The organism is Acinetobacter nosocomialis NIPH 2119 (assembly GCF_000368085.1).
GTDB classification, from domain to species: Bacteria; Pseudomonadota; Gammaproteobacteria; order Pseudomonadales; family Moraxellaceae; genus Acinetobacter; species Acinetobacter nosocomialis.
The window spans coordinates 1,077,940-1,135,610 of record NZ_KB849239.1 but is presented as its reverse complement, the minus strand read 5'-3'; the positions used below and the strand labels follow the sequence as shown (position 1 = coordinate 1,135,610).

41 protein-coding genes and 1 pseudogene (1 of these 42 running past the window's edge) are annotated in these 57,671 nt (G+C 37.6%); 23 read left to right on the top strand and 19 right to left on the bottom strand.

The annotated features are described in order from the left end of the window. The 4 genes in view from entS to fes are tightly spaced (at most 29 nt apart) and all read right to left on the bottom strand, a layout consistent with a single transcriptional unit that may run on beyond the window. Positions 1 to 1,199 carry the 5' portion of an enterobactin transporter EntS gene (gene entS / locus F984_RS09310; protein WP_004708810.1) on the bottom strand. 52 nt of this gene lie to the left of the window's left edge, so only the first 1,199 of its 1,251 coding nucleotides appear in the window; the start codon lies at positions 1,197 to 1,199; its stop codon lies off the left edge, out of view. Continuing rightward, the gene (locus tag F984_RS09305) at positions 1,196 to 8,347 is read right to left on the bottom strand and encodes a non-ribosomal peptide synthetase (protein WP_004708808.1); all 7,152 of its coding nucleotides are present in this window, start codon (positions 8,345 to 8,347) and stop codon (positions 1,196 to 1,198) included. Before F984_RS09305 ends, entS begins: the two co-directional genes overlap by 4 nt. 12 nt (positions 8,348 to 8,359) lie before the next feature. Further along, positions 8,360 to 8,575 carry an MbtH family protein gene (locus F984_RS09300; protein ID WP_004708805.1) on the bottom strand — a complete coding sequence of 72 codons (216 nt, stop codon included), beginning with the start codon at positions 8,573 to 8,575 and terminating at the stop codon, positions 8,360 to 8,362. A 29-nt stretch (positions 8,576 to 8,604) separates the two neighbouring features. Continuing rightward, entirely contained in the window at positions 8,605 to 9,804 is a 1,200-nt protein-coding gene (gene fes / locus F984_RS09295) for an enterochelin esterase (protein WP_004708804.1), read from the bottom strand. 265 nt (positions 9,805 to 10,069) lie between these two features. Here fes and F984_RS09290 point away from each other — a divergent pair, with 265 nt between their 5' ends. The 5 genes and pseudogenes from F984_RS09290 (at position 10,070) to F984_RS23015 (ending at position 14,674) form a co-directional block, all read left to right on the top strand. Then, positions 10,070 to 10,840: an SDR family oxidoreductase gene (locus F984_RS09290; RefSeq protein ID WP_004708802.1), complete on the top strand. Its 771-nt coding sequence runs from the start codon at positions 10,070 to 10,072 to the stop codon at positions 10,838 to 10,840. A 44-nt stretch (positions 10,841 to 10,884) separates the two neighbouring features. Next, positions 10,885 to 12,108 carry an isochorismate synthase gene (locus F984_RS09285; RefSeq protein ID WP_004708800.1) on the top strand — a complete coding sequence of 408 codons (1,224 nt, stop codon included), beginning with the start codon at positions 10,885 to 10,887 and terminating at the stop codon, positions 12,106 to 12,108. Positions 12,109 to 12,119: 11 nt separating this feature from the next. Continuing rightward, the gene (locus F984_RS09280; RefSeq protein WP_004708798.1) at positions 12,120 to 13,784 is read left to right on the top strand and encodes a (2,3-dihydroxybenzoyl)adenylate synthase; all 1,665 of its coding nucleotides are present in this window, start codon (positions 12,120 to 12,122) and stop codon (positions 13,782 to 13,784) included. 20 nt (positions 13,785 to 13,804) lie between these two features. After that, positions 13,805 to 14,455: pseudogene (locus F984_RS09275) on the top strand (isochorismatase family protein); the annotation flags it as partial. Between the two features lie 18 nt (positions 14,456 to 14,473). Next, a complete protein-coding gene (locus tag F984_RS23015) occupies positions 14,474 to 14,674 on the top strand; it encodes a phosphopantetheine-binding protein (RefSeq protein ID WP_409360440.1) in 201 nt (66 codons plus the stop codon). A gap of 45 nt (positions 14,675 to 14,719) precedes the next feature. Here F984_RS23015 and F984_RS09270 read toward each other — a convergent pair whose 3' ends face one another. After that, on the bottom strand, positions 14,720 to 17,854 hold the full coding sequence (locus F984_RS09270) for a multidrug efflux RND transporter permease subunit (protein ID WP_004708795.1): 3,135 nt from the start codon (positions 17,852 to 17,854) through the stop codon (positions 14,720 to 14,722). 217 nt (positions 17,855 to 18,071) lie between these two features. Here F984_RS09270 and F984_RS09265 point away from each other — a divergent pair, with 217 nt between their 5' ends. Together F984_RS09265 and F984_RS09260 are read left to right on the top strand one after the other, a co-directional pair. Beyond that, a complete protein-coding gene (locus tag F984_RS09265) occupies positions 18,072 to 20,033 on the top strand; it encodes a TonB-dependent receptor plug domain-containing protein (protein WP_004708792.1) in 1,962 nt (653 codons plus the stop codon). Positions 20,034 to 20,169: 136 nt separating this feature from the next. Beyond that, a complete protein-coding gene (locus F984_RS09260; protein ID WP_004708790.1) occupies positions 20,170 to 20,571 on the top strand; it encodes a transcriptional repressor in 402 nt (133 codons plus the stop codon). 72 nt (positions 20,572 to 20,643) lie between these two features. Here F984_RS09260 and F984_RS09255 read toward each other — a convergent pair whose 3' ends face one another. Next, positions 20,644 to 22,425, bottom strand: a complete 1,782-nt coding sequence (locus F984_RS09255) for a bifunctional metallophosphatase/5'-nucleotidase (protein WP_004708788.1) — start codon at positions 22,423 to 22,425, stop codon at positions 20,644 to 20,646. Positions 22,426 to 22,725: 300 nt separating this feature from the next. On the opposite strand from F984_RS09255, the gene ppk1 reads away from it, so the two are divergent. From ppk1 to F984_RS09210, 10 genes are all read left to right on the top strand, one after another. Beyond that, positions 22,726 to 24,801, top strand: a complete 2,076-nt coding sequence (gene ppk1 / locus F984_RS09250; protein ID WP_004708785.1) for a polyphosphate kinase 1 — start codon at positions 22,726 to 22,728, stop codon at positions 24,799 to 24,801. Between the two features lie 223 nt (positions 24,802 to 25,024). Further along, positions 25,025 to 25,099 (top strand): pyrroloquinoline quinone precursor peptide PqqA, encoded by a 75-nt coding sequence (pqqA, locus tag F984_RS0103805; RefSeq protein WP_001982218.1) that lies wholly within the window; start codon positions 25,025 to 25,027, stop codon positions 25,097 to 25,099. A 75-nt stretch (positions 25,100 to 25,174) separates the two neighbouring features. Then, a complete protein-coding gene (gene pqqB / locus F984_RS09245) occupies positions 25,175 to 26,086 on the top strand; it encodes a pyrroloquinoline quinone biosynthesis protein PqqB (RefSeq protein ID WP_004708783.1) in 912 nt (303 codons plus the stop codon). A gap of 8 nt (positions 26,087 to 26,094) precedes the next feature. Further along, positions 26,095 to 26,853 carry a pyrroloquinoline-quinone synthase PqqC gene (gene pqqC / locus F984_RS09240; protein WP_000195110.1) on the top strand — a complete coding sequence of 253 codons (759 nt, stop codon included), beginning with the start codon at positions 26,095 to 26,097 and terminating at the stop codon, positions 26,851 to 26,853. Further along, positions 26,850 to 27,134, top strand: a complete 285-nt coding sequence (pqqD, locus tag F984_RS09235; RefSeq protein WP_002049970.1) for a pyrroloquinoline quinone biosynthesis peptide chaperone PqqD — start codon at positions 26,850 to 26,852, stop codon at positions 27,132 to 27,134. The genes pqqC and pqqD overlap by 4 nt, the downstream gene beginning before the upstream one ends. Continuing rightward, a complete protein-coding gene (gene pqqE / locus F984_RS09230) occupies positions 27,131 to 28,285 on the top strand; it encodes a pyrroloquinoline quinone biosynthesis protein PqqE (protein WP_004708780.1) in 1,155 nt (384 codons plus the stop codon). Before pqqD ends, pqqE begins: the two co-directional genes overlap by 4 nt. A 16-nt stretch (positions 28,286 to 28,301) precedes the next feature. After that, entirely contained in the window at positions 28,302 to 29,354 is a 1,053-nt protein-coding gene (locus tag F984_RS09225; protein ID WP_004708779.1) for a dipeptidase, read from the top strand. A 579-nt stretch (positions 29,355 to 29,933) separates the two neighbouring features. Then, positions 29,934 to 30,110: a hypothetical protein gene (locus tag F984_RS09220; protein ID WP_004708777.1), complete on the top strand. Its 177-nt coding sequence runs from the start codon at positions 29,934 to 29,936 to the stop codon at positions 30,108 to 30,110. A gap of 252 nt (positions 30,111 to 30,362) precedes the next feature. After that, positions 30,363 to 30,599, top strand: coding sequence for a hypothetical protein (locus F984_RS09215; RefSeq protein WP_000044007.1), 237 nt, complete (start codon positions 30,363 to 30,365; stop codon positions 30,597 to 30,599). A gap of 163 nt (positions 30,600 to 30,762) precedes the next feature. After that, entirely contained in the window at positions 30,763 to 31,350 is a 588-nt protein-coding gene (locus F984_RS09210; protein WP_004708774.1) for a uracil-DNA glycosylase family protein, read from the top strand. 9 nt (positions 31,351 to 31,359) lie between these two features. Here the strand turns inward: F984_RS09210 and F984_RS09205 are convergent, their stop codons facing one another. After that, the gene (locus F984_RS09205) at positions 31,360 to 32,919 is read right to left on the bottom strand and encodes a phospholipase D family protein (protein WP_031944760.1); all 1,560 of its coding nucleotides are present in this window, start codon (positions 32,917 to 32,919) and stop codon (positions 31,360 to 31,362) included. Between the two features lie 435 nt (positions 32,920 to 33,354). Between F984_RS09205 and F984_RS09200 the strand changes: the two genes are divergently transcribed. Both F984_RS09200 and F984_RS09195 read left to right on the top strand, forming a co-directional pair. Then, a complete protein-coding gene (locus tag F984_RS09200; RefSeq protein WP_002049859.1) occupies positions 33,355 to 33,822 on the top strand; it encodes a hypothetical protein in 468 nt (155 codons plus the stop codon). Positions 33,823 to 34,549: 727 nt separating this feature from the next. Then, positions 34,550 to 34,909 (top strand): hypothetical protein, encoded by a 360-nt coding sequence (locus F984_RS09195; protein WP_004708771.1) that lies wholly within the window; start codon positions 34,550 to 34,552, stop codon positions 34,907 to 34,909. A 108-nt stretch (positions 34,910 to 35,017) separates the two neighbouring features. Here F984_RS09195 and F984_RS09190 read toward each other — a convergent pair whose 3' ends face one another. Further along, positions 35,018 to 36,181: a catalase family protein gene (locus F984_RS09190; protein WP_004708770.1), complete on the bottom strand. Its 1,164-nt coding sequence runs from the start codon at positions 36,179 to 36,181 to the stop codon at positions 35,018 to 35,020. Positions 36,182 to 36,364: 183 nt separating this feature from the next. On the opposite strand from F984_RS09190, the gene F984_RS09185 reads away from it, so the two are divergent. Continuing rightward, positions 36,365 to 38,236 carry a non-contractile tail sheath protein gene (locus F984_RS09185; protein WP_004708768.1) on the top strand — a complete coding sequence of 624 codons (1,872 nt, stop codon included), beginning with the start codon at positions 36,365 to 36,367 and terminating at the stop codon, positions 38,234 to 38,236. A 228-nt stretch (positions 38,237 to 38,464) separates the two neighbouring features. Further along, the gene (locus tag F984_RS09180; RefSeq protein WP_004708766.1) at positions 38,465 to 39,574 is read left to right on the top strand and encodes an S-(hydroxymethyl)glutathione dehydrogenase/class III alcohol dehydrogenase; all 1,110 of its coding nucleotides are present in this window, start codon (positions 38,465 to 38,467) and stop codon (positions 39,572 to 39,574) included. Between the two features lie 56 nt (positions 39,575 to 39,630). On the opposite strand, the gene F984_RS09175 is transcribed toward F984_RS09180, so the two are convergent. The 10 genes from F984_RS09175 to adeA all read right to left on the bottom strand — a co-directional run bounded on the left by F984_RS09175 (position 39,631) and on the right by adeA (position 55,224). After that, on the bottom strand, positions 39,631 to 40,587 hold the full coding sequence (locus F984_RS09175) for a DUF4882 domain-containing protein (protein ID WP_004708765.1): 957 nt from the start codon (positions 40,585 to 40,587) through the stop codon (positions 39,631 to 39,633). A 109-nt stretch (positions 40,588 to 40,696) separates the two neighbouring features. Then, entirely contained in the window at positions 40,697 to 41,707 is a 1,011-nt protein-coding gene (locus tag F984_RS09170) for a fimbrial protein (protein WP_004708763.1), read from the bottom strand. After that, on the bottom strand, positions 41,704 to 44,262 hold the full coding sequence (locus F984_RS09165) for a fimbria/pilus outer membrane usher protein (RefSeq protein ID WP_004708762.1): 2,559 nt from the start codon (positions 44,260 to 44,262) through the stop codon (positions 41,704 to 41,706). The genes F984_RS09170 and F984_RS09165 overlap by 4 nt, the downstream gene beginning before the upstream one ends. A gap of 60 nt (positions 44,263 to 44,322) precedes the next feature. Then, complete coding sequence (locus F984_RS09160; RefSeq protein ID WP_004708760.1) at positions 44,323 to 45,057, bottom strand: fimbrial biogenesis chaperone; 735 nt, start codon at positions 45,055 to 45,057, stop codon at positions 44,323 to 44,325. Positions 45,058 to 45,143: 86 nt separating this feature from the next. Next, entirely contained in the window at positions 45,144 to 45,677 is a 534-nt protein-coding gene (locus F984_RS09155; protein ID WP_004708758.1) for a fimbrial protein, read from the bottom strand. Positions 45,678 to 46,163: 486 nt separating this feature from the next. Continuing rightward, positions 46,164 to 46,454: a hypothetical protein gene (locus F984_RS09150; RefSeq protein ID WP_004708757.1), complete on the bottom strand. Its 291-nt coding sequence runs from the start codon at positions 46,452 to 46,454 to the stop codon at positions 46,164 to 46,166. Positions 46,455 to 47,394: 940 nt separating this feature from the next. After that, positions 47,395 to 48,720 (bottom strand): ISNCY family transposase, encoded by a 1,326-nt coding sequence (locus tag F984_RS09145; RefSeq protein WP_016805832.1) that lies wholly within the window; start codon positions 48,718 to 48,720, stop codon positions 47,395 to 47,397. Between the two features lie 728 nt (positions 48,721 to 49,448). Then, on the bottom strand, positions 49,449 to 50,846 hold the full coding sequence (gene adeC, locus F984_RS09140) for a multidrug efflux RND transporter AdeABC outer membrane channel subunit AdeC (RefSeq protein ID WP_004708755.1): 1,398 nt from the start codon (positions 50,844 to 50,846) through the stop codon (positions 49,449 to 49,451). An 80-nt stretch (positions 50,847 to 50,926) separates the two neighbouring features. Next, positions 50,927 to 54,037 carry a multidrug efflux RND transporter permease subunit AdeB gene (adeB, locus tag F984_RS09135; RefSeq protein ID WP_004708753.1) on the bottom strand — a complete coding sequence of 1,037 codons (3,111 nt, stop codon included), beginning with the start codon at positions 54,035 to 54,037 and terminating at the stop codon, positions 50,927 to 50,929. Then, positions 54,034 to 55,224, bottom strand: coding sequence for a multidrug efflux RND transporter periplasmic adaptor subunit AdeA (gene adeA / locus F984_RS09130; protein ID WP_004708752.1), 1,191 nt, complete (start codon positions 55,222 to 55,224; stop codon positions 54,034 to 54,036). Before adeA ends, adeB begins: the two co-directional genes overlap by 4 nt. 145 nt (positions 55,225 to 55,369) lie before the next feature. Here adeA and adeR point away from each other — a divergent pair, with 145 nt between their 5' ends. Together adeR and adeS are read left to right on the top strand one after the other, a co-directional pair. Next, entirely contained in the window at positions 55,370 to 56,113 is a 744-nt protein-coding gene (gene adeR / locus F984_RS09125; RefSeq protein ID WP_004708750.1) for an efflux system response regulator transcription factor AdeR, read from the top strand. A 31-nt stretch (positions 56,114 to 56,144) separates the two neighbouring features. Further along, the gene (gene adeS, locus F984_RS09120; RefSeq protein WP_004708748.1) at positions 56,145 to 57,212 is read left to right on the top strand and encodes a two-component sensor histidine kinase AdeS; all 1,068 of its coding nucleotides are present in this window, start codon (positions 56,145 to 56,147) and stop codon (positions 57,210 to 57,212) included. A 17-nt stretch (positions 57,213 to 57,229) separates the two neighbouring features. On the opposite strand, the gene F984_RS09115 is transcribed toward adeS, so the two are convergent. Further along, a complete protein-coding gene (locus F984_RS09115; protein ID WP_004708746.1) occupies positions 57,230 to 57,640 on the bottom strand; it encodes a hypothetical protein in 411 nt (136 codons plus the stop codon). Positions 57,641 to 57,671: the final 31 nt, after the last annotated feature.

Below are 57,671 nucleotides of genomic sequence, written 5' to 3'. Positions count from 1 at the left end.
GAATGGAATAAGAACATAAATCCTACCGCAAAACTTACTATTCCAAAGAAGAGAATACTTCCTGATATTGGTAAAAACCGAGTTAAAAGGCCTAAAGTTGTTGTAGCAATTGAATCACCTAAAGCATCTTGTGCAAGCCAGATAGCATTAATGCGTCCTAAATATTCATCAGGTGTATGTCCTTGCACAATGCTGTATTGAAGCAAGTTAGCAATCGACATCAAATATCCGAACAAACATAAAATGGGCAAGGTCACCAGTAACCAAGGAGAGAGCCCAATCATAATCATACAACCAAAAACACCTAAGCAGGTATAGAGCATGACTAAGCCGGGTCTGAGTAAACGTGTTGTCCATCCACTGAGTAAGGCACCCAAGGTTGAACCTAAAGGAACAGCTGAATACATAAGTCCGAGTTCAAATGCACCGCCGTGGAAAATTTCATCTGCCATTTGTGGAAAAATAATTCGAATAGCACTGCTAAAACTAAGCAATGTTCCAATTAAAATGGTGCTACCGACCACTTTATTTTTAAAAACAAACTTGAACCCTTGAGCTAATTGTCGAAGAGGACTTTCACCATTTGATGTATGTTGCGGTTTAAGTGCTGGCAATCCCATCAATAAAAACACAGTAAGTAAAGTACCAACCGTTGAGACCCAATACACAGTTGCGACACCACTAGCAGCAATTAAAATACCGCCGATTGCTGGTGAAATAACAGTTGCAAGACGTACGGATACCATACTGATCGCACGGGCTTGTACGATATTTTCACGCCCTACAATCACAGGCATAATCGCCATCATTGCTGTTACACCCAGTGCACCAAAGAAACCATCCCATGCCGATAAAAAATAAATAGCATAGAGTGAAGGGTGCTCAAACATGGCGTTAATGGCGAGGCCTGCAAAGCCTAAACCACACACACCACGTGCTAATAGAATCATCCATTTTCGGTCTTTGCGATCTGACAGCAAACCACCAAGTAACAAGCCAATAAACATGGCAATGCCTTCAAAAGCCATTGCAACAGCAACGTTAAGCGAGTTCCCCGTAATGTCATAGACTTGTTTTGGAATAGCTACGACCAACATGCCAATCGTTAACAATGACAATGTGCGGGCAATAAATACATGTCGGAAATGAGCATTACGTTTTAAAAGACTAAAATCGGTCAATATAGATTTAAAGCTCATGGCATACGCTCCTCTAAACCGCGTGCCTGACAAATCATGCTGTTTAACATTGGTCCAAGTATTTGAAGTTGTTCAGGTGACAACACAGTGGTATGGTCTGCTTCGCTTAAACGAACAATATTGAGTTTTTTAACCAAAGGTGACCATTGTTGTTCTGGTTGTATATACGGAAGCAAATCTTTTTCAGCGACTACTAAGTGTAGATCACCGTCAAAATGCGGCATTTTATAAGGTTTTAATAAACGTACGGCATCACGGTAGTTCGCAAAAATATCCTCTTGTAAACGCCGTGTTTCTTCACTTAATGCCGTATCTGCATCGGCTAGAATATCATTGAAGAATTGGAGCTGTTCTTGTTCAGCTTCAGCATTCATTTCCTCTACAGATAGATCTAACCATTGATGAATTTCGGCAGGGTAAGTGTCTAATAAACCAAGAAAATCAACTTTTTCACCTTGTTCGGTGAGCTTCGCTGCAACCGCATAAGCCACTGTACCGCCAAGTGAATAACCTAATAAAGTATAAGGGCCTGTTGGTTGTTGCTTGCGAATAATCTCAAGTTGTTTTTCAACTAGCTCATCCATATCTGTACTATTTGCCAATAAGCCATCTGGGCGAGGTGACTGCAACCCAATAATTGGCAAATCAGGATGTAGATAACGGTTCAATACCGTATATTGCCATGCGGAACCAGAACCTGGGTAAAAACAGAACAATGGATGCCCAGAGCCAGCACGGATCAGTAAAATGGGCTGCATGCCAGTTTGTTCGACTTCTGCCAAACGTTCTTGTGTAAGAAGTAAAGCCGCTAAACGTTGAATTGTGACATGACTCATCAACTGACCTATTGGAATGGTCCGCTTGAATACCTTTCGGATTTCAATCGCAAGCTTCATTACTAAAATAGAATGTCCACCAAGGGCAAAGAAATCTTCATCCACACCAATAGTTTGATCCGTATTTAAAACTTGCTGGAAAATACGTGTCAGTTCGTGTTCAAAAGCAGTGGTGGCATACTGTTTTTCTGCATTTGAAGGATTAAGTTGCGGTTGCGGCAGTGCTTTACGATCTAGCTTCCCATTATGACTTAATGGGAATTTCTCAACTAGCACATAGTGTGTAGGCACCATATAAGCTGGAAGCTGTTTCGCTAATTGTTTCTTTAACTTCTCAATATCCACAGGTGCTGTTGTTTGCAAGTAAGCAACCAACTGGACATCAGCTTTATTTTGTTCAGAAGAAATAGGATGTACAACTACATCAAGGCTACTGATTAAGCATAATTGCTGTTCAATTTCACCCAGTTCGATACGTTGTCCACGTATTTTTAATTGGTCGTCAGCACGGCCCACATATTGAATACTGCCGTCTGCATGCCAACGGGCAATATCACCAGTGCGGTACATGCGTTGACCTGCTGCAAATGGGTTTGCCACAAAACGTGTTGATGTTAAGTCTGCTCGATGTAAATAACCCATAGCCAATTGATGACCTGCTAAATAAAGCTCACCATCTACTCCAACAGGAACAGGGCGTAAGTATTGATCCAAGATATAAAGCTGGGTATTCCAGACTGGATAGCCAATTGCAACGCTACTTTCTTCTGGGTGTAATCCCAGTGTTGCATCCATATAACTCACATCTACCGCAGCTTCTGTTGGGCCATATAAGTTATGCAACTCACAGCTAAAGTGCTCGGTAAATGATTTTGCTAAAGCCGCTGGTAATGCCTCACCACTACAGAATACTCGGCGGATTGGCAAACTTTGGAGCTGAGCAGATGACAAAATTTCGGTGGCAGCATTTTCAAAAACAGCCAGCATTGAAGGTACAAAATGTAATGTCGTTATCTGATATTTTTGAATAAGGCTTAATAATGCCAATGGATCACGGTGTGCATCTACAGGTGCCATAACCAATCGTGCACCTACTAAGTACGACCAGAAAAATTCCCATACAGAGACATCAAAAGTGCATGGCGTTTTTTGCAAAATCGTATCGTTGGCTGACAGTGGATATTCTGATTGCATCCATAAAATACGGTTCACAATGGCGTGGTGAGAAACCATGACACCTTTTGGTTGGCCTGTTGTACCCGATGTATAAATTAAATATGCCGGATGTTGTGGGGTAATAACTGTCGTTTTATAACTACTTAAATTAACCTTTGTGTCATCAAACAATTCATTAAAAGCAAAGGTAGCTATTGATGGATGGGCAATGCCAGCTAGATCTTTTTGTTCACCAATCACAAGTTTAGATTTGGCATCCTGCAACATAAATTTGATGCGCTCAGACGGATGTTGTAAATCAATAGGTAAATAAGCTGCACCTGCTTCGATCACCGCTAAAATAGCAATACTGAGTTTGATTGATCTTGGCATGGCAACGGCAACTATGTCTCCAGCCTGCACGCCCATTTTTTGCAATTGCTGAGCTAAAGCACAAATTTGAAAACGTACGTCACTAAAATTGAGCTGATGATATTCATCACATAACGCTGTTTTGTCGGGAGTATTTCGAGCTTGTTCTCTGAGTAATTGCTGTAAGGTTGTTGGAGGAACTTCATGTTGAGTTTGATTAACTTTCTGGATTAAACCGCGCTCCCCAGCAAGTTGTAAGCAATAGTGACCTAGACAAGTCTCCGGTTCATTTAATGCGATTTCAATTAATTGAACCATTCGCTCAAGGAAATGCTCAGGCTGATCAATTACACCACGCTGTTCGAGCAACAGCTCAATTTGATGATCCGGGATGACCAGTAACGCAAGTGGATAGTGACTATAACCGCGATTTGTGAGCTTTGAAATTGCAGCATTACCAAGTTTTTGCTGTAAATATTGGCTATCTGGGTAGTTTTCTACAACTAGCAAACTATCAAAAAGATTGCCTTGAGCTATTAATTGTTGAATACCGTGTAGGCCTAAACCATCATGTTCTAAATGTTCAACATGCAATTGCTGTAAATGAGGTAATTGCTCCCAAAGTGATTGCTGCATGTTGAGCTTCACACGCACTGGAATTGTATTTAAAAACAATCCGATTTGCTGTTCTAAACCATTAATAGGTGCTGAACGCCCAGAAACAGGTGTACCAAATACAATATCTTCACGATGAGCATAAATATTTAAGGTTATTGCCCAAATCATTTGCATGAAGACATTAAGCGTGATGCCTTGCTGGCGTAATTTGTGCTGAAGTTTTGCACCCAACTCAGCACTTAAACGATATGAAGTTTCCTGTACAGCTTTCTGTGGTTGATTAAATAAAATAAGTGGTTGCAAATCAGTTAAATCACGTTTCCATATCACTTTTGATATTTCATGGTCACGTGCAGATAAGGCTTTAATGACCTTTTCATAACTATGTTCAAGTGCAGGTAATGGCTGGTTAACTTGCTGATAGGCCTTAATAAAATCATGTAAAAATAGTGGAGTTGACCAGCCATCTGTTAACAGATGATGCACCATAATCAATAGTTCTGACTGTTCAGGAGCATGTTGAATTAAAGTCGCCCGAATCAGGCCATAAGGTTGGTCAAGGTGAATCGGCTGCTGTAAGACTTCTTGAATGCTTTGCTCAAGCAGATCGGGAGTGACTGAACAAAACTGAACTGGCCAAGCTTGAGTAGGGTGTAATGAATAAATAAAAACAGGTTCTTCAGCTAATTCGCTATCAAAATGTCCACCTAGTTGAGGATGACGTTTTAATACAGTAATTAATGCTTGCTGCAAACGTACCGGATCAATGTCTCCATTTAAGCTAAGACGAGTAAAAGCATTATAATTCGATTGTTTTTCAACTTGAGACAAGAACAGCATGCCTTTTTGCAAAGGAAGCAATGGTAAAATAGTGCTGTTTTTACCATATTTTTCTTGAACCTTTTGTTCTAGGTCAGCTGAAAATAACGGTTTTGAGATGGCTGCTTGTTGCTCATCTAGTCGGGTGAGTTGCTGTGCTATAGCAGCGACTGTTTTAAATTGGAATACATCACTTGGTCTTAAGCCGTACCCACGTTGGCGCAATTGAGTACAAAGCATAATCGCAGAAATACTATCGCCACCTGTCATAAAGAAGTCGTCATCAATTCCAATAGCATCAAGCTTAAGAACAGATGCAATAATTTGACATAGAAGTTGCTGTTCAGGTGTTTCGGGCATTCGGCTGTGGGTACGAATTTGAGGACGTGGTAGCGCCTTTTTATCGACTTTGCCGCTTACATTTCGTGGAAATTCGGACATAACCGTTAGGGCAGAAGGCACCATGTACTCAGGTAAGTTTTGACGTAACTGACTTAGATATTGCTGACTTAATTGCTCACTGGTTTTTTCATCAAGTTCAATGTTTTTGACTACACAATAACCGAGTAAACGATGACTATTATTAATTGGTTCTGCAATCACGACAGCACTTTCAACATTGGCTAAAATCGAAAGCGCATTTTCAACTTCACCAATCTCCACACGATAACCACGAATTTTAATCTGATCATCACAGCGTCCCATAAATTCAAGTTTACCCACGCTATTCCAGCGAACTAAATCACCTGTACGGTACATACGCTGTCCATGTTCAAATGGATTTGCTACAAAGCGGGCAGCACTTAAGTCCGCGCGACCTAAATAACCGTTGGCAATCCCATAGCCAGAAATATAAAGCTCACCAATAACGCCAGTCGGGCATCGTTGTAAATGACGATCGAGTACATAGGCTTGTGTATTACCAATAGGGTTACCGATAACAGGACGAGCTGTCTGTTTTAATTCTGCTCGGAAAGTATCAACCGTATATTCCGTTGGGCCATATAAGTTATGAGCAAAAAGTTCAGGCTGAGCATTAAGTTGTTGCCATAAAGCTAACGGTGCAGCTTCACCACCAATTAAAATAAGCGTTGGTTGATGCTGGTTTTCAGTAAATAAACCATTCGTCATCATTTGCGCACAAAAAGATGGCGGTAAATCAAGTGTATCGATTTGTCGTTGCTGAATCTCTTGCACTAAACCAAATGCATCACGCCGCATATTTTCATCAAAAATATGTAGCTCTTGGCCCCATAACATCCAGAAAACTTGCAACCAAGATGAGTCAAACGAGAAAGAGTGTGTATGCGCTGCACGTAGTGGACGGTTAGGGAAACGCTGATTTACAGCTTCTAATACAGGCCAATAAATAGTTGGTTTATGTGACAATATAAGGTTAAGTAAAGAACCATGTGTATTCATTACACCTTTAGGACGGCCCGTACTTCCCGAGGTAAAAATTACATAAGCGACGTCTTGGAAATTAAATTTACGATTTTCGGCAGGAATATCACTCGCATCTTGCTTTCGGATTTGTATTTGAACATCTTTATGATCAAGATATAACTGCGAAATATTTTGCGGTAGCTTTTGTGCAAGTTCTTGAGTAGTTAATACAAATAATGGGTTGGCATCTTCACACATCATTTGCATACGATCGATTGGATAATCTAAATCTAGAGGCAAGAAACTCGCACCAGAGTTTAGTACAGATAACATCACCACAACTGAGTCAATCGAACGAGGAATAGCCCCAGCAATGACCTTTTGCTTTTTAGCGCCATTTTCTTGTAAAAAACGAGTCAATTGATTTACGCGTACTGCAAGCTCAGCAAAACTAAGATGCTCAAGATTTGGACGTTCGCCACTCACGATTGCCGTACGTTCGGGATACTTTTTAACTTGCTCATAAAAAATATCTAGAACATTATTATATTGTTCAGGATGACTAACACGCGGACCAATACCACTTTGGGTCAGGGCAGCAAGTTCCTGCTGTGGGGTAATATTAAAACTATTCCATTGTTGTTCTGGTCGAATCAGCGCTTGTTCAAGCAATAGAGTTAAACGTTGCCCATGCATAAAGAGCTCATCTTGTGTATAGCGCTCTGCATCTGCACGCAGTTCTATAATGAGTTCTTGATCTTGAACAATAAAAGAAAACTCAAAATCATCAATTGGACCTGTAGAAATATGGTGTGTTTTAACTTTCTCACCATCCAACACTAGATCTTGGTCAAAAGCTTTATAGTTTAAAATAGGGCCATACATTCGTTCATGAATGTCGATACTATTTAAATCTCTTAAAATCTGTTCAGCATCATATTTTTGATGTGGACGTATCTGTTGCAGTTGTGCCTGCACATGCAGCGCTAAGCTCGCCCAACTGTCTTTTTCACTCACACTGAACTTTACCGGTAAGACATTTACCGCGGGTAAAGTCGAGCGAATTGCTTTTGAACCTAAACGGCGCATAAATGGAATACCGACAACCAATTCTGCTTTATCGGTCATTTTGTAAATATATTGTAATGACAATGACATCATCATGTCATTCAAACCAACTTTGAGATTTGAAGCAATCTGTTGTATCAGGGCTAAAATTCCTGAAGAAAAACGAAGATGATGTTTAACAAATTGTGCAGTAGTTTTTGATGCTAAATGATGCGTACTTAAAGTGACAGGACTTGGTAAATCTTGGCAATATGTCTTCCAGAAATTTTGATCTTGCTTAAATTGATGACTATTTTCATAAGCTTGACGTTCTTGAATAACCTGTTGAACATCAATAAAAGGCGAAGGGTTAAGAGCTTTTCCTGCTTGCAATTGCTGGTACAAATCAACAATACGTTTTGTCAGGTTAATCATACTAAAACCATCCAGCATGATGTGGTGATAACGCTGATACCAATACACTTTATTATGAGTAATAAATAACACCTGACGATATAAGTGATTATCGGTTTCTTTGAGTGATTTTGCGCATAACCGATCGGTTGGCATCCAATCCCATAAGCGTTGCTGAGCTTTTTTAGGTGTTAAATGACAAAAATCAAACTCCTCTATTTGTATTTGGACCTGATGATTAAGCTCAATAAAAGGTTTTGACGGGTCAGATGAATATGAAGCAATAACCGTATCAGCCTCATTTAAACCGATTTGAATGGCTTGTTTAAATAATGAAAGATCAACTGATTTAGGCAGTTCAAGACAGTGTGCAATGGTATATAGATCGTTAATAGAACTTAAATGGTCGGCTAGAAATATACCCAATTGTGTAGAAGCCAGCTCAACACGTGTTGGACCAGAAATATCTTGGGTAAACTCATTATGTAGTGCTTGATTCATAGCTGCTCTCCATTACGCTTGCTGAAAAGGATTAATGGTTAACCAATGCTTTTCTACATAAGCAATGCATGAAGACCGTGTGTCAGGACCATACTGCACATCCCATCCAGACGGAACGGGATGCTGCGCAGGCCATAAACTAAATTCACCTTGCTGATTTTTTAGAACTTGAAAAGACAAACTTTCGTTATCAAATGGATTGATATAATTTTCCTGTAAGTTACTCATAGTATTGTTATCCTTGATGAAACAAATGGTTATAGTGAAAGAAAAACTTGCAATGCTTTAAGTAAGTCTGGGCGCCAGTTCACAGGATCATGGCCTCCTGCAAAACAGTGGAAACTCACATCATTAAATGCTTGCAATTGTTGGTAAAGTTGAAGTGCATCTTCTTGCATATCGGTTTCATAGATGCCTGCACTGATATAAATCTGTGCTTTTTGAGATAAAGCATTTGGAGATTTTTTAACGAATTCTAAAAGGTTACCTATGTGTTCTTTGGCTAAAGCACTTTTTGAAAAATCCGACCACCAATAAGATCCGGATTGCAAAATTAGCCGCTGAAAAATATCTGGATAAAGCAGAGCGCTATAAAGTGCACATAACCCGCCTAGGCTTTGCCCACACAATGTGATGTTTTGATGTGAAATAAAGGTGTATTTTTGAATAAGTTGTTCAATTAACTCATTTAAAAGTGCCTGACAAAACAGATCATGACATCCGTAATCTCGCTGACGTTGTTGGCTATTTAAACTATGAACAAAAACATAAACTGCTGGTCGAATCTTATATGAAACAGTTAAATGTTGAATTTCAGGAAGAAGAGAAAGCTCTCGACTCCAGATTTGGCCATCAAGCAAAATAATTAATGGCAGATTTTCTTCTGCTAATTCACCGCTAATAAAAATATCAACCAAGTAATCTTGTTGGCATAAGCGACTTGACCATTTAAATGTCTTAGTAATTCGGCAATCGTCTATTAAAGATTTTGTGTTTTTGAGTTGAATCTGATTGATATAACGCGCTAAATGTCCTGTATAAACTGCTTGGTGGCTTAAAGGATCAATTTGAGCGTTTTCCTTTAGTTGTGTTTGCCACCACTGACGTCGAGTAGTAGTACAGGTTGAGTTTGGAGCTTCATCTTTCGTGACAACTAGAACGTAACTCCCAGACCAGTCTAGAGGAAGTTCTATTTCAAAAAAGTACACATCCGTTCCAGCTATATGGCTAAAACGATTCCACTTTTCATAGATAGAAGGGCTCTGTGAATAAATATCGATGTAAACACCAATACTTTCTTTAGACTCAGCACTACGCCAAACAAAGGTACATAGCGCTTTATTTTTTTGTAGGTTAACGAGTGGGCTACCTACTTTTTTAATGATATTCCACCAGACTTCACTCCCAACATTGAGTTGTTGAAATAGGGGATGTAAAGGATGAGAAAATGGCTTCATTTTGAGTCCATCTCGACAAGAAAGCGCGGTCAAATTATCAAAATGATTCTCATTAGTAAATGAAAACAATTATCATTATAATCAATAAAGAAATGCTTATTTTTATAATATTAATTAAAAACAATAACTTAATTTAAAATTATGGTTAATAAATAGCTGGATTTAGATTGTAATCATATGTTTGATATTTATTGCACTTGATAATAATGATAATTATTTGCAATTATGTTGCGCAATTTAATATCGCTTCAAACAGGAGTTAAATATGAGCTCTACCATCGTGGTCACAGGTGCTGCAAGAGGTATTGGAGCTGCTATTGCAAAAAAATTATTGCAGCAAGGGCATCAAGTGATTGGTATTGATCAACAGGAAAACCCAGAACAATGGGAAATCATTCAAAAGCTAGAAAACCGTGAAATATCACGTTGGCAAGGAATTTCACAAGACATTACACAGCAACAAACTACTCAAAATTTGATTGCAGAGCTTTTGGAAAAGCACAACATTACAGGCTTAGTAAATGCAGCGGGCGTATTAATTATGCGTTCTATGCTTGAAGCAAAACCGGAAGATTGGCAAACACTTTTTGCGGTAAATGTCATGGCACCCATCGCAATTAGTCAACAACTTGCCAAGCACTTTTGTGAAAAAAAACAGGGAAGTATTGTCACTATTAGCTCAAATAGTGCACGTATGCCACGTATGCAGCTCGGCATGTATGCAACGAGTAAAGCGGCACTGAGTCATTACTGCCGTAATCTTGCACTTGAAATCGCACCTCATCAAGTCAGACTCAATATCGTTTCGCCAGGTTCTACTTTAACGCAAATGCAACAACAGCTTTGGACAGACAATTCGCCTCCACCTGCTGTTATTGATGGCGACTTAAACCAGTACCGTACTGGCATTCCACTTAGAAAACTTGCCCAGCCTGAAGATATCGCTAATACCGTTAGCTTTTTACTTTCAGACCAAGCAGCACAAATTACTATGCAAGAAATTGTGGTCGATGGGGGAGCCACATTAGGCGTTTAAATATTAATTCATCACAACAAAATAATTTTATAAGGAGTTGCGAGATGTCGGTACAGCATCCGTATTTTATCCAACGAGAAAATTTTACTGAAAGCAGAATTACACTCGCAAAAGAAGTTTTAAATTGCACTGATAACGCTGGTTTTATATTTACGACTCCTGAATACATCATATCGAGTCATCAAAAACTTAAAGATATTGAGGTTACAAAAGACACTCAGCTAAAAGAGTGGCTAAACGAAGCCCGTCTACAATTACAACAAGCAATTGCAGATGGTTATAGCGATGCCAAGGTTATGGGTGGGTTGCCATTTAGTTCATCGGCAGATGTCAATTTAATGCTAATGCAAGATGCCAAGGTTTACCAGAAAGCTTTATTTTCACAAACTGATATTAATCTTGATGACTTAATCTTAAAGCAGGCCGATTATTTACCTTCAGGTGAACACTATCAACAGCAGGTTGAATATTTAGTACAACAAATGCGGGCACAAAAGCTAGATAAAGCAGTACTTGCTCGTATTTTACAACTTGAATTTGAAGAGAATCTTCCAGTCTCAGATGTATTTTATAACTTGGCCAAGCATAATCCTGAAGGATATAACTATGCAGTCGCAAGACACCCTCAAAGCGAAGGTTGGTTTGTTGGTGCAAGTCCTGAACTATTAATTGCAAAGCAAAATAATAAAATCTGGAGTAAACCTGTTGCGGGCACATTAGCGCGCGATGATGACCCAATTGTTGACCAAAATAATGCAAGAGCTTTACTGGCTTCACAAAAAGATCAACATGAGCATGCTCTTGTCATCGAAATGATTGCCGATGAACTTACACCTTTCTGCAAGCAACTACATGTGCCCAAACAACCTTCACTTATTCGCACCAAACGTCTTTGGCACTTGGCCTCACACATTACGGGCGAGCTTAAGCAAGCCGATACTCATGTTTTTGACTTAATTGAACGTCTACATCCAACACCTGCAATTTGTGGTGAGCCAAGCTCCGTAGCAAAAAATTTAATTCAGCAACTTGAACCATTTAATCGTGAACTATTCGCTGGAACCATGGGTTGGGCCGACGCCGAAGGTAATGGTGAATGGTCCGTGACCGTGCGCTGTGCTCGTATTTATCAAAATATTGCCCGTTTATTTGCCGGTGCAGGAATTGTGGAAGCCTCACGTCCACAAGCTGAACATGCTGAAACTGCTGCAAAGTTCCGTACTGTACTTGATGGCCTGCACATTTCACCAGACCAATTACCACGATAAGGAATATACAGATGACAACAATAAAGTATTTAGAGGGCGCTGTGCCATATCCAGAAGAATTTGCCATGGTTTACCGTAAAAAAGGCTATTGGATTGGGCAAAATCTGAGTGATTTTTTACGGGAAAGTGCTCAAAAGTATGCGAAAAATATTGCAATTTATGATGGTGATAAAGCTGTTAGCTATGAAAAATTTGACAACTTAGTTGACTGTTGTGCAAGCCATTTATATCAATATGGCTTACGTGCGGGTGATAAAGCCGTCGTACAAATGCCAAACCACTATCAGTTCTATGTTCTATTTTTCGCCCTGATTCGATTAGGTGCTTTACCTATCATGTCATTGCCTGCCCATCGATATGCTGAACTCAGTAGCTTTTTTAAACAAACGCAAGCAAAAGCTTATTTCTGTGCAGATTTTGGTGCACAAAAATTTGACTACCGAGAGCTTGCCGGAAAGCTTCAGCAAACAGCAGCTTGCTTAGAGTATGTATTTATACTTAGAGATGCTGGTAATTTTGTCGCTATCGAAAATCTATTAAAAGAAACAGAAATTCTAGCGGAAGCAATCTCGCCAACTACAGCAGATCAAGTGGCTTTTTTACAGCTTTCGGGGGGCAGCACAGGTGTTCCAAAACTGATTCCACGTACTCATGATGATTATCTATACAGTGTGCGTGAAAGTGCCAAAATTTGCGAACTTAATCAGTCATCACGGTTACTGATGGTTTTACCTGCAGCACATAACTTTTCAATGAGCTCGGCTGGTTCTTTAGGCATTTTTTATGCTGGTGGCGCAGTGGTTTTAGGTACAGATCCAAGTCCGGAAACTGCATTTCCACTTATTAAAAAACACGGTGTGACAGATGCTTGTTTAGTTCCTGCATTGGTTCGACCGTGGATGGACAAAGCAGCCAAAGATCAAGATCCAATATTATCAACTCTACGCTGCTTACAAGTCGGTGGAGCACGCTTACCCGATGCTGTTGCCTTACGTTTAATTGATGAGTTTAAGGTTAGTTTGCAACAAGTCTTTGGAATGGCTGAAGGGCTTGTGAACTACACCCGTTTTAGCATGTCAAAAGAACAAATTATTCATACCCAAGGTTTAAAAATCTCGCCAGATGACGAAATTTTAGTACTAGATGATCATGACCAACCCGTAGAAGCTGGACAGGTAGGGCATTTGCTCACTCGTGGCCCCTATACCATTCGCGGCTATTACCAAGCACCGGAGCATAATGCTCGTTCTTTTACACCAGACGGTTTTTATCGCACAGGCGATTTAGTCCGTATCCGTGAAGATGGCTGCATTGTTGTGGAAGGGCGTTCAAAAGAACAAATTAATCGTGCTGGTGAAAAAATTGCGACTGAAGAAGTGGAACAAGCGTTATTAACTCATCCACAAATCCGCTTGGCAGCGCTGGTTGCTATGCCCGATGAGGTTATGGGTGAAAAAAGTTGTGCTTTTGTGGCATGGCAATCACAACCCGATGATTCAAGTCCAATTCGCCTTGCGATGTCAGTTCGACAACATCTGAAAGACTATGGGCTTGCTACCTACAAAATTCCTGATCGTGTCGAATTTATCGAGCAGTTTCCATATACAGCTTTTGGAAAAATCGACAAAAAAAGATTACGTCAACAACTTGAAACTAAAACCAATGTTCTTGCCTAAAGATAAAAAAGGAAAATTTAATGAGTATTCCCAAAATTGCTAGCTACAGTATGCCTCAAGCCTATGAGTTTACGCCCAATAAAACCCATTGGCAGTTACATACCAATCGCGCCGTGTTACTGGTCCATGACATGCAGCAGTATTTTTTAGATTTTTATGACCAAACTCAAGCACCTATTCCCGAGCTCATTAAAAATACCAAAGAACTGATTGAAACTGCGCGTAAGTTTAATATTCCAGTGGTTTATACTGCACAGCCCGGTAATCAGACACCTGAACATCGCCAACTATTGACCGATTTTTGGGGAACCGGGTTAAAAGATGATCCGTATATTACTCAGATTTTGCCGGAAATCTCGCCTCAGAAAAATGATACTGTTTTAACAAAATGGCGTTATAGCGCATTTAAGTTTTCCCCACTTGAACAACTCATGCGTGAGTCGGGCCGTGATCAGCTTATTATTTGTGGTGTTTATGCCCATATTGGCTGTCTCATGAGTGCCGCAGAAGCATTTATGCTAAACATACAACCATTTTTATGTGGAGATGCACTCGCTGACTTTAGTCGCGAAGAGCACGATATGGCATTAAAATATGCGAGTACACGTTGTGCTCAAGTGATGACAACTCAACAAGTGACTCGTGCTTGGGAACTTGAACAAGCAGCCTCGCCCTTAACGCCAGAAGGAATTGTTCTCGCGGTAAGTGAACAATTACAAATTCCAGCTTCAGACATTCAGTTAAATGATGATTTACTCATGCTTGGGCTTGATTCAGTTCGCTTAATGACTTTAGTGGGTAAATGGCAGGCTTATGGTGCTCAGGTAAGCTTTGAAGATTTGGCAGAACAACCTATATTAGAAGTATGGATTGAGAAACTAGTCGCTTAAATTCAAATGATAAAAAAAGCAGATCATTGATCTGCTTTTTTTATTTTATAAAGATGAATGGTCTTTTCTATATCTAAATACACGGCCAAGCGACCATTTTAAAACCGGTAAACTATGTACCAAAACAAAGAAAAAGACCGTAAATACAGGCACCAGTAAAGTTCCTATAACTACACTGCCAAATACACTCATACCAATTTCATGGCGACTCACGGCACCAGCACCTGTAGCAACGACAAGGGGAATAACACCTGCACCAAAAGCTAAAGACGTCATTAAAATTGGACGTAAGCGTAAAGCTAAAGCCTCACACGCAGCAGTAACATAGCCTTTACCTTGTTTTATGGCTTTAGTTGCGAACTCCACAATTAAAATCGCGTTTTTACAAGACAAACCAATACCCGTTAGTAACGCGATTTGGAAATACACATCGTTTGGTAAGTTAAAGATTTGAGCAAATACAATAGTTCCAGTAATTCCTAGTGGAAGTCCTAGTAAAATAATAAGAGGTACTTTCCAGCTTTCATATAAAGCGGCTAAACATAAGAAAATAAATAAAATAGAGATAATGTATAAAAATAAGGCTTGCTGGCTCGATTGCTGCTCTTGTAAAGAGAGGCCACTCCATGCGACATCTACACCAGATTGTTTGCTCACCATATCACTTAACTGTTGCATTGCCTGACCTGAACTAAAGCCAGAACTGACATTTGCTTCAAGTTGTATGGCAGCAAGCCCCATAAAACGCGTTAAGGTTTCTGGGCCACCAATCCATTCGCTTCGACCAAAATGCGCAAGAGAAAGCATTCCACCTGTATTATTACGGACGTGCCAATAAGCTAAATCTTCAGGTTTAGAACGAAACTCAGCATCACCTTGCATAATAATTCGTTTAATTTTGCCTCTTTCAACAAAATCACCCACATAGTTTCCACCCCAAGCAGTTGATAGCGTTGAGCGAATCGCTTGTTGATCAATCCCTAATATTTTGGCTTTATTCTGATCGAGCTGAATGAAAACCTCAGCCTTATTCTCACTTACAAGCGGACTTAAATTTTCAAAAGCAGGATAATTGTGAGATTCTTTTTCTAAAGCTTTATATTGTTTAATGAGTTCATTGCGTCCTTGACCATTTACATCTCTGAGCCAAAGTTCTAGGGCATCAGATTGGCCCAAACCAGAAACACTTGCAGGCATACCCACCATAACTTTAGCGGGTAAGTTTTTTTGCAAGTAATTTTGCGCACGTTCACGAATAGCACTTGCAGTATTAGCTTCACCTTTACGTTCATTCCAATGCTTTAAGGAAACAAACGCCATGCCTAAATTTGGACCGCTTCCTGAAAAGTTTTGTCCATTAACTACTAGTACGGTATTAATATTTTTAGCTTCATGTTCAAAGAAATAGTTATTGACCAGTTTACCTACTTCTTGTGTTTGGCTCATAGAAGCACTGTTATGCAAACTATAAGGCACAGCCAACAAACCTTGATCTTCATTTGGAATAAAGCTCGTCGGCAAACTACGATAAATCACAATTAAAACAGCAACTAAAGCTAACACTACAAGACATGAAAGTGCTTTAAATTTGATTAAACTTGTTGCTAAAAAACTAAAACCAACTTTAACTTTTTCAAGCAAAGTCTCAAGTTTTTGTCCCCATTTAGGTTTTTGAGTTTGTTTTTTTAATAAGACAGCACACAAAGCTGGCGTAATAAACATGGCTACCAATAAAGATAACAACATCGCAGCCGCTAGGGTGATTGAAAACTGGCGGTAAATCATACCCGTTGAACCACTAAAAAAAGCCATCGGGATAAATACGGCGGTTAGTACCAAGGTAATGCCAATCAATGCACCAGTAATTTCCTGCATCGATGCTAAACATGCATCCCGAACACTTAAATGTTGTTCATGCATAAGCCGTTCAACATTTTCAACCACTACAATCGTGTCATCAACTAATAATCCAATCGCTAAAACCAGTGCAAACAGGGTAAGGGTATTAATGCTCATTCCAGACAAATACAACACAACAAAGGTACCGCAAATCACAATAGGTACAGTAATAGTTGGAATAAGTGTAGCGCGCCAATTTTGTAAAAAGAGATACATGACAATGACGACCAACACCACAGCTTCAAGCAGAGTAATGATGACTTGTTTAATGGACTCTTCAATAAATGGTGTATTGTCACGTGGATAAACAATTTTATATCCAGTAGGTAGATGCTGCTTGAGCTGTTCAATTTTTGCTTTAATTAGACCAGAGGTTTCAATCGCGTTCGCATCAGGACTGAGTGAAATACCTAAACCAGCGGAAGGGTAGCCGTTTAGCGTATTGATACTTTCATAGTTTTCGGCGCCTAATTCAACTCTCGCCACATCTTTTAAATAAACCAGACTGCCATCTACATTAGCTTTAACGACAACCGATTTAAAATCATCGACTGTTTTTAATCGAGAACCAGCAGTAACTTTGGCATAAATATTCTGATCAGAAGCAGAAGGCATAGCACCAATTGAGCCAGCAGCTATTTGAGTATTGTAATCTTCAAGTGCCTGTTCAACATCACTCGGCATAAGTTGATAATTTCTAAGTTGATTTGGATTTAGCCAAATACGCATCGCATAACTTGAACCAAACACATCCACTTCACCAATTCCTTGCAATTGTGAGAGTGGTTGTTCAAAGTGATTAACCATATAGTCCGATAATTCGATATTGCTGGCTTTTCCTGTTTCATCGTATAGCCCCACAATTAACAGCATATCACCTGTGGTTTTCCAAATATTTACCCCTTGTCGTTGGACCTGTTCAGGTAGACGGTTTAATACACTGTTAATGCGATTTTGTACTTGTAATTGTGCCTTATCGATATCTGTACCAATTTTAAAATGAATATCAATACTGGCCGTTCCTGACGATTCACTATTTGATGTGAAATAAAGTAAGTTATCTAGTCCTTTAATTTGTTGTTCTAAAACCTGAGTTACGCTTTCTTCAACAGTTTCAGCAGACGCACCTCGGTAATTAGCAATCACTGTGACACTTGGAGGAGCTAGGTTTGGATAACGCTCAACCGGCATTGCACGAATAGAAAAAAAACCAAAAATAAGAATAGTGATGGCAATGACAGATACAAAAATAGGGTGATAAATAAAAAATCGAGAGAGCATTGTTATGTCTACTTTAAGCTTGTTTTCAATAGGTTTTTAGGCACACCAAATTGCAATATTAACTTTTTTAAACCGAACAAACAATAATGATTATCATTATATAAATAATAATTACTTTTATCTTGAACAATAAAAGTCATGGGGCTATCATGCTCGGCACATCATAAATGATAACAATTATCATATGGTAATCGTTATAAAATATAAGGACCGAGAAATGACGTTAACAAAAAAGGCGCTGGTGGTCGCCCTCTCAACACTGCTTCCATTTGCAGTCCAAGCAAATACCGATATTGACCAACAGGACACAAATGAACCTATTCAAAAACTTAAAACTATTGTGGTTTCGGCTGCTTTAAAAGAACAAGATGTAGATAAAGCACCTGCATCGATTAGTGTAATCACAAGTGAAGATATTGAACGTAGCGCGGCACTCAGCCTTGCCGATGTTTTACAAAAACAAGCTGGGGTTTATAACTATAACAGTGGTCAAGATAAAATCGTTATACGGGGAATGCTGAATACCTCAGGGAACTACACCTTAATTCTTTTAAACGGTAAACGCATGTCATCTAATGGTGCCATGTGGCGAGGCAATGACTTTGACTGGAGTGCGATTCCTTTAAATAGTATTGAGCGTGTTGAGGTGATTCGTGGGCCAATGTCATCTCTCTATGGTGCAGATGCGATGGGCGGTGTCATTAACATCATTACAAAAAAAGCAGAAGATGGACAATTACACGGTTCTATTTTTGGTCAATATAATCGAGCAGACCGTGGTGATGGTAAAAACCAGTACCGTTACGGCTTTAACCTATACGGTGGTTTAACCGATAATTTAAGTTTCACTCTGGCAGGTGATGCTTATAACCGTGATGCATGGTATAGAAAGGGCCAGCCAGATCCAGATGGTGCATATTTTGTAGAAAAAGACACCAAAAACGTAAATGGTACTTTAAGCTGGAATATTAATGACCAGCAAACCTTAGATCTAGATTTGGGCTATAACAACGATAAACGCCCGCTAACTCAAGATGCAGCTACCTCCATTCAAGAATCAGAAATGAAACGTACCAATGTGGGGATTGCTCACCGTGGTAAATGGGCTTGGGGTAAAACAGAAGCTTATATCGGTAAAGAAACCGCCAAAATTTATGACTATGACAGTGAATACGATGCGCCTCAAAGCCTTAATTATAAACAAGAAAATTTAATTGGCCGTGCTTTTGCCAACTTTGACTGGCTCATGAATAATACGACCAGTGGTTTTGACTATAAAGATCAGAAAATTACAGATGTCGTAAGTTATATCGGCACTGGAAAGAATCAGCAAAAGAGCTACGGTATATTTGTTCAAAACGATACCCATATTAATGACGCACTTACCTTAACATTAGGTGGTCGTTATGATGATTTTGATGACTTTGATGGTAAAACCACAGGTAAAGCTTATTTAGCATATCAACTCGCTGAAGGAGTCATACTTAAAGGTGGCGTGGGACAAGCTTATAAAGTTCCGGCTCCTGCTCAGTTAGACATTAACTACTCAATGATTTCATGTGGAGGTAGTTGCCACATTCGAGGTAATCCAAACCTAGCACCCGAAGAAAGTACAAACTATGAAGCATCCTTAATTGTGACCCGTCCAAACTGGAATGCTGGCGTTACAGTTTTCCAAAACGATGTGAAGAACTTGATTGAAGCAATTACCTTGAGTGATGGTGACCCGCGTTTAGTAGGTGATTTTAGAAAAATCTGGACCAATGTGAGCCGCGCAGAACTCAAAGGTGTTGAGCTTACAGGTGGATATGATTTCACTGACAATTTAGGTGTTAAGGCAAACGCAACTTATCTCGACGCAAAAAATAAAACCACAGGTAAAGACTTAACCGAACGTCCAGAATGGCTTGCCAATGGCTCTATTTCCTGGGCGCCAGTTCAAGACTTTCGTGTCAATGCAGGCGTGAGTTATGTAGGTAAACAAATGTACTCAGCGACTAAAGAGTTGCCAGCTTATACCACCTATGACGTGACATTTACTTCACCTATTACGCCACGTTTAACACTGGACTATGGTGTAAAAAACCTGACAGATGTTGATTTGGAGGATAAAAACAAAACCTTTAATACCAAACTTTATGGCCGCAATTACTTCTTAAAAGCGACTTATAGTTTCTAAGCTAAATCTAGTCTCAAAGCTTATTCATAGGGGAATAGGCTTTGAGTTTTTTAGTAAAACACCCATGATTTCAAGTAAATATAGACAAAATAATTTTTAAAAATTCCTATATTTCTAAACATTCAGGTTAATTAACATGACGACAATATCAAAATCATTATTAAATGGACTACCGATAAAAAAATCGAGAATACAGGTTTTTGAAATTTTAAATCAGAACCCACACGGCTTAAGTGCAGATAGTATTTATGCACAAATTAAAAATGAACATAAAATAACGCTAGGGACCATTTACCGAATTTTATCTGAGTTTGAAAATCGAAAACTTGTTAAAAGAGTGTTCTTGGGAAAAAGTAAAAGTATTTATAAACTCAGAAAAGATAAAATGAGCTGTAACCTGATTTCTCTAAAAACTGCTGAAACTTCAAGCTTTGAGCATGAAAAAGTGAATGAACTATTATACGAAGTTATGGATATTATTTTTGCAAATACTGGAACAGACATCAGCAGTGTAGAACTTAACCTCTATACTGAATAAAAATTTCGTTTAAATTTTCATATAAAAATAAAGGACAGCTTCGTACTGTCCTTTATACTTCATTAAATGAAATTATTTGATGACTTTAATTCGAGTTGTAGACGGAATAATGAGTGGTGAATTTTTAGCAACATAGCTTTCAAAGGCATCAATATCTTGACCACCACCAACGCGGTTCTGGCCATCTTTTAATACAGTGAAGTTGTCACCACCATCTGCTAAGAAACTATTTACCGTTACACGGTACACCTTCGTATCAACCAATGGAGAACCAGCAACCATGATATTGCTTGCTCGTGGTGAAACGGTTGTGTTTGCTGCATATTGATAACTTAACTCTTTAGACGGCTGTAAAATTTTAGGAGAGCTAGCATTTCCACCAGACCATTGTTGCTCAAGCACATCTCGAATTTGTTTACCGGTTAAACTCAATGTCACAATAGAGTTACCAAAAGGCTGAACCGCAAAAATATCACCAAAAGTAATTTGGTTATTGTTATTAATTAAGAGGTCGGCACGTACACCACCTGGGTTCATGAGTGTAAAGTCTGAACCTTGGTCGCTTGCTTTAAGAGCAGAGGCTTGTTGTGCGTCGGCAATCATATCGCCTAACGGACTTTCACCACTTTCGACTTGAGTACGGCTCACAACAGCAGTAGAAGTTCCAACTACGCGTCCAGAAATGGTTGTTACCGCTTGACGGTATTTATCTAAAATCGCCTCAATACTTGGTGTCTTACTAAATTTTTGATAAAGATCTGTAAGGCTTACGGTCGTTGTGCCTGAAGTATAGGCCTCACTTTGAATCGGAATTTGTTTAGCATCTTTTTTAATGATATCGCCAGTTTTACCGTCTAGCTCAATCTTAATATCGGTAATAAGTGTGCCGTATTGGCCAGCTGAAGTAAGTAAGAATGGCTTAGCTGGATTTTTAGTTGCATAGTCACAAATATAAGATTGATGCGTATGCCCTGAAACAACAATATCAACTGCCGGATTTAAGCGATCTAAAATACCTAAAATAGGTCCACTTAAGCCATCACAAGTTTTTTCATTAAGTTTAGTACTTGGTGCAGCACCTTCGTGAACAACCACAACAATTGCCTGAATTCCTTGTTTTTGTAGTTCAGGAATTAGCGCATTAACTGTATCCGCTTCATCACGAAATTCAACATCTTTAATGCCGGCTGCAGAAACAATACTTGGAGTCGCTTTAAGCGTTAAACCAATAAATGCTACTGGAATTCCACCATACATTTTGACTTTATAAGCTGGAAAAATAGTTTTACTTGCATCGTTTTTCATTGCGACGTTAGCTGCAAGGAAATTAAATTTCGCCCCACTAAAGTTTTTATTAATTTGGCAGGGTGCTGTACTTGTATATTGTTGACATCCACCATTTTGCAAACGGCGTAACTCATCTGTACCTCGGTCAAACTCATGGTTACCGACTGCATTAAAGTCAATTTGAATATCATTCATGACGTCAATGGTTGGCTCATCTAAAAATAATGAAGAAGTGAGTGGGGAAGCACTAATTAAATCACCCGCTGAAACAACAGCATTATTTGGATTTTGAGCTCTAAGTTTTTTAATTGCGTCTGCAAGGTAACTCACACCACCAACTGGAATACGAACTGTTTGAGACGCGTCATTAGGGTTAGCGGCATCAACGTAGCGTTTAGGTGGCTCTAGATTTCCGTGAAAGTCATTAAAAGCTAAAATATCGACAATCTGGTTACTTCGCGGCGCAGATGTATTTGAATCACTGTCATTGTTATCATTACAACCGGCTAATAAAGCCATCGCCAGACATAAAGATGTTGTCTTAAATAATATATTTAAAGTTGTCATTTTTTATCAATTGGTGAATTAAGATGCATAAAAAATACGCATACTGTGTGAATATTTGATGAAAACTAAATCTTAATCAAAATCAGATGATCTTTAAAAAATTAATGCTAAGATAATATTAGAGATAAACTAATAAAAGGAAATACTTAAGACACATAAATAGATTTTAAGTTTTTCATAAAAAATTCATGAATTTGCAATAAAACAGTTACAAAATGTTCAGTGAATAAAATCGGTTATATATTTTTAAATTAATCTTTTTTATTCATGTTCACTTTTTATCCATTATAAGAGTCAAGAATGACATCATTACCTACATTATCTAGCTCAAACCAGCATAATTTAGAAACATATATCAATAGAGAACTCTCTTTATTAGAGTTTCATAAGCGTGTGCTCGCTCAGGCCAAAGATATTGAACACCCATTACTTGAACGTTTAAATTTTTTAATTATTTTTTCACGTAATCTGGATGAATTTTTTGAAATTCGTGTGGCAAGTTTAATCCAGAAAATTAGTCTAATGACACAAGCGACTGGACCAGAAGGTCTGCCATTACCAGAAGTATTAAAGCAAATTTCGAAAAATGCTCATGAAGCCGTTGAAGAGCAATATAAGATTTTAAATTATACGTTGTTGCCACAGTTGCAAGGCTATGGCGTCCACTTTATTCAGCACGGCGATATATTAGAAAAACATAAAGAATGGATTAAAGAGTACTTTTTTAAAGAAGTACAACCTGTAGTTACACCAATTAGTCTTGATCCTGCACATCCATTTCCACGGTTAGTTAATAAAAGTCTTAACTTCATTGTGACTTTGGAAGGCAAAGATGCTTTCGGACGTCAGATTGATTTAGCTATTGTGCCGGCACCGCGTTCTTTACCAAGACTTGTTAAAATTCCGGAGCATATTTCCGGTGGTGCAGAACATTACATTCTGCTCTCTGCCATTATTCACCAGCATATTTCGGATTTATTTCCGGGCATGAAAGCCACAGGCTGTCATCAATTTCGTGTGACCCGAAATGCTGATTTAACCGTTTCTGAAGATGTAGAAGACTTGGCGGCAGCTTTAAAAGGTGAATTATCTTCACGCCGTTTTGGTCAAGCAGTTCGTTTGGAAGTAGCAAAAAAATGTCCTGAAGAAATTGCGAACTATTTATTAGAGCAATTTGATTTAGATGCAGAACATCTTTATTACGTCGATGGTCCTGTCAATTTAGCCCGTTTTATTTCCAACTTTGATTTGCCAGAGTTGCGCTATAAACCGTATCAACAAGTTTTACCAAAACTTCTCTATAGCAAAAAGCCAATTTTTGATGTGTTAAAAGCAGGGGATGTTTTACTTCATCATCCATTTGACTCTTTTGCACCCGTCATTAAGTTTCTTCGGGAAGCTGCTCAAGACCCAAATGTCTTGGCCATTAAACAAACCTTATACCGTAGTGGTGCCAACTCGGAAATCGTTCAACTTCTTGCAGAAGCGGCGCGTAACGGTAAAGAGGTCACTGCTGTTATTGAGTTAAGAGCACGTTTTGACGAAGAGTCCAATATTGAAGTAGCTAACGTATTGCAAGAAGCAGGCGCAGTTGTCGTTTATGGCATTGTTGGCTATAAAACTCACGCTAAAATGATTTTAGTTGTTCGCCGTGAACAAGACAAAATTAAAAGATATGTTCACTTAGGTACAGGCAACTATCATGCGGTGAATGCCAAAATTTATACCGATTTTGGCCTACTTACGAGTGATGCTGAAATTTGTGAAGACGTGCATAAAATTTTCCAAGAACTGACCGGTATGGGCAAAATGGCAAAGCTTAAGAAACTTTTTCATGCACCTTTTACCTTGCATTCACAATTACTAGAGCTTATTGAACAGGAAATTAAAAACAGTCTGGCTGGCAAGAAAGCACATATCATTATTAAAGTGAATGCACTTACTGAACCACAGCTCATCAGTGCGCTTTATAAAGCTTCTCAAGCGGGTGTACAAATTGATTTAATTATTCGTTCAATTTGCTGTTTAAGACCACAAGTTGCAGGGTTGTCCGATAATATTCGGGTACGTTCAATTGTTGGGCGTTATTTAGAACATACACGGGTTTACTATTTTTATAATGATGGCGATACAAAAGTATTTTGCGCTAGTGCAGACTGGATGGAACGAAATTTGTTCTCTCGTATCGAAACGTGTTTTCCAATCGAAAGTAAAAAATTAAAGAAACAAGTTATTGAAGATGGCCTAAACAATTACCTAAAAGATAATCGTCAAGCATGGGAACTACAAGCTGATGGAACTTGGGTGCAATGCCAGCCTAAACCAGAGCAAGATCTTTATATTGCACAGCAATACTTAATGAACTTAGCCGTGTAAAAGTTCGGTCATAGCAGAATATTTGTCTGTTATGACCTTTTAATCGCCTTTGATTGATAAGGAGTTATTAAAATTTGGACAAAAAACACAATTATCGAACAATATCTTGTATCAACCTTATCTACAAACGTGGCATTTTTAATTAGAATAAATTTTTAATTGCTTTATAAGATTTAATCAAGTGATTCATTTCGCAAGATTAATCCTGACTGGAGAAAAATTTATGCAATGGACAAAACCAGCTTTCACTGATTTACGTATTGGTTTTGAAGTAACAATGTACTTTGAAGCACGTTAATTATTTCTATTCAAATCTGACATAAGCCCTAGTTTTGTTCTAGGGCTTATGTCTTTCTAATAAGATATTAATTTTATGTATATTTATATTTTAGGTTCAGCGGCTGGAGGCGGCTTCCCTCAGTGGAACTGTAATTGTCCTAATTGTCATGGTATTCGTACAGGTAAAATTAATGCCAAAGTACGAACTCAATCTTCAATTGCGGTTTCAGAAAACGGCGTAGACTGGATTTTATTAAACGCATCACCAGATATCCGTCAACAATTATTTGACTTTAAAGCAGCTCAACCTGCACGTAAATTACGTGACACGGGCATTACCAACGTTATTTTGATGGATAGCCAGCTTGACCATACCACTGGACTGTTAACTTTACGTGAAGGCTGCCCAATGAATGTGTGGTGTACAGAAATGGTCTATCAAGACCTGACCACAGGTTTTCCAGTCTTTAATATGTTGAAGCACTGGAATGACGGTCTTCAATACAATGAAATTAATCCTAAACAAGCTTTTAAAATTGATGGTTTCGAAAATTTAGAATTTTTACCTTTAATTATTCAAAGTGCGGCACCGCCATATTCACCACATCGCCATGACCCGCATGAGGGCGACAATATTGCCTTAATCATCAAAGATCGTAAAACACAAAAACAGTTGTTTTATGCACCAGGGCTTGGAAAGATTGATGATCAAATTATGCAGATTATGCAAAATTCTGACTGCGTCATGATTGATGGCACACTCTGGACCGATGATGAAATGCAGCAAACGGGTGTAGGTAAAAAAACTGGCCGTGAAATGGGGCATTTATATATTAGTGGGGAAGGCGGTTCACTGTCTTATTTGAACCAACTCAATACACCCAAAAAAGTGCTGATTCATATTAACAATACCAATCCGATTTTAAATGAAGACTCTGCTCAATTTGCTGAACTAAAAGCACATGGTGTAGAAGTTGCCTATGATGGCATGCAGATCGAACTCTAAGGTGAAACATGACTCAAACACCTGAAGCTTTAACAACCGAACAATTTAAACAGGCCATTATTGATAAAGGTCAGTATTATCATATCTATCATCCATTTCATGTGATGATGTATGAAGGTAAAGCCACTCAACAACAAATTCAGGCTTGGGTTGCAAATCGTTATTATTATCAAATCAATATTCCACTCAAAGATGCCGCGATCATGGCAAATTGCCCAGACCAACGTGTACGTCAGGAATGGATTCAACGCATGATTGACCAAGATGGCGAATATCCTGACGGCGGTGGACGAGAAGCATGGTTACGGTTAGCAGAAGCTGTAGGCTTGAGTCGTGAGCAAGTGATTTCCGAAGAATTGGTTTTACCGGGTGTTCGCTTTGCTGTAGATGCCTATGTAAATTTTGCACGCCGTGCATCATGGCGTGAGGCAGCAAGCAGCTCTTTAACTGAACTTTTTGCCCCACAGATTCATCAATCTCGCCTTGAATCATGGCCACAACATTACCCTTGGATTGATGACAAAGGCTACGAGTATTTTCGTTCTCGTTTAAGTCAAGCACGCCGTGATGTTGAACATGGTTTAACAATTACGCTTGATTCATTTACCACTCATGAGCAACAACAAAGAATGCTGGAAATATTGCAGTTTAAACTGGATATTTTATGGAGCATTTTAGATGCCTTAACACTGGCATACGTACACAATGAAGCACCATATCATAGCGTGACTCAAGAACGGGTATGGCACAAAGGACTATTTAAATGAATAAAGAACAATTTGATGTAAATCTTGTGCCTACATGGCGACAAGGTTATCGCTTTCAATTTGAGCCTGCTCAAAATAGCTTTGTCATTTTATATCCTGAAGGCATGATTAAATTAAATGAAAGTGCAGGGGCCATTGGACAGTATATTGATGGGAAAAATAATGTCTCTGCCATTATTGCCCAGCTCAAGCAACAATTTGGTGATATAGCCGAAATTGACAACGATGTTATTGATTACATGTTAGTTGCCCAGCAACAGCACTGGATTGATTTTATATGACCAATGGTGTTGGTTTACCCCTATGGCTACTAGCGGAGCTAACATATCGTTGCCCGCTACAATGTCCATATTGCTCGAACCCTTTAGACTACGCACAGCACAAAAATGAACTGACTACTCAAGAGTGGTTTGACGTTTTCGATCAAGCTCGGCAAATGGGTGCTGTACAGCTAGGGTTTTCAGGTGGTGAACCTTTAGTACGTCAAGATCTGGAACAGCTTGTGGCACACGCACACCAACTCGGATTTTATACCAATCTCATTACCTCAGGCATGGGCCTTACTGAACAGCGTATTTCCCATTTAAAACAAGCTGGCCTAGACCATATTCAAATTAGCTTTCAAGCAAGTGACCCAGTTGTTAATGATGCTTTGGCAGGATCAAAACATGCTTTTGAACAAAAGTATGAAATGTGCCGACTTGTTAAGAAATATGATTATCCGATGGTCCTTAATTTTGTGATCCATCGGCATAACATTGACCAAATTGATAAAATTATCGAGCTTTGCCTTGAACTCAATGCCGATACAGTCGAGCTAGCAATTTGTCAGTTTTATGGTTGGGCATTTTTAAACCGTCAAGGTTTATTACCGACACAAGAACAACTCATACGTGCTGAACGTATTACCAATGAATATCGCGACAAGTTAAAAGCGCAGAACCATCCTTGCAAACTTATTTTTGTGGTACCTGATTATTACGAAGAACGGCCAAAAGCCTGTATGAATGGTTGGGGAAAAATTTTCTTTACAGTTGCTCCAGATGGTATGGCCTTGCCATGTCACGCAGCAAGACAATTGCCTATTTCTTTCCCAAATGTTCGTGAACAAAGCCTATCAAAAATTTGGTATAAATCTACCGGTTTTAATCACTTCCGTGGCGATGCATGGATGCCAGAAGGTTGCCGTAGTTGCCCAGATAAAGACCGCGACTTTGGTGGCTGTCGTTGCCAAGCCTATATGTTAACAGGCGATGCAAGCAATGCAGACCCTGTTTGTGGTAAATCGCCATATCATCAGCTGATTGAACAGGCACGTGCCGAGAGCAAAATTGATTCTTCACTGGAAAAACTGGTGTTCCGTAATAGCCGAAATTCAAAGCAATTTACGGTTCAACAAAACATTCCTGTTCAAAATATTGTAGATGATTAGCTGTGAGAAAACCGATATGAATCATGGCACATTTCCTGTTTTTGATGGCCATAACGATGTATTAACCCGTTTGTGGTTAAGTGATCATAGCAATCCTGCTCAGGCTTTTATTCAGGAACGTTTAGCAGGGCATCTCGATTTAAAACGCTGTCAAAAAGCGGGTTTTGTCGGTGGGATGTTTGCTATTTTCTTGCCGCCTTTTCATTATGTTAAGCAGCATCATGCCAACAAACTATTTGACCAAAACGCGTCTGACTTTACCCAACAGCAAATTGAGCAAATTTGTCTGGCACAACTCGATTTAGCAAAACAACTTGCCGAGTATTCTAACGATATTCAAATTTGCACAACTGTTCAGCATATTCAGCACTGTTTAGCAAAACAAAAGTTAGCCATTGTATTGCATATGGAAGGCGCCGAAGCACTACAATTCAATCCAGATTTACTTGATGTATTTTATGATGCAGGGCTTCGTAGCATTGGACCGCTTTGGAATAGACCCAGTCGCTTTGGACATGGTTTAAATGCTAAGTTTCCCCATTCACCCGATACGGGAGCCGGCCTTACACACGAGGGGAAAGCATTTATAAAACGCTGTGCTGATAAAAAAATGGTGATTGATGTTTCCCATATGAATGAACGAGCTTTTTGGGATACCGCTAACATTCTTCAACAGCCCATAGTCGCGACCCATTCGAATGTACATGCCTTATGTCCACAAGCTAGAAATCTAACAGATGACCAACTTAGGGCGATCAGGGACTCTAAAGGCATAGTCGGGGTAAATTTTGACGTTGCATTTTTACGTAAAGACGGGCAGCGCGATGCCAACACATCTATTGATGTACTTTTAGAGCATCTTGAATATTTAATAGATCAAATGGGAAAAGATTATGTCGGTTTTGGTTCCGACTTTGATGGAGCACTTATTAGCGATGAAATTGAAGATGTAAGGGGACTACACTTACTTATTGAAGCAATGCAAAAGCGACATTATTCAAATGAAACTATAGAAAAAATTTGTTTTTCAAACTGGTTAACTGTACTCAATCGCATTCTAATTAAATAATTTATTGCTAAACATATTGAAAATAGCGAATTATTTTGCATTTTTTATTGGCCGAAATGACTAAAAAAAGTACAAATGGTTTAATTGTCAACCATTCGGTAAATTAATTAGAATCAATATTACTGAATGTAAGAACATTTGGTATTTCAGGTCTTTAGTGGTTTTCACATGCGCCCATTTCTTTTTGAGAAGTAGAAATGGGCGTTTTTTATTGCTTATTTTAAAAATGAGAATTTCATCACAAGAATGACCAATTAATTGCAAATGGTCCCTTTCCCATCTTGACTAAAAGTTCAGCATTAAATACATTGGAACTGTATTTAAAGATAAATAAGATTGCTTAAAGCAATTAATAATACTGCTTAATCCTGAAATACAGTAAAAAGCCTATTCCATTTTTAGAATAGGCTTTTTGCTTTGTATCAAAATTTATTTTTGAAACTACTATACTCTTCAATTAACATAAAAATTAAATACCTTACAAAAGCGACTCAAATCAAAGCCCTTAAATAACAAATAATGTGCTATTAATTTAAGTTGATTTCTCAAAAGTTTCTCCGTCAACTGAAGAGGTGCAAAATGTTAAAATCAATTTTAGTACTAGGAACAGGTATTGCCATTGGCATGTGCGTATACAAGAAGAAGCAAAAAAATAGTAAGAGCTTTAGTGCCGATAGCGATACTGACTCATTGATTAGTAAAGATAATAATAAAAACAAAGATGATAGTTCTCTAGATAATGCTGTACAAGTTTAAAAGTAAATAAAGGGGTTCATACGTGGACCCTTTAAATATTATTTTCTATAAATTAGATTTATTTAAAATAATAAGCTTTTTGACAAGTTCATCTAATATTAACTTTTATTTTAAATAATTATTTCACTATTCATTTAATTATTAAATAAATATGTTTAAAACAAAAAAAACACTTCAAATGCTAAATTTTACATGTTGTAGCAAAACTCCCTTTATTATCTTTAACGTTAAGAATAAAAAATGGAGACTAAAATGTCTAAACGTCATATTTTAAAAGAAGTTAATGCAAAAAGTATGTGTGGTATGGAAATTGTGGTAGAGCAAATTTTTGAAAATGCGTTGGAAAAAAATTTAGCTTCAACCGAAGTAGAGCAAAACTGGTTACCACTTTCGAAGATTGTCATTTCAGACAAAGTTATCAATTTAGATCAAGACAACACCTTTGCCCATCCAAGAACAGGTAAAGTCTTTAAAATTTTAAACTCCTAAACAGTTTGGTTACTAACATGCATATAAACGAAATGATTGAGGCGAAACAACAAAAGGTTTCGCCTCAATGCATTTAATTAAGTGAATTTGCATTTCTTGACTCGTGATTAACCTGAAAATGCGTTAAGTTACTTATAATTTTTGAAGTAAATACTGATTTTTTATGATAATTGAGATAGAAACCCATCCACTACAACCATTTTTACCTGAAAATGCCCGTTTATTAATGCTAGGGAGTTTTCCACCTCCTCGTAATAAATGGAAGATGGACTTTTACTATCCAAACTTTCAAAATGACATGTGGAGAATTTTTGGCTTAATCTTTTTCCAAAACAAGACCTATTTTTTAAGCGAAAATCAGAAAACATTTAATGAAGAACGTATCCGAAACTTCTTAACTGAAACAGGTATTGCCATTTTCGATACGGCTTATCAAATTAAACGCCTCAAAGGTAATGCTTCAGATAAGTTTCTGGAAATCGTTACACCAACGGACTTGGCGGCTTTGCTTCAAAAAATCCCTTTATGCCAAACTATTATGACTACAGGTGACAAAGCAACTGATACCTTAATTTCAGTTTTACCTGAGAACACTGAAAAACCTTTAATTGGAACATCGACAACAACTTATTTTGCCGACCGCGATATTCATTTATATCGGTTACCGTCATCTTCTAGAGCATATCCACTAGCGCTTGAGAAGAAAGCAGAAGCCTATCAAAAATTCTTTAAAGAAATAGGTTTCTTGTAATATTCAAACTTACATCATCCACTCAATAGGCAGGTAAGAAACGGCTTTAATCATTGTTCGTTGAAAACGGCTGGTTCCCGGGTCTTTATCGTATTCAATGACTTGCCCATTCGACTGGTAATCTAGCCAAGTAATTTCACCTTGGCTATTTAGTTTTAACTGATAGGCCACTTGAGGTAAATGTTGATCTAACATAACGGAAATCTGAGTTTGTAATTGGCTAGATTCAATCACTAAACCTACTTCGGTATTTAAATAAGTAGAGCGGGGGTCAAAGTTAAAAGAACCAATAAATACTTTGCCATCTACATCAAAAAATTTCGCATGCAAACTTGATTTATTTTTACCCTTTGCCGGTATAACGCTACCCGTTACGATTTCGTACCAAGTTCTACGTCGCCGTTCTAAAACAGGTTTAAACTCATAAAGTTCAATACCATTTTTAAGCATTTCTACACGGTATTGACTATAAAAAGCATGTACGATCGCAACATCATTCGCAGCAAAAGAGTTAGTTAAAGCACGAACTTTAATTCCTTCAACTCGCAGTTGTTTCAAATAATACGTACCTTGTTGAGTGGGTACAAAATAAGCAGAAGCTAATTCTAAGTGCTGCTTGGGTTTACCCATAATAGACATGACTTGCCCATACAGCATTTCATGTTCAGCTGCGGTACCTAAAATTTTCTTGGGAGAGTCTGCTACAAAGTGTGCTTTAGACCATTGAATAGGGTTGTGCTCTAAAAGCTCTTTTAGATAAGTCTGGGCATCATAAAGTTTATCTTCGGTCAGACTATGGTTTTCATGGTGTAATTGTTCGTAATGCTCTCTTAGAGCTTTTAAATGATGCTCAGCACAAGTACCAATCACTTTAGTCGCGTCTACACTTAAGGTACTTTCCCAAAAGTCAGCAAATACAGCTTGGGCATGCCGTACAGCATCTCCATAAAACAAAATATCTAAATCTGTAAATTGAAACTTACTGCTTGCTTCAAAATATTCACTACTGATATTTCTACCACCGGTTACTGCAATTGAAGCATCTGCAATAATGAGCTTATTATGCATACGGTGATTCACTTTTTTGAAGCGAAAAATATAGTCGAATATTCTTAAATATCTAAATTTATAAGGATTAAATAGCCTAATTTCAAAATTGGAATGCTGTAAAAGGCTTCTTAATATGCCATCAAGTTTTATACCGTTTTGATCATCAATTAACAGTCTGACTTTTATGCCTCGATCTGCCGCCTTCAGTAATTCATGCAAGATCAGATTACCCACAAAATCATTAGTCCAAATGTAATATTGTAGATCTATGGTTTCTTTGGCATTTCTAATTAAATAAATACGTGAAGCGATACTCATAAATGCATCATCGAGGGCTACAAAAGCGGTAAGACCCTGACGTGTTTTTTCTTCTGCTGTCTCATCATTCAACCAATTATTTGTCTTTATCACTATATCTTTCTCATTAGGATCGTATGTATCTGTATAAGAAGGTAAATCAGTAAAACCCCAAGCACTTAAGGCCATAGTACTATACTGCTCATATAGCTGATTGATCATGTAAGCATTTAATTTGCATCCAAGTTAGATCTATCAGAGCATTCTTATATTCAATTTATATGTCAAAAACCTCAATAACTGTATGATTTTGTTGTACTCTAAAAAACTATAAAATTAAAATATAATGAAAACAACGTATTAGTAGATATTAAATTTTACTAGCGACGTGTTAAATAATCATTTTGATTGTGTGAGCTGTATTTTACTGCAAGAAATTATTTCGATAATTTATGAATTTCACTTATAAAACTGTGACATATTACTCCTTATTTTTATAAGTTGTGTTTTAACATACGCCCTAATTTCACAAGTTCACATTACTTACAATGAGGACACTAACTACTACATTAAAACACATGATTTCTATCATACTTCCTTAAAAAGCTGCATAAGCAACCTACCAAACAATGGAAGGTAGAAGGAAGGAGATAGGAAATGCCACAATATTTAATGATTGCTGAAAAGGTATATAAAAAAATTGAAGAAAATAATCTTTTTTCTGATACTCCGACTGAACATTTGAATAACTTGATAGGCGTAATCCGTAAAGAGATTAAAGGTACAAAATTTAAGCTTAAATATAACTTTATTGATTTTGAAGAATGTTTAACAAAGCCACTGGATGAATGCGCCGTTAAGATTGATATTAGCCTAATGCCAAGCCATAAAAATAAAGACGAATATATTTTATGGTTAGCGGGATTTATAGAAAGAATGACGACAGGTGGGGAGACTCATCTTCCTCCTATTTCAAAATTTATTCCACCAGACTTTAAATTTAACTGTGAATTTGATAGTGGTCATACTCAGCCAGTAGAAGTACAGAGACATGATGAGGGAGAACTTATCATTAATTACTTTAAATCAGAGGCCTTCATGAAAATTATAAAAGAAGAAAAATAATTTAAAGAATAGAAGTGTTTCCACCACACTTCTATATCGCTGTCAAAATTCAGCGACCGCCTTCTGGGGCGGTTTTTTTATGGAATTAGCAAAATTCCTTGTTATGTTGATGTCTTCACATAAGTTTTCACTATGAACATAACTCACTTGTTCGCTATAAAAATAGATACAGAAATCAATGTTAGCTTTTTATTATCTTCATGATTTAAGGAGATATAGAAATTTTAAAAGAGAGTTAAATTGCTTCCTTGTAGACAATTTAGTCTAGATGTATTCTGAATCTATAAAGAACTTTCATGTTTGTTAGTTTTTTAAAGGAGGTGTCTATGCTCCATAATTTTAGACAATTTTTCTGCATGCACATCTGGGAATATGATTTTAATATTTCTCATGATGAGGTAAGAGAATGTAGAAAATGTGGGAAAATTCATAAAGTGAAGAGTTCCCATAAAATGACTTAAGATTAAAGAAAGTGATTTTAAGCATATTAAAAAATAAGCCCAATAATTTAAAAAGTATTGGGCTTATCTATGAATAATAAAAACCTATTAATTTACTCAGAATATAATTCAAATTAGATCACATTTTTAAATTATAAAAGGTTTCAATTTACATAATTTTATATTAAATTTAAAAAATAAATAACACTTCAATAAAAACTAAAAACTTAAATTTATAACTTTAATCTTATACTCATATTTTATAAGAAATTAATAAGGAGATAGAAATGCCAAAATACTTACTATTAGCAGAAAAAATTTCAAAAAATATAAAAAAAGAACATACCAATAATCATCTAAAAAACCTACATAATTTAATTATGGAAATCAAAAAAGCAATTAATGGTACAGAATTAAAGTTTTTATATAATTTTTTTGATTTCGGAGGCACATTTCTTAATCTTCAGGATGAGTTACCTTTCAAGTTAGATATTAGCTTGATTCCCATCTATAAAAGTGAAGAAGACTTTATTTTTTGGTTAGCAGATTTCATTGATCGAATCACTATCGACACAAGTAAAGGAGATTATTCAATAAAAAAGAAGTTAGCCATCCTACACTCTATTGTTGAGAAAATTGATCTATAGGCTTTAGCTTAGTATCTTAGTATAGCCATTTTTTTAAATGGTCCATTGATATAGAACTACCTTGTTTATCGGTAGTTCTTTTATATGTAAAGTATGATGAACTCACTTTTAAGGCTCTTGCCGAGGAGCAGAGTTCATATCGTGTCTCACTTTACTTATATTTTCATAAATAATTTTACGTAATCTGTTTATTGCACCTAAAGGTTTGTGCTCAGGTAAAGCATGCCACGGCGTAAAGGAGAGATTTTCACAAAATTGATTCTGTTCCGGTGTATCAAAGCTTTGCTTTGGAATACGAATAGTTGCAACCTGATAAAAAGGTGCTTCTGCTTCTTTCCATTCTGTCATTGCATCTTCAACTTGCATTTGAGTTGAAGTTCTTGGCTGTATAAGAAACTCCATACAAGCGTCTTGTTTTTGCAGCGTATCTTGTAGTGCAGCTCTTAAAAAATTATGGCTTGGATGGTCAGGTAGAGATGTAGACACCGTAGAACAATTTCTTACGGAGTACTTAACAGCTTGACGGTCATTATCTAATCCTAATTGATAGGGCACCATAGACCAGTAACGTGCATATAATGGATTAGAAATTTTAGAATTACGCGCTCCTAAAGCATTGATTGTTCCTTTAAGCCCTAAAGCAAACGGAATATGAAGCTTTCTGAGAGTACTTTTGTTATTAACGTCCTGCATAAAAGAAAGATATCTTTGCCCATCATTTACGAAAAAGACAGGATGATTGATCATAATAAAATCTTGAGTTGTCGCTTCTTTTTCACTTTCTAAAATTTTCTGACCTGGTACGCCTAAGACTTTTATGGCTATGCCGCGAGCATCTTTTTCAATGTCTGCTTGAGATGCATCGTTAGATGCATTCGAAAATCGAATCCAGGCTTGATAGCTCTTATCAGGAACAAATATACCTTTTGCAAGTTGATTTGGAATATTTTTAAGTACATGGAACTCGGCACGAACACAGCCATGTGCTTTAGGATGTGCATCTCTTAAGGCTTTACCAGGTGCATACTCTTTACGTATTGATTCTTCAATAACGGTAGAGATTTCTTGAGCCAGTTTTTTTTCATTTGGTTGGAGCTTTTCATTTAAATATTCATCAGGTATTGGATAATTAGTTGTATAGGTAGGAGTAGAAATAGCAGAAGCTTTAGTATTTTTATAAAATATTGGATCACTACAGCCACTTAATAATGAAAGAACTGGAGTAAAAATAACGAGTAGTCTAAAGTGGCTTAAATGAGAAAAGTTTGGCATTCATTGCTCCTTATTGCAAAGTCCACTTTAGAATTAAAATAATATGTTAGCTTTACATTATTTTAATGATTCCAACCATTATCTACTGTTAATAGATTAGACTAAATTGTTACTTATCTGAACAATATAAATAAAATTATTATTTAATATAAAGCTTCTTAAAACCATTAAGAGCAATATGACATGATAAATAATTCAGAAAATGTACAAAATAATTCGACTGTTTCACCTCAACCCATTACTCAAAATATACTTATTGATCGGTTCAACCCAACTTATTGGAGAATAGATGGTCCACAAACCATGTCTTTTGCGATTACCAATTATGGCAACGGTTTTGAGGCGTCTTTCCGCTCACGCATGACTACAGACTTGGCTGGTATTAGTTGGGACTCTTACGACTCTAAAGACCATAAATTTTTAGCTTATGAAACTAAATATAGCTATTCAGGTGTGGTATGGGACTTTGATATTGAACTATCACCATCTATGCCAGTTCTAAATAATGAGTCGCTAACTCCAACTTTAACGGTTTATTATAACGACAATGGAGTAGATAAAATTGCGTATATTGTCTTGTTCAACTATGCAAATACTCCATCTTCAAGATCTGCCCATATTCATATCAACTGGGATACAGTCAAAGCGGGTTTTTCAGCTACAGACAGTTTTCCAGTTACCAATATTCAGCAAATCACATTTTCGGCTTTTACAAGTAGTTATAACCCACACTCATCATTGCCCTTAAGTCAGGCTGAAGATGGTTATATTCGCATTACTAATTCAGTCGTGACAGGTGCAAATGCAAAATTAAATCTAAGCCGAGTGGTTGTACCACAGCATAACTATGGCTTATGTACCAGCTATGACGATCATTACGACCTGAACCCGCAGCGTATAGTAGATAACATGGCTGCTTTGGGTTATCACGGTTTCATTAATCATTACTGTGGTATGTCACATTATCCTGAAATAATCTGGAGAAGTGATATTAATAGATTCCAGATTCTTGACACACTCGTTACAGGACAGGATGTTATTAACCCATGTACCCGTAAATGGCATGAGAAATATGCCCAAGCTCTGCATAATGCAAATATGCAACCCGTTTTTGGGGTAAGTTTTGAAATGTACTCGCTAGGCGCAAATGAATTTTGGGCACAGCGAGACTGGAATAGTAATTTGGGTAAAACAGGCTACCAGCCACCAAGTTATTTCTTCAGTTTAAGTGATCAAAATGCTTTGGCATATTTACATAAAGTTTTTATTGAGTTTGCAGATACCATGGTGACGGGTGGGTGTGATGTCAACATGCAAATTGGTGAGCCTTGGTGGTGGTATAACACAGATACCAACTTACCATGTGTCTATGACTATCCAACCAAGTTAGCTTTTAATGCAGATACAGGTTTATATGCACCAGACTTAGGAACAATTTATGAGGCGATGAATAAAACAGGAACGCCGTATGATGAATTTAAAACATGGTTAAGAAATAAGTTAGGGCAGACCTGCCAAGATATTCGAACAGCAATTAAAGCAAAATATGCAAATGCCCAAGTATGCCCATTAATCTTTTTCCCATCTATTCGCTCTCCAATACAAACCTTAGCAACTTATATTAATTATCCAAGTGAGCATTATTCATATCCTCATTTTGATTACATTATGACTGAAGCCTATGATTGGCTTTTAGAAGCGAAATTAGATTTAGCCCATCAAGCTGTTTCACAAATACCAACTCAAGATTTAGGCTATCCTGCCAGTAAAGTTGCTTATTTATCAGGGTTTGTACCAGATGCATCTATTGCTTATATCTATGGATTCGACAAAAACAAACCATATCGAACACCTATCTGGCAACGTATTTTTGGAGATATGCAAAATAATGTATCTCTAGGGCTTATGAAGCAATTTATCTGGGCATATCCACAAGTTATGTTTGACTCGATTACAATCGATACTACTCAAGCTCCAAATGGCTTCTTTGTTGAAAATACGCTCTATACACCTATTAGTGATAACACGCCATACCCACCGGATATTTACCTATAAGTAAAAATAAGCTGGTTACAAGATAATGATTTGATAAGAAACCTCTTCAAGTAAGGGGTTTTCTCGTTTTTTAAATGTAGGCTTGCTTAGACGTATGTGACTGGCTATGCTGTAGTGGATTGCTATGAAAGCCAATTTTAATTTAAGCAAAATTAAGCTCTTGTATTAGCATTACATTATCTATTTTGCTCGACTATAAATACCGAATGATATAAAGGAAACCCAAAGATGAAATCTCGTGCAGCTGTCGCCTTTGCTCCAGGAAAACCTTTAGAAATTGTTGAAATTGATGTTGCACCACCCAAAGCGGGAGAGGTTTTAATCAAGATTACCCATACTGGAGTATGTCACACCGATGCATTTACCTTATCTGGTGATGATCCGGAAGGTGTTTTCCCAGCAATCTTAGGTCATGAAGGCGCGGGGGTAGTAGTTGAAGTTGGTGAGGGGGTAACAAGCGTTCAGCCGGGTGATCATGTTATTCCGCTTTATACGGCAGAATGTAAAGAATGCTTATTTTGTAAATCTGGAAAAACCAATCTTTGTGTTGCTGTACGTGCAACTCAAGGTAAAGGCGTTATGCCAGATGGTACTACACGTTTTTCATATAATGGCGAACCAATTTACCACTACATGGGCTGTTCAACCTTTAGTGAATATACGGTAGTAGCCGAAGTATCTTTAGCTAAGATTAATCCTGAGGCGAATCACGAGCAAGTATGTTTATTAGGTTGTGGGGTAACTACAGGTATTGGTGCCGTGCATAACACAGCGAAAGTACAAGAGGGCGACTCTGTTGCTGTATTTGGCTTAGGTGGTATCGGTTTAGCCGTTGTACAAGGAGCACGTCAAGCAAAAGCAGGGCGCATTATTGTCGTAGATACAAATCCAGATAAATTTGAGCTGGCAAAACAGTTTGGCGCTACAGATTTCTTAAATCCTAAAGATTATGACCAACCTATTCAGCAAGTCATTGTAGAAATGACAGGCTGGGGCGTAGATCATTCATTTGAATGTATTGGAAACGTCAATGTTATGCGCTCAGCTCTAGAGTGCGCACATCGCGGTTGGGGGCAATCTGTCATTATTGGTGTAGCCGGTGCAGGCCAAGAAATTTCAACCCGTCCGTTCCAGTTAGTTACTGGCCGTAAATGGTTGGGTACAGCATTTGGTGGTGTGAAAGGGCGCTCACAACTTCCTAAAATGGTCGAAGATGCTATGAAAGGTGATATTCAACTTGAACCTTTTGTAACGCATACAATGCCTTTACAAGACATTAATACTGCTTTTGATTTAATGCATGAAGGTAAATCAATTCGTACTGTCATTCATTTTTAAATGAAGTAAAAAGGGCTGAATTACAGCCCTTTTTTTATGCTTAATAGTTTTATATTTTAAATGGTATTACCACACATGTCAGTGGTACCCTGAGGATAGCTAAACTGTAGAGCATTACGATCTGTAATCAGTTCACTCGACAACTCTTGTCCAAATAATTGTTCAGAATATATTGCTATGCCATTCATAATAGAAAAACGTATATTCGCAAGCGGAGCTGGCAAATTAGATTGATACCCCTGATCAACCCCATTTAAAATAAAGCCTACTTGCTTCGTGTTCTGATTAATATATATACCCAAGCGTTGATATCCATTCATATTATTTGTCATATTTTGACTTCTGAAGTAAGGATGATCAGGTCCACTATTATCACTAACTCGATATGCTAAAGAGTAATTTAAAGTTGGAGGATTCTCGCCAAAATCTGGGTCATAAGTCCCTGTATGAAACCCGTAGTTTGATCTAACGGTATATCCATTATTTGTTACGCCAGTAAAATCAATATTAGAGATATAAGAAGAGTTACCAACGGCTACAGTTGGAATTTTTAGTTCCATTTCAAAGGCAATAATGCCCTTATTAGGTATAGAGAAATCGCCAATATCATTAGTCGAGTTGAGGCCTGCTTTACTTCTCGCTATATAATCTATATTGCCATATTCATTTTCTAGTATAGGATCTACTTTAAGGCTAAATTTTTGCCCACTTATTATTGGAAATATTTTCATAGGAAAATAATCAGGATGTTCATTATTCCATAGGTCATAATCTTCTTGAGTTGCATCAAAATGATATTGGCAGACTGGGGTAGAAGAATTAGGGGAATTCATTTGAGTCAAAAGGGGTTGAGATGCCAATTTTTCATTCTTTGTAGTTGATGAAATTCTTTTAGATGCGACTTTTTGGTTAGATTCATTACGTAATGCTGTATTGGTATTATCAGATGATACCTCATACATGGCCCAGCATAAGGTAATTGCACTAACAGCAACTATGCCTATTTTTTTCATAGATATTCCTATAAAGTTAAGTAAGTTCTTAGAAAGTATGGATAAAGAAAAAGTTATTATTAATTCTTAAATATTTGATATTGTTAAATTTAAAAACTATTGAATATGATTAATCATATTCAATAGTTACAGTTGCCATAGCACGAACTTTACCCGGTGTAACATTCGTTGCTGTTTGATAGTAGCGGGCAGTCATCGGTACGTTATATTGAAGTGTCTGGTTAGAAGACAATGTACCTAAAGCCAGCTTGTCACCTTTTTTGATAACCTGATTTTTATTTTGATAATTCCAAAGTAACTGAACGCCTACACCGTTTGCTTTTTCAGAAGCTGCAGCTGTATTGGCTAATACCTGATTGTTTGTACCATCTTGAGTAAAGTCATAGGTCAAACTAATAAGATTTTTCTCTTCATAGCCAGTAGGGTTAATACCACCATTACATAGGATGTTCATATCAAAAGTTTGTTCACCTTGAGTTGAACCAACACCTTTAAAGCCAGCTTTAGTAACTGTTGGTAGTTGTACAACTTTATTGATATTACCTTGAATTTCACATGAAGAAGACGCAATTGTGATGGCGTTAGCATCAACAGTACTTGTTAAAAACGGTTTATCCGGAAAACCGCGGACATAATAGCTACTATATCTGCCTGGTACTAAGGTCCCAGAACCTGTTTGTGTAGCTATCTTAATAATTTCTACTACAAAATAACCTGATGCCAAATAACGAGTACCAGAAATACCGCCACGTTCATACGGGTAATAACCAGAAAAATTACTGCTATTCTCTGCTTCACGATATAAACGAATACCAATGCCAGGAATATTGGTTGTATAAATACTATTGCCTAAGGAACTTAATGGATAAGCTTGTGTTAATTGAGCAACTACAGTATCTCTACTATCACAATACATCGCTTGCGTACCGCTACTACTGATAGGGAAAGTTGCTTTCCTTAAAACAGCACCCACTGGATCACTAGGACGTACAACAACACGGCCTACTGCCATGCGAACATCATTTGGTTGATAATTAACTATAATACATGAAGCATTTGCCTCACCGTACACACCAAAGCCCGCGGTAAGTAGAGCACCCGTTAATAATATTCTTTTCATTTGCAGACAGCCTCCGTCATTACCACGCTTTGTTGCTTGTTTTGCAACTGATTACCAACATTGTACTCAACCGAACAACGCTCATTGCTTTCGTCTCCCCATTTTACATACAGACGATCTTGAGCAAGTGGGGTACGTAAGTAAATCATACTACCTTGTGCAACAATACCTACAGCTTCGTCTTTTTGATTAAAGACTTGTGCTGCAAAAGGTAAGCTGTTGCCATCTGCAGTCTTACTATTAATATAAACTGCATAACCTGTCTTAGTCGCAAAATCTACTTTAGCAATTGCACCAGCAAACGGTGCAATACGTTGACTTGTTTCTTCAAGTTCTACTTTGCTAGACATTTCTTGAGGGTCAAGGGTAATGTCATTAAGACGGTATGGAGTAACATATGGAACTACGGCATAACCTGCTTTATTGATGCTTAGACCAACGGTATTACTTACTTTTGCGCCAGCTGCATCAGGTGCATGTACAAGTACCATTGTTTGACCTTGTTCAGGTCCAAATAACACACCTTTTGAGTGAGCAACGATACTACCGCTTAAGCTCACCATAGCTTGTTGATAAGAATCAGCCACACTATAAGAACCGCCAACAGTTGTATAGTTAGTACGATAACGACCATTTACGTTAAATGTTGGGTTTGCATAGTCTTGATGAGACATCGAAGCACCATAACTAAAGCGATCACCCACCATTCCACTTGCACCCACTGTACGACTATCTTCAGATGCAGTAATGTTGACATTAACTGAGTTCTTCTTGAAGTTCATTGGGAAAGACAATGTCATTAAGTATTCAGTATCACGTGATTGGTTACTTGCGCCGTATTCAACTTTACGATTGATCGCAGACAAACCATAAGTTAAACCATGGTAATTATTGCTATAACCAATCTGATACTGTTTAGTTGTTTCACTACGGTTCCAATAATCGACCCATGAACCTACCATATAGAAGTTACCCCAACCCTCAGGGAGTCCTTGGTTCAAGGTAATCTGGAATTCACTACGTTGGCGACCCGCAGCGTAAGTATTGATACCTTTTTCTTCTAAATCACGAATAAGAAGGGCATCACGCAATTTATAGAAGTTTTCTGTTGAATAACGATAAGCTGCAAGTGTTAAGTTCGTATTGGTTGGTGAAATTAATTTACTGTAGCTTAAACGGAAACTTTGACCAGACTGCGAAGCTTGTTTTTCAAAGTCCGCCTCAGAATGCGTAACGTCAAATGCAACAGCACCAATAGGTGTTGCAAAAGCAGCACCCAGCAATAAAGCTGTATAATTTTCAGAAGCCTGAATTCCAGTATAACCCGTTAAATAGTTATTAATACCTTGTTGATATTTACCCTGAACCACCCAAGGATTAAGATCAATATCACGATCACGGAATTGACCTACAGTGAGTGAGTAACGGTTTACACCCGGACGTAACATCTGAACAACAGATGCATAAGGCACAGAAAATTTTTGTATTTCCCCATTCGCCTCAATAACTGTAACTTCAATCTCGCCACCAAATCCGGTAGGGTACAGGTCATTAATTTCGAAGTTACCCGGTGCTACCGTTGTTTGATAGATAAGTTGGCCTTGCTGACGTACTTCAATTTTTGCATTAGTTTTAGCATTACCACGAATACGTGGGGCATAACCAAGCATACTATTCGGCAGCATTCGATCGTCACTTGAGAAATCAATACCACGATAGCCATAAGAGTCAAATACTTCGCCGTTTGTAAAACTATCACCAAGTGTTAAAACACCACGATATTTCGGGAATGCTCGCTGTAAATAAGTACTTGTTTCTTCGTAACTTGACTTAGATTGATTTTCAGCAGGTGTATCTTGCCATTGCCACTGACCATTGTGACGTAGCTGCCAACCACCTAAATTTAGTCCGGCTGTGATACCCATAAACGCATTTGCGGTTTCACTTCTATCATTTGATTGAGTGAACGTCTTATAAGCACTACCGTTATAAGATAAAAAGCCTGCATTAATACCGCGATCCCATACGCTCGGATCGACATAACCTTGCGCATTTTTTTGTAATGCGACTTGAGGGATTGAAATATCGACACGTAAACGAGAGTTATCAAACTCGTAAAATGCATTTTCAACCCATTCTTCTATTTTGTAACAACTATTATTTTCTTTTTGAAGGGGAGCATGCTTAGACAAAACCTCTTGTTTTACGCCGTATTCAAGAAGATTCATTCCTGTAAAGCAAGTGACCGCATTTTGTGTTGGGTCTACCGCCTTAAACACCATACGACGTTTACCAAACCATTGACCATTTACATATACGTCAACGTTATATTCGCCAGGTAAAACAGGGTTGCCATATTTAAATCGAGAAATATCAACTTTTTTTGCATCGCCAATTAAGAAAGCAGAATCAAACTCAGCTTCGACAGGAGCACTCGCAGCTGTTTCTTCAGCGTGCACGAATACAGGCATTGTCATGGTAACAACACCGGAAGCCAAGTAATAACAAATATGGCGTTTTAATAATTTATAAGATTCTTGCCGTTTTTTTGGCATAGCTAAGTCCGCCTACTCACATAATAGGTGCTTAAAATTTATTAAAAAATATAAATCTGATTATTGAAGTTTTATTGAGTGTTCGACTCGGCCACCGTAGTCATTCACATTAATAAAACTCATATCCCGAAGATTGCCATTCTTAAGCTGAATGGATGCATCAGAAAAAGGCTTAACCATTAGCCCTTCAGGTAATAAATCTACTTTTTTATCGCCGACTTTCTGATAAACAGAAGTCATGGTGATATGAAAAGGTGTTGGATTTTTTACCGTTAAGTTTTGACCAGATTTAACCCATTGAAGCTTATCTGCCGCTAAGTTCGCATCATCTTTAATCGAAGCTGGACGATAGAAGAATTTAATACGTGAACGAATTGCTAATTGCAGAAAATTATCAGGTGTCGCATCTGAGCCCTTTGAGGTAGGTCTTGGAGGAATATCCAAAACATTTAACCATAAGACAGTTTCTTGCTTCTGATTTAACTGAGAAGCAGTGGGTAGAGCAGTAATACGAAAAGTCTGACTTTTTGTTGCTTCAACACGAGAAATTGGAGGAGCAATCATAAAAGGAACTTTTGATTGATCCGGAGTACTTTTTGGGTCGCCTTCATCAATCCAAGCTTGGACAAGTGCTGGTTTTGAACCGTTATTGCTAACTTGTAGCGTAACTTCTCGGGCATCTGATGGATAAATTACACGAGTGCCATGAATTACAATTTCTGCATGAGAGGCAGGTGCGGCTACCGCTGAAGCAAATGCCAAACCTAACAAAAAATTATAACTGTTCAATTTCATTTCAGGATTCTCAGCCAAGGAAGTTCGGGAAAGCGTTACACAAAATAGGGCTTCTATACGGATATAGAAACCCTATCATCCATCAATTATTGATAGATAATTGTGTATTGAACAGAAGTGTTCACTTTACCAGCAGTAGAAGCGCCAGTTGCATAGTATTCAGCATAGTAGTTAAGGTCTGCACTACCAGCTGCTGCAACGTCAACCCATTGAGAGTTTGCTTGAGCGCCATTTGCACCAGCAGCAAGAACTGGAATTACTTGGTTGTTGCTACCTAAAAGTTGAACGTTAACGTTTTTAGCACCAGTAGCGTCTTGGTTAAGTAAACGACCAGTATTGAAGTCAACCGTTGCACCTGGTTCGAAGTAAGTCGCAACTTTACCTTCTGAACAGTTAGCTAATTTGATCTGGAAAGGAGTACGACCAGCAACGTTACCAGCAGCTGCTAAAGTTTGTTTAGAAACAGTTGGAAGAGTAACTGTGAAATCTTTACCAGCAGGTGTAACGATGTCACAAGTTTTGTCTGTAACTAAACCATTAATTGTAATTGTACCATCAGCAGCTTGAGCGTTCGCAATCCCTACAACTGAAAGAGCAGCGATCAAAGCAAGTTTTTTCATAGTGTTTTCTCAAAAAGTCTGGATAAAAGTTTAATCTGTTACTTTTCCAGAGGTTGACATCTTGAAAAGTAATGCGGCGATACTAACATTTTTTAAACAAAATGCAAACTAGATCACATATTTTTTAAAGAATAAGAAAAAATACCATGAAATTAGAGTAAACATGACAAATGCTCTTTTTGAGTTAAGATTTTGTTTTTAAATATGAAATATTTGATAGAAGTTCTATTAAGAATAATTGCAAAAGAAAAATACAATTAAAGAAAATTATTTTAAGAAAAATTTAATGAAGTAATTATATAGAACAATTTATCTTTATGCATGAAAAAACGTGAAAAATTTATCATTTATTAAGCAAATAAGAGCGAATTGTTAACTCTAGCTAAGTATTGCACTATAAAGTCAAAAATTCACTCTTATAAGGCCATTCATACTCAAGTAACCGTAAAGAGTTAAGACTGAGTTGATGTTGAAAGCTCGTTCATTTCAATGATAGTTAACAAGCACTACTTTTTTATTAGCACTTATAGTTTCAATACTCGTATCCATTTTTTCAGTATGTCGCGCTAAGTTGAACACATTATCTTTGTTTAAATATTGAGTATCAATAGTTGTATTCAAAGAATTGATTTGAGCGCATTCTTTTTCAATATTTATTGTAGAACAAGTATCTTCAACAATATTTCCTTTAATCATTATTGTGTTATTCGCATAACAAAATAGTGGGGAAGTGGAAAGTACCGCCAAAACTACAATTTTAAATATATTATTTTTCATTTTATATATACCTATTTATTAAATAGTTAATATAAGAGATACAATAATTTTTATTTAAAAACAATATGAAAATTCATTTTAATAAAAAAATAATAAATAACATGTGACGTATATCTCACTAATTATTTTATTTATATAAATAGTTATTGCTTTATAGCTATTTTGCTAAAAATGATAATAAAATCACATTTTAAATAAATAATGAATCTTAGTTTGTATAAAATTAAATTACTGATAATGAATGCTTTAATTTAAAATATTCTTATTTTTTTAAAAAAATTAAAAAAACTCGATGATTTAAAAATTTATATTATTTAATAAAATAATATATTTTACTAAAAATAGTTATGTAATTAGAGCCTTAACTCTAATTTGTGGTAATTTATATAAATTAAAATATAAAAGCTTTAAGTAAATAAGAACAATATTGAATACATTTTAAACAGTAAGTAGAGTTGTTTAGCATAATTAAATAAACTCTCATTGTATGAGGCAAGTTATAACTTTGCTGAAATCTAGGTAATTTAATTTTAAATAAGTAGCATTTAGATATAAGAAAATTATTTTATAGTTGTAGAGAAGAAAGCTGCCTAAATTTGGTTATTCAATTAACAATTAAGTTTCATATCTGTAATTTAATTCAAATTTTGAATTTTTAGTTAAATCGCAGTTTTGGCGTTAATGCACAATGAAGCTTAAAAAAGTAAAGAAATAATTTATAAAAATGCCATGCTTTCTAGGATGTAGTGCAATAGCTAAAATGGAGCGTGAAAGATAAGACATAATATTTTTATCAGACTTTAGCCAAAAATTTCATTGTTGGCTAAGCAAAGCACAGTACCAGTGTATAAGAATAAGGAGGATTAAAGGCCTAGGTGTAAGTTACATAACTGTTATTCCTAAGTAGAAATGTCCTACCTTAAAACCAAATAGAAATGTCCTATACCGACATTTCCAAGTCAAGCACAGGATTCAGATTTCGTTCTTTGATTACTGTTTTCTGTGCACGTCTGCTTGGCATCTTTTGAGAACGATTGCGTTTATTTTGTTGTTCTAGTTCTTCATGCTGCTGTTGAATATGGGCTAATACAGAACCCAAACGTTTATTTTCAACAATCTCTCGCTGGTTGAGCTGACTTAATTTATCGAAGATGCTGTAATTGATTTTTCTTCCCTGATATTCAATCGCGACTGTACTATTCGGGTATTCCAGAAACTCAAGATACTTGCCAATCAATCTTTGGTTTTCTTCCGTGTTTTCCAAGAGATATACGCACTTATCATAAGTGATCGTCAGGCTATTCGTGACTCTGCGGGGTTCACGCCAGGTAAAAATATCATCTAATTCTTCGGCTGTTTCAGTGACAGTCCGGTGTAGATCCTTGGGATTAAAGGCCATCTTGGCAAACTTCTGATTGAACTGCTCAATGAAGCAGGGTAGCCAGGCATTGGCTTCGGCAATCGAACTGATGCCTTCCAGACGCATTTCTTTGATCAGACGGTCCTGAAGCGTTCTATTGGCTCGTTCTACACGGCCTTTGGCCTGTGGTGAATTAGCGAAGATAATATCGATATTCAGGGTGCTGAGTACGCGCCCAAACTGGGTAATCTTGGTGTCTTTCTTACTGCTTTGATTCACCCTGAAGACTGAATGTTTATCGCTGTAGAAGGCTAAAGGCTTACCATGCTGCTCAACATACAAACGTGTTGAAATCATATAGTCAAAGGTTGATTCTGACTTACAGAAGCGTAAATGCTGTAATTTGCCTGTGGCATCATCGATAAATACCAGCAGACAGCATTTAGGGGCTCGACCTTCAAACCAGTCATGGTGTGAGCCATCGATTTGGATCAGTTCACCATAACAGTCCCGGTTATAACGAGGCTGATACGGGCGTTTCAGACGCTTGGCACGAGGAGTCCATAAATCGGCTGCAATCATCCAGGAACGCAGTGTTTCCACTGAAATATCAAAGCCATGAACGGTGGTGAGCTTTTCATGCGCTAAAGTGGGTCCGAAACCATGCAGTTGATCAGAAACAATATTGAGGCACTTGAGTCTGAGCTCTTCAGGAAGCCTGGAATTGCTGATTTGACCACGACCGGCATGGGCTAATGCAGCTGGGCCTTGAGCTTTGTATTTTTGCAATAAACGCCTGATCTGACGCTCTGAAATATGAAGTAGCTGAGCAGCTTGGGACTGGGTTATGCGTTGATCACAGATTTCCTGCAAGACCGACAATCGTTTAAGTTCTTTATCCGACATAGACACCAACATATCAAACCGTCCGCTAAGGAAATTGCAAAAGTGCATATTCTAAAAGCGGACATTTTTACTTTGGAGAAACCGGACATTTCTATTTTGGGCTTACAATAACAGTTCGTATAATGTATATTATGTTAAATAGGATATCTAAAACCTACCAGATATATGACTCTGGCTACTCTACATTACTGCTACGCCGTTTATTCTTTACTACAGTAAATTTTTAACTTGGTATCTGTTGCTCAAGCAACCTACCAAGCCGTGGCACTCTTAAAGACTTAAACTAGCTAACCCTATTTCTAATCTTAACCAAAATAGTTCTGACAGCTTTCTACAAAATGTAATTACACTTTTATATTTACCCTAGTGAGCCGAGCTACCTTACTAAATTCTAAATTTACGAGCCGTATTATGGCTACTGGCTGCTATACAAATTTCTTTTTCTAAATCACCTTTTAGTCTCAAAATTCTTAGCCTGCCCACGCTAAAGCTTAAAATACTAAATCTTTGTACTACATTGAAATTTAATAATAAATTTTTAAAAATCTCTTTACACGCCTGGAAAAACTGATATAGTACGTGTGTACAGCTATTGCTTAAATTTAACCTAATAGTTCATATGAACTTAAGCGCTGAATATATGATGTCATAGCAAAATTTAATCATCTAAAGTAAAAATAAGCTGATCAGGAATCTCTATATCAGCTTATTTTTTAGACCACAACTAGTTATCTTTTAGATATTCCTCCTCCTAAAGCTTTATATATTTCGATTTGGTTATTGAATTTCATCTGTTCAAGCGCAAGTAAGCCTTGTTGTGCTGCATAGGCAGAACGCTGCGCATCTAAAACCGTAAAATAGCTATCAACGCCTGCTCTATAACGTGCCATGGAGAGTTTATAGGTTGCATCAGTCGCAGAGACTAAGCGACGTTGTGCATCTAACCTTTCTCCGATATGTGCATGCGTAGCCAAAGCATCATTGACTTCACGGAATGCCGATTGAATAGCTTTTTCATATTTAGCCAATGCAATTTTCTGGTCAGTTTCTGCAATTTTAATATTAGCTTTTCGTGTTCCCCAATCAAAAATTGGTAGATCAACACTAGGTCCAATCGACCATGCAAAATTGCCTGTTTTAAATAAATCTTTCAGTTCAGACGATGCATAACCCGTCGAACCTGTCAGGCTGATGGTCGGGAACATGCGTGCCTTGGCAGCACCAATATTCGCTCCGGCAGCACGTAACTCATATTCGGCAGCTTTAAGATCTGGACGATGATTTAATAAATCACTTGGTAAACCGGCTGCAAAGGTTTTCTCAAAGGTAATATTTTGAATTGTATGATCAGGAAGTAAATTTTGCGGAACAGGATGACCTGCTAGCAAATCCAGTAAATTTTTTGCTTGTTGAATCTGGATTTTATACGTTGCAACATCATTTCGTGCAGTTTCAACCGAAATTTGTGCCTGTTTTAACGGAACTTCACTATCAATACCAACTTCAAAACGCTTTTTATTAAGATGATAAGAATCGAGTTGTGTTTTTAGAGTCTGCTCGGCAAGATTTAAATTAGCTTGAGCAAAAGCATAGTTTAACCAAGCTTGTGTGACATTGCTGATTAAACTAATTTGAACTGCTTCTTTAGCGCTTTGTGTTGCTAGATAATTATTTAATGCCGCATCTTTTAAATTTTGCACACGTCCCCAAAAGTCTAGTTCATATGCGGTCATTCCCAAACCAACCTGAAATGTAGAAACAGGGTTATTAGGATTAATAGACGGATCAACTTGTCTTACTGCACTTCCTATTACACCAATGGTGGGTAACTGGCTATTTTTTGTGATTTGGTATTCTTGCTGTACACGTTCAATATTGAGTGTGGCAGTACGTAAATCACGGTTGTTATTTAAAGTTATTTCAATAACCTGTGCTAATTTCGGATCAGAAATAAACTCTTTATAACTTTGTTCAGCAATCGTTTTACCAGAAGTATTTTGAGAAAAATTGTGTGGAATATGAGATGTAATTGCAGGTTGTGGAGCTTGCATATTGACACATGCAACGAGTGCAATTGAAAGTGTAGAAATAACGAGTCCACGAGATACAGTTGCCGATTTCGACATAGTATTCTCCAAATAACAAAATGAGTTGAGTAGCTGTGTAGCATCAGAGGAAATTTAGTATTCCCTCTGATGCATTGAACTTAGGAAGAGATTTTTTTCTTAGAGGAAAATAGCTTTTCTACTGCACCCAGAATGAAGATAAAGAATACGGGAACAAAGAAAATAGCCAGAATGGTTGCTGAAATCATGCCACCAAAAACTCCTGTACCCAAAGCATGTTGAGTTTCTGAACTTGCACCAGAAGCAATCACCAAAGGAATTACGCCACAGGTAAACGCAAGAGAAGTCATCAGAATTGGCCGTAAGCGAAGTTTGGCTGCGGCAACAGTGGCTTCAATCAAACTCATACCTTCTTCTTTCAGCATTTTCGCAAATTCAACAATCAAAATTGCATTCTTTGCAGATAGACCAATAATGGTAATGAGTCCGATTTTGAAGAACACATCATTCATTAAGCCTCTAGACATAATGGCAATAATTGCACCGAAAATACCAAGTGGCACAACCAGCATCACAGAAAGTGGAATTGCCCAGCTCTCATAGAGTGCAGCCAATACAAGGAAAACAACTAACATGGATAAGCCAAGTAAAAAGGCCATTTGAGATTCAGACTGTTTTTCCTGTAAAGAAATACCCGTCCATTCATAACCAATACCTTTCGGTAATTTCGCAATCAATTGTTCCATTTCACGCATTGCTTCACCCGATGAAGTATCGAAGTTCGGAATACCGGCAATACTTAAAGATGGTCGTCCGTTGTAACGGTTATATTGTTGCGGTGCTTTATTCCATTGTGGCGTCACGACTTCAGATAAAGATACTAATTGACCGCTTGAACCCATGACTTTCAGATTCAATATATCTTTCAATTGCATACGTGATTTGGCCTCAACTTGTACAATGACTTGTTGCATACGCCCTTGATTAGGGAAATCATTGATATACATTGAACCCATTGATGTAGAAATGATGTCTGAAACATCAGAAAACTTAACACCAAGTGCACTCAGCTTTTCACGGTCAATTTTTAAAGAAATATTGTCACCTTGTGGCAACCCTTCATTCCAAACCATATAGAACTTTTTATTCTTGGCTGCCATTGCCATAAGTTCATCTTGAGCAGCCAATAAAGCAGGCATACCTAAGTTAGCACGGTCTTGTAAACGTAAACTGAAACCTGAAAAAGTACCTAACTCATCAATAGCGGGTGGTAATACGGCCATGGTCTCACCTTCCGTACTATTTGCCATTGAGGTATTCACGGCGTTCGTCATTTCAGATGCCGTACCAGTTCGTTCTTTGAAGTCTTTGAGGGTAGTAAAAGCCACCGCTACGTTTTGTCCTGCACCACTAAAGCCCCAACCTAAAATAGTGGTATTACTTTTTACATCGGGGTTATCTTTCAAATTATGTTCAAATTGATTGACTACATTTCGGGTACGTTCAGTAGTTGCATCTGAAGGTAATTGAAATGAAGTCATGAACCAGCCCTGATCTTCTTCTGGCATAAATGCAGTTGGCCAATATTTCATTCCAGCAAAGGTGATACCTGTAATCACTAAAAAGATCACCATCATTGGCACAGTATGTTTGATGATTTTAAGCAGCATCAATTCATACTTTTTAGTGACTTTATCGAAGCTGCGGTCAAACCATGCAAAGAAGCCTTTCTTCTGATGATGCCCATCAATTGGCTTTAGAATCGTAGCGCAAAGTGCCGGTGTTAAAATGAGTGCCAATAGCGCTGAAAATAAAATAGACACCGACATGGTCAAGGTAAACTGTTTATAGATAACCCCTACAGAACCACTAGCAAATGCCATAGGTAAAAATACTGCTGCCAATACCAGCGTAATACCAATAATGGGGCTGGTAATCTCTTTCATTGCTTTAGATGTTGCTTCTTTAGGATTTAATCCCTCAGTCGCCATAATCCTTTCTACGTTTTCAACCACAACAATCGCATCGTCGACAATAATCCCGATGGCAAGCACCATACCGAACATGGTGAGTACGTTAATTGAAAAACCGGCAAGTAGCATTACGGTAAAAGTACCGAGTAAGGCAATAGGCGCCACAATCGCTGGAATAAGCGTATAGCGGACATTGTGCAAAAATAGGTACATTACAATGAAAACCAGAACCATGGCTTCAAGTAATGTATGAATTACCTTTTCAATTGAAATTTTAACAAACGGCGCGGTGTCGTAAGGAATACTAAACTCCATGCCTTCTGGTAAATTTAACTTTAACTCTTCAATTTTTGCTCGAACACCTTCGGCAGTTTTCACGGCATTCGCACCGGGGCTTAACTGAATTGCTGCAGCAGTCGCAGGTTTACCATTTTCCAAAATGGCAAAGTTGTAGGCTTGGGAACCGATTTCAACATTTGCAACATCAGATAACTTGATAACGCTACCGTTAGTTTTACTTTTTAAACTGATATTTTTAAATTGCTCGACACTAGACAATTGCCCTTGTGCAGACAGTGGAATAGTAATGAGTTGCCCTTTCTCAGCGGGTAAATCACCAAGTCGACCGGGTGCAATTTCGACGTTGTTTTCTCGAATTGCATTATTCACATCACTAATCGATAAACCATAAGAAACCAGCTTATTCGGATCGACCCAAATACGCATAGCTTTCTCGGCACCAAAAGATTGAACCTTCCCTACACCTTCGACACGTTTTAGCTCTTCTACAACATTACGAACAAGGTAATCACTTAAATCAACTTCTGAATATTGATTATTTGGAGAGTTAATCCCGACCAGCATTAAAAATCCGGACGATGAAGCTTCCACCTGTAAACCTTGCTGACGCACAATCTGCGGTAAACGAGCTTCTACAGCCTTGATTTTATTTTGAACGTCGACCTGAGCCATCTCGACATCTGTGCCCGGTTTAAACGTAGCAGTAATCTCTGCTGTACCGGAGGTATCTGTCGTCGCACTATAGTAGAGTAGATTTTTTACACCCGATAATTCACGCTCAATTAAGGTGACGACACTATCGTTAATAGTTTTAGCTGTAGCACCCGGATAAACCGCACTAATATTTACTTGTGGCGGAGCTACACTTGGAAAGCGCGCGATTGGTAATTTAGGAATACTTAATAATCCAAATATAATAATAAAGATCGCGATGACCCATGCAAAAACAGGACGACGAATAAAAAATTGTGACATCATGATTGAGCTCCTTCAGTTGTAGAAGCTTTCTTTTCTATACTTAGAGCGTTATTTACAACGGCTGGGGCTTTCCATACAGCCATTGCCAATTTTTGATTTGGCTTAATGCGTTCAATGCCTTCAACAACAACTTTATCGCCAATTTTCAAGCCTTTGTTGGCAATGTAATATTGCTCATATTGTTGTCCAATTTCGATAGGACGAATTTCCGCTGTGCCTTTAGCGTTAATAACATATACCTGCGGCTCACCATTAATATTACGTTGGATCGCTTGTGCCGGGACCAATAACGCTTGAGGAATAGAAGCACGATCAATATTGACACGCACATACATGCCAGGAAGTAATTTTCGTTCAGTATTATTTACCTCTATACGGAACGTAACATCGCCAGTTTCAGGATCAACATTAATATCTTCAAATAATATCTTTGCTGTTACGTTATAAGGCTGTCCATGACTGTTAGTAATACGAACGGTTTTATCACTATTTGCTGATAGCTCACCGCTTTGCAAAGCAGCTTGTAAACGCTCATATTCACTAATTGATTGCTTTACATCAACATAGACTTTATCAATTTGCTGGATGGTTGCCATGGTATTGGTATCACCTTGACCAACCAATGCGCCTTCAGTAACAAATGATTGTCCAATTCGACCGGAAATAGGCGCTCGAACTGTTGCATATTGCAGGTTCAAGTTTTGTCGAGTCAATGCTGCTTTCATCTGAGCGACATCAGCTAAAGCTTGGCGATATTGAGCTTGGGCATTACTTACTTCTTGCTTACTAATTGCATTACTTGGTAACAGCTGCTCATAACGTTCTAGCTGAACTTTGAGCCTCGCAACCTCTGCTTCAGCCTTATTTAGCGAAGCCCGATTACTATTTACATCTGCCTCAAAAGTTTCTGAATTAATTTTATATAAAGCTTGCCCTGCTCTAACTTCACTACCCTGTTTAAATAAAACCTTTTCAATGATGCCTCCCACTTGTGGACGGATCTCAGCCGTACGGAACGCATGGACCCGTGCAGGAAGATTTTCACTAAAGTTTACCGATTGCGGTTGAATACTTAATACACTGACTTTAGCCGGCGGTGGCTCAGGTTGAGTTGCTTCTTTTGAATCACACCCCTGTAATATAAGCCCAATAGATAAAAATAAAGGAAGTAAAAGATGCTTTTGCATACTGTCCGAACCTAGGGAGTTTTTTGATGGTCGTATTATTTTTGATGAGTGTGTAGGGATAATCGCTAAAGTGTGGAGGAAGTGTGGAGAAATACGGATAATTTAGCGTATGATGGATTGAAGCGCTTTAATAGATAGATTTTCTATGTTCGATCATTCTTTTTCTTTTGATTGCCAAGATAAAGTTATTCTTGTGGTAGAAGACGACTACGATATTGGCGACATTATTGAAAATTATTTAAAACGTGAAGGAATGAGCGTGATTCGTGCCATGAATGGAAAACAGGCCATTGAATTGCACGCTAGCCAACCTATCGATTTAATTTTACTTGATATTAAATTACCCGAGCTAAACGGCTGGGAAGTACTAAATAAAATACGCCAAAAAGCTCAAACCCCCGTGATTATGCTAACGGCGCTCGATCAAGATATTGATAAGGTAATGGCACTACGCATAGGTGCAGATGACTTTGTGGTTAAGCCTTTTAACCCAAATGAAGTGGTCGCTAGAGTTCAGGCCGTATTAAGAAGAACTCAATTTGCAAACAAGGCAACGAATAAAAACAAGATCTATAAAAATATTGAAATTGATGCCGATACTCATAGTGTTTATATACACTCTGAGAATAAGAAAATCTTGCTTAATTTAACGCTGACCGAATATAAAATTATTTCATTTATGATTGACCAACCACATAAAGTCTTTACACGTGGTGAACTCATGAATCATTGTATGAATGATAGCGATGCCCTAGAACGAACTGTAGATAGCCACGTCAGTAAACTTAGAAAAAAATTAGAAGAACAAGGAATCCTTCAAATGTTCATTAATGTACGTGGCGTGGGATATAGACTGGATAATCCACTAGCTGTGAAAGATGATGTCTAAATAATATAAAAATATAGCTAGAGAATATGTTATGAAATATAAGTTAGGAATTAGCAAACAGCTTTTTATCGCACTAAGTATCGTTAACTTAAGTGTTACCCTATTTTCTATTTTAATGGGGTATCTGGTTTATAATTATGCGCTTGAAAAAGGCTGGATTACTTTAAGCTCAATTCAAGAAGACTGGACAAGCTTCCACCTTGTAGATTGGATCTGGTTATGTACTGTAATCTTCTGTGGCAGTATGATTTCCTTAGTGATCGGTATGCATCTTGCTAAGCGTTTCATTATACCGATTAATTTCTTAGCAGAAGCAGCCAAAAAAATTAGTCAAGGCGATCTCTCTGCTAGAGCTTATGACAATCGAGTTCACTCTGCCGAAATGTCGGAACTTTTATATAACTTTAATAATATGGCTCAAAAGCTAGAAGTTTCTGTTAAAAATGCGCAAGTTTGGAATGCTGCCATAGCCCATGAGCTAAGAACCCCCATAACCATTTTACAAGGTCGATTACAGGGAATTATTGATGGTGTTTTTAAACCTGATGAAGTTCTTTTTAAAAGCCTTTTAAACCAAGTTGAAGGATTATCACACTTAGTCGAAGACCTACGGACTTTAAGTTTGGTCGAAAACCAGCAACTCAGATTAAATTATGAATTGTTTGACTTTAAGTCGGTACTTGAAAAGGTTCTCAATGCATTTGAAGATCGCTTGCAACAAGCGAAGCTAGTACCAGAACTAGATCTGACAACGACTCCTGTTTTTAGTGACCGCCGTCGTATAGAGCAAGTTTTAATTGCTTTAATTGACAATGCTATTCGTTATTCAAATGCAGGTAATCTTAAAATTTCATCAGTAGTTGATTCACAAAACTGGACATTGAAAATTGAAGATGAAGGCCCCGGAATTGCAACCGAATTCCGAGATGATTTGTTTAAGCCTTTCTTTAGATTAGAAGAATCAAGAAATAAAGAGTTTGGCGGTACAGGTTTAGGACTTGCTGTTGTACATGCAATTATTGTGGCAATGAAAGGTACTATTGAATACAGTAGTCAGGGGCCAAAAAGTATTTTTACCATAAAAATTTCTATGGGTTAGCGAGAAAAACCTTAGCGTTACAACTCTTCACTCTCATTTATTTTTCTACGAATTTCTTCTCGCCACTTTGTGGCATTTTCCTGTTGTTTGTTTAAGAGTACACCTAACACATAAGCGGTGACGGCTGCCCCAATTAAGGCAATGCCGGTTTCATAAATAATATCTATCACAAACTCGAGCACTCCTTCAGACAAAAAATCCAATGTGCCAGAAAATTTGAGGAATTTCGCTATAGCGACCACAACAATCCCTAAAAAAGCACCCGTCCACAAAAATACTTTATGAATGTTTATAGGCGCTGTGACTTGATCAATCTGATCGGGATATTTTCGATAGTATTCAACCTCATCTTTGGTTACTTCCGATGAGGACTTAAATAATAATTTAATAAACAACTTATCTTGATCAAGTTTTGTATTTTTCTTCATAGATGTGATGTGTAATAAGTCTTCTAATATT

What these genes read in the sequence shown, in the direction of transcription:
- F984_RS09305 (WP_004708808.1), bottom strand. Translation starts at nt 8,347, where the DNA reads ATGAATCAAGCACTACATAATGAGTTTACCCAAGATATTTCTGGTCCA.
- F984_RS09300 (WP_004708805.1), bottom strand. Translation starts at nt 8,575, where the DNA reads ATGAGTAACTTACAGGAAAATTATATCAATCCATTTGATAACGAAAGT.
- fes (WP_004708804.1), bottom strand. Translation starts at nt 9,804, where the DNA reads ATGAAGCCATTTTCTCATCCTTTACATCCCCTATTTCAACAACTCAAT.
- F984_RS09290 (WP_004708802.1), top strand. Translation starts at nt 10,070, where the DNA reads ATGAGCTCTACCATCGTGGTCACAGGTGCTGCAAGAGGTATTGGAGCT.
- F984_RS09285 (WP_004708800.1), top strand. Translation starts at nt 10,885, where the DNA reads ATGTCGGTACAGCATCCGTATTTTATCCAACGAGAAAATTTTACTGAA.
- F984_RS09280 (WP_004708798.1), top strand. Translation starts at nt 12,120, where the DNA reads ATGACAACAATAAAGTATTTAGAGGGCGCTGTGCCATATCCAGAAGAA.
- F984_RS09270 (WP_004708795.1), bottom strand. Translation starts at nt 17,854, where the DNA reads ATGCTCTCTCGATTTTTTATTTATCACCCTATTTTTGTATCTGTCATT.
- F984_RS09265 (WP_004708792.1), top strand. Translation starts at nt 18,072, where the DNA reads ATGACGTTAACAAAAAAGGCGCTGGTGGTCGCCCTCTCAACACTGCTT.
- F984_RS09260 (WP_004708790.1), top strand. Translation starts at nt 20,170, where the DNA reads ATGACGACAATATCAAAATCATTATTAAATGGACTACCGATAAAAAAA.
- F984_RS09255 (WP_004708788.1), bottom strand. Translation starts at nt 22,425, where the DNA reads ATGACAACTTTAAATATATTATTTAAGACAACATCTTTATGTCTGGCG.
- ppk1 (WP_004708785.1), top strand. Translation starts at nt 22,726, where the DNA reads ATGACATCATTACCTACATTATCTAGCTCAAACCAGCATAATTTAGAA.
- pqqB (WP_004708783.1), top strand. Translation starts at nt 25,175, where the DNA reads ATGTATATTTATATTTTAGGTTCAGCGGCTGGAGGCGGCTTCCCTCAG.
- pqqC (WP_000195110.1), top strand. Translation starts at nt 26,095, where the DNA reads ATGACTCAAACACCTGAAGCTTTAACAACCGAACAATTTAAACAGGCC.
- pqqD (WP_002049970.1), top strand. Translation starts at nt 26,850, where the DNA reads ATGAATAAAGAACAATTTGATGTAAATCTTGTGCCTACATGGCGACAA.
- pqqE (WP_004708780.1), top strand. Translation starts at nt 27,131, where the DNA reads ATGACCAATGGTGTTGGTTTACCCCTATGGCTACTAGCGGAGCTAACA.
- F984_RS09225 (WP_004708779.1), top strand. Translation starts at nt 28,302, where the DNA reads ATGAATCATGGCACATTTCCTGTTTTTGATGGCCATAACGATGTATTA.
- F984_RS09220 (WP_004708777.1), top strand. Translation starts at nt 29,934, where the DNA reads ATGTTAAAATCAATTTTAGTACTAGGAACAGGTATTGCCATTGGCATG.
- F984_RS09215 (WP_000044007.1), top strand. Translation starts at nt 30,363, where the DNA reads ATGTCTAAACGTCATATTTTAAAAGAAGTTAATGCAAAAAGTATGTGT.
- F984_RS09210 (WP_004708774.1), top strand. Translation starts at nt 30,763, where the DNA reads ATGATAATTGAGATAGAAACCCATCCACTACAACCATTTTTACCTGAA.
- F984_RS09205 (WP_031944760.1), bottom strand. Translation starts at nt 32,919, where the DNA reads ATGATCAATCAGCTATATGAGCAGTATAGTACTATGGCCTTAAGTGCT.
- F984_RS09200 (WP_002049859.1), top strand. Translation starts at nt 33,355, where the DNA reads ATGCCACAATATTTAATGATTGCTGAAAAGGTATATAAAAAAATTGAA.
- F984_RS09195 (WP_004708771.1), top strand. Translation starts at nt 34,550, where the DNA reads ATGCCAAAATACTTACTATTAGCAGAAAAAATTTCAAAAAATATAAAA.
- F984_RS09190 (WP_004708770.1), bottom strand. Translation starts at nt 36,181, where the DNA reads ATGCCAAACTTTTCTCATTTAAGCCACTTTAGACTACTCGTTATTTTT.
- F984_RS09185 (WP_004708768.1), top strand. Translation starts at nt 36,365, where the DNA reads ATGATAAATAATTCAGAAAATGTACAAAATAATTCGACTGTTTCACCT.
- F984_RS09180 (WP_004708766.1), top strand. Translation starts at nt 38,465, where the DNA reads ATGAAATCTCGTGCAGCTGTCGCCTTTGCTCCAGGAAAACCTTTAGAA.
- F984_RS09175 (WP_004708765.1), bottom strand. Translation starts at nt 40,587, where the DNA reads ATGAAAAAAATAGGCATAGTTGCTGTTAGTGCAATTACCTTATGCTGG.
- F984_RS09170 (WP_004708763.1), bottom strand. Translation starts at nt 41,707, where the DNA reads ATGAAAAGAATATTATTAACGGGTGCTCTACTTACCGCGGGCTTTGGT.
- F984_RS09165 (WP_004708762.1), bottom strand. Translation starts at nt 44,262, where the DNA reads ATGCCAAAAAAACGGCAAGAATCTTATAAATTATTAAAACGCCATATT.
- F984_RS09160 (WP_004708760.1), bottom strand. Translation starts at nt 45,057, where the DNA reads ATGAAATTGAACAGTTATAATTTTTTGTTAGGTTTGGCATTTGCTTCA.
- F984_RS09155 (WP_004708758.1), bottom strand. Translation starts at nt 45,677, where the DNA reads ATGAAAAAACTTGCTTTGATCGCTGCTCTTTCAGTTGTAGGGATTGCG.
- F984_RS09150 (WP_004708757.1), bottom strand. Translation starts at nt 46,454, where the DNA reads ATGAAAAATAATATATTTAAAATTGTAGTTTTGGCGGTACTTTCCACT.
- F984_RS09145 (WP_016805832.1), bottom strand. Translation starts at nt 48,720, where the DNA reads ATGTCGGATAAAGAACTTAAACGATTGTCGGTCTTGCAGGAAATCTGT.
- adeC (WP_004708755.1), bottom strand. Translation starts at nt 50,846, where the DNA reads ATGTCGAAATCGGCAACTGTATCTCGTGGACTCGTTATTTCTACACTT.
- adeB (WP_004708753.1), bottom strand. Translation starts at nt 54,037, where the DNA reads ATGATGTCACAATTTTTTATTCGTCGTCCTGTTTTTGCATGGGTCATC.
- adeA (WP_004708752.1), bottom strand. Translation starts at nt 55,224, where the DNA reads ATGCAAAAGCATCTTTTACTTCCTTTATTTTTATCTATTGGGCTTATA.
- adeR (WP_004708750.1), top strand. Translation starts at nt 55,370, where the DNA reads ATGTTCGATCATTCTTTTTCTTTTGATTGCCAAGATAAAGTTATTCTT.
- adeS (WP_004708748.1), top strand. Translation starts at nt 56,145, where the DNA reads ATGAAATATAAGTTAGGAATTAGCAAACAGCTTTTTATCGCACTAAGT.
- F984_RS09115 (WP_004708746.1), bottom strand. Translation starts at nt 57,640, where the DNA reads ATGAAGAAAAATACAAAACTTGATCAAGATAAGTTGTTTATTAAATTA.